28 protein-coding genes are annotated in these 42,197 nt (G+C 61.0%); 9 read left to right on the top strand and 19 right to left on the bottom strand.

What is annotated here, in order from left to right; genetic code table 11:
• Nucleotides 1-288 precede the first annotated feature (288 nt).
• From IAE77_RS05345 to IAE77_RS05275, 15 genes are all read right to left on the bottom strand, one after another.
• Complete coding sequence (locus IAE77_RS05345) at nucleotides 289-1,302, bottom strand: tetratricopeptide repeat protein (protein ID WP_294222926.1); 1,014 nt, start codon at nucleotides 1,300-1,302, stop codon at nucleotides 289-291.
• Between the two features lie 27 nt (nucleotides 1,303-1,329).
• Nucleotides 1,330-4,998, bottom strand: coding sequence for a WG repeat-containing protein (locus IAE77_RS05340; protein WP_294222924.1), 3,669 nt, complete (start codon nucleotides 4,996-4,998; stop codon nucleotides 1,330-1,332).
• Between the two features lie 18 nt (nucleotides 4,999-5,016).
• Nucleotides 5,017-6,477: a LamG domain-containing protein gene (locus tag IAE77_RS05335; RefSeq protein ID WP_294222922.1), complete on the bottom strand. Its 1,461-nt coding sequence runs from the start codon at nucleotides 6,475-6,477 to the stop codon at nucleotides 5,017-5,019.
• A gap of 42 nt (nucleotides 6,478-6,519) precedes the next feature.
• A complete protein-coding gene (locus IAE77_RS05330; RefSeq protein ID WP_294222920.1) occupies nucleotides 6,520-7,161 on the bottom strand; it encodes a CAP domain-containing protein in 642 nt (213 codons plus the stop codon).
• A gap of 38 nt (nucleotides 7,162-7,199) precedes the next feature.
• Nucleotides 7,200-8,039 carry a hypothetical protein gene (locus IAE77_RS05325; RefSeq protein WP_294222918.1) on the bottom strand — a complete coding sequence of 280 codons (840 nt, stop codon included), beginning with the start codon at nucleotides 8,037-8,039 and terminating at the stop codon, nucleotides 7,200-7,202.
• Between the two features lie 89 nt (nucleotides 8,040-8,128).
• On the bottom strand, nucleotides 8,129-10,414 hold the full coding sequence (locus IAE77_RS05320) for an NPCBM/NEW2 domain-containing protein (RefSeq protein WP_294222916.1): 2,286 nt from the start codon (nucleotides 10,412-10,414) through the stop codon (nucleotides 8,129-8,131).
• A 17-nt stretch (nucleotides 10,415-10,431) separates the two neighbouring features.
• Nucleotides 10,432-11,895, bottom strand: coding sequence for a hypothetical protein (locus IAE77_RS05315; protein WP_294222914.1), 1,464 nt, complete (start codon nucleotides 11,893-11,895; stop codon nucleotides 10,432-10,434).
• A gap of 20 nt (nucleotides 11,896-11,915) precedes the next feature.
• The gene (locus tag IAE77_RS05310) at nucleotides 11,916-13,844 is read right to left on the bottom strand and encodes a hypothetical protein (RefSeq protein WP_294222912.1); all 1,929 of its coding nucleotides are present in this window, start codon (nucleotides 13,842-13,844) and stop codon (nucleotides 11,916-11,918) included.
• Nucleotides 13,845-13,863: 19 nt separating this feature from the next.
• On the bottom strand, nucleotides 13,864-15,057 hold the full coding sequence (locus tag IAE77_RS05305) for an RCC1 domain-containing protein (protein WP_294222910.1): 1,194 nt from the start codon (nucleotides 15,055-15,057) through the stop codon (nucleotides 13,864-13,866).
• 17 nt (nucleotides 15,058-15,074) lie between these two features.
• Complete coding sequence (locus tag IAE77_RS05300) at nucleotides 15,075-16,034, bottom strand: hypothetical protein (protein ID WP_294222908.1); 960 nt, start codon at nucleotides 16,032-16,034, stop codon at nucleotides 15,075-15,077.
• 20 nt (nucleotides 16,035-16,054) lie between these two features.
• The gene (locus IAE77_RS05295) at nucleotides 16,055-16,909 is read right to left on the bottom strand and encodes a hypothetical protein (RefSeq protein ID WP_294222906.1); all 855 of its coding nucleotides are present in this window, start codon (nucleotides 16,907-16,909) and stop codon (nucleotides 16,055-16,057) included.
• A gap of 26 nt (nucleotides 16,910-16,935) precedes the next feature.
• Nucleotides 16,936-19,008, bottom strand: coding sequence for a serine/threonine-protein kinase (locus IAE77_RS05290; RefSeq protein ID WP_294222904.1), 2,073 nt, complete (start codon nucleotides 19,006-19,008; stop codon nucleotides 16,936-16,938).
• Between the two features lie 111 nt (nucleotides 19,009-19,119).
• The gene (locus IAE77_RS05285) at nucleotides 19,120-19,953 is read right to left on the bottom strand and encodes a hypothetical protein (RefSeq protein ID WP_294222902.1); all 834 of its coding nucleotides are present in this window, start codon (nucleotides 19,951-19,953) and stop codon (nucleotides 19,120-19,122) included.
• Between the two features lie 74 nt (nucleotides 19,954-20,027).
• Nucleotides 20,028-20,972 carry a hypothetical protein gene (locus IAE77_RS05280; RefSeq protein ID WP_294222900.1) on the bottom strand — a complete coding sequence of 315 codons (945 nt, stop codon included), beginning with the start codon at nucleotides 20,970-20,972 and terminating at the stop codon, nucleotides 20,028-20,030.
• A 221-nt stretch (nucleotides 20,973-21,193) separates the two neighbouring features.
• Entirely contained in the window at nucleotides 21,194-22,012 is an 819-nt protein-coding gene (locus IAE77_RS05275) for a hypothetical protein (protein WP_294222897.1), read from the bottom strand.
• Between the two features lie 138 nt (nucleotides 22,013-22,150).
• On the opposite strand from IAE77_RS05275, the gene IAE77_RS05270 reads away from it, so the two are divergent.
• A complete protein-coding gene (locus IAE77_RS05270; protein WP_294222896.1) occupies nucleotides 22,151-22,882 on the top strand; it encodes a sigma factor in 732 nt (243 codons plus the stop codon).
• An 862-nt stretch (nucleotides 22,883-23,744) separates the two neighbouring features.
• Here IAE77_RS05270 and IAE77_RS05265 read toward each other — a convergent pair.
• The 4 genes from IAE77_RS05265 to IAE77_RS05250 all read right to left on the bottom strand — a co-directional run bounded on the left by IAE77_RS05265 (nucleotide 23,745) and on the right by IAE77_RS05250 (nucleotide 28,763).
• The gene (locus IAE77_RS05265) at nucleotides 23,745-25,523 is read right to left on the bottom strand and encodes a glycine--tRNA ligase (protein ID WP_294222895.1); all 1,779 of its coding nucleotides are present in this window, start codon (nucleotides 25,521-25,523) and stop codon (nucleotides 23,745-23,747) included.
• Nucleotides 25,524-25,728: 205 nt separating this feature from the next.
• Nucleotides 25,729-27,294 (bottom strand): SUMF1/EgtB/PvdO family nonheme iron enzyme, encoded by a 1,566-nt coding sequence (locus tag IAE77_RS05260; RefSeq protein ID WP_294222893.1) that lies wholly within the window; start codon nucleotides 27,292-27,294, stop codon nucleotides 25,729-25,731.
• Between the two features lie 15 nt (nucleotides 27,295-27,309).
• Nucleotides 27,310-27,609: a hypothetical protein gene (locus IAE77_RS05255; protein WP_294222891.1), complete on the bottom strand. Its 300-nt coding sequence runs from the start codon at nucleotides 27,607-27,609 to the stop codon at nucleotides 27,310-27,312.
• A gap of 260 nt (nucleotides 27,610-27,869) precedes the next feature.
• Entirely contained in the window at nucleotides 27,870-28,763 is an 894-nt protein-coding gene (locus IAE77_RS05250) for a LysR family transcriptional regulator (RefSeq protein ID WP_294222887.1), read from the bottom strand.
• 101 nt (nucleotides 28,764-28,864) lie between these two features.
• Between IAE77_RS05250 and IAE77_RS05245 the strand changes: the two genes are divergently transcribed.
• The 8 genes from IAE77_RS05245 (at nucleotide 28,865) to IAE77_RS05210 (ending at nucleotide 41,995) form a co-directional block, all read left to right on the top strand.
• A complete protein-coding gene (locus tag IAE77_RS05245; RefSeq protein WP_294222885.1) occupies nucleotides 28,865-32,443 on the top strand; it encodes a hypothetical protein in 3,579 nt (1,192 codons plus the stop codon).
• Nucleotides 32,444-32,520: 77 nt separating this feature from the next.
• A complete protein-coding gene (locus tag IAE77_RS05240) occupies nucleotides 32,521-33,789 on the top strand; it encodes a cation:proton antiporter (RefSeq protein WP_294222881.1) in 1,269 nt (422 codons plus the stop codon).
• 91 nt (nucleotides 33,790-33,880) lie between these two features.
• Nucleotides 33,881-34,921: a sulfite exporter TauE/SafE family protein gene (locus tag IAE77_RS05235; protein WP_294222879.1), complete on the top strand. Its 1,041-nt coding sequence runs from the start codon at nucleotides 33,881-33,883 to the stop codon at nucleotides 34,919-34,921.
• 59 nt (nucleotides 34,922-34,980) lie between these two features.
• Nucleotides 34,981-35,388 (top strand): putative toxin-antitoxin system toxin component, PIN family, encoded by a 408-nt coding sequence (locus IAE77_RS05230; protein ID WP_294222876.1) that lies wholly within the window; start codon nucleotides 34,981-34,983, stop codon nucleotides 35,386-35,388.
• Complete coding sequence (locus tag IAE77_RS05225) at nucleotides 35,385-35,636, top strand: hypothetical protein (RefSeq protein ID WP_294222874.1); 252 nt, start codon at nucleotides 35,385-35,387, stop codon at nucleotides 35,634-35,636. Before IAE77_RS05230 ends, IAE77_RS05225 begins: the two co-directional genes overlap by 4 nt.
• On the top strand, nucleotides 35,623-38,163 hold the full coding sequence (hrpB, locus tag IAE77_RS05220) for an ATP-dependent helicase HrpB (protein WP_294222871.1): 2,541 nt from the start codon (nucleotides 35,623-35,625) through the stop codon (nucleotides 38,161-38,163). Before IAE77_RS05225 ends, hrpB begins: the two co-directional genes overlap by 14 nt.
• Nucleotides 38,164-39,605: 1,442 nt before the next feature.
• Entirely contained in the window at nucleotides 39,606-40,340 is a 735-nt protein-coding gene (locus IAE77_RS05215; RefSeq protein ID WP_294222866.1) for a DUF4339 domain-containing protein, read from the top strand.
• Between the two features lie 956 nt (nucleotides 40,341-41,296).
• Complete coding sequence (locus IAE77_RS05210; RefSeq protein ID WP_294222863.1) at nucleotides 41,297-41,995, top strand: hypothetical protein; 699 nt, start codon at nucleotides 41,297-41,299, stop codon at nucleotides 41,993-41,995.
• Nucleotides 41,996-42,197 lie beyond the last annotated feature (202 nt).

The following is a 42,197-nucleotide window of genomic DNA, read 5'->3' as shown; positions in this document are numbered from 1 at the left end:
TTCATCATGCCCTGGAGCTGCTTGCCCACGGGAACACGAAACTTGCCAAACCGGGACAGGAAGTCCTTGGCATCCCCGGCCTCAACACGGTCCCGGCTGAACTGGTAGCAAATGAGATCGTTCATGGCTCAATACTCCTCCGGCAGATAGATCGTGGTGCAGGACCTGTCGGCAGAGGTTTCCACATATACACGGTCATCACCCGTCACCTGATAGACGCTCAGCTTTGCCGGATCAATCCCGCCACGCGTCAGCAAATCGAGCGCCGCGCCCCGACCAAGGTCTGTGTTAAGGGGCCGATAATTTTTTTGCCAGCTCCCGGCTGGCGGGATCGAGCTTGGCGAGGGGGATGGTGAATTCTTTGCCGTCACGCTGGATGACGACGGAATCGCCGTCGAGGCGGACAAAGGCGGCCGCGACGGTGGCTCCGGCCGTGTTGGTCCAATGGTGGAGCTGGGGAACTGCTCCGGCAGGCTGGAGGATGACCTGGTCTTTCTCCACGCGGATGACCGCGCCAGAGAGGAGTGTGATGTAGCGCAAAGCCTCGTGGGCGCTGATGTGGTGCAGTTCGAGGCTGAGAGTGGCCTGACTGAAGGCTTTGGCGTCAACCGGCTTTCCTTGAGCATCATGGAAGGCATGGCGGATGCCCTTGCTGAATGGATCGGCGCTGGTGCTGGCCCGGGTGAAGAAATCCATCACCTCCGGCAGGCGGGCGGCGCTGAAGGTGAGCTTGGGCAGCCGCCAGGCAGCGAGATCCGGTGCTCCAGAGGCGATAGGGACTTCGGGCAGCGGTTTGCCTGCCTGGTCTTTGGGCGTGATGAGGATGCGGCCGTTTTCCCAGCGCCAGGCGAGACCGCAGAGTTCGACGCAGTAGCGGACGGTGTCTTCCAGCGGCACTTGCAGGAGATCGAGACTAATGGAGGCTTGTGATGAAGGAGCCGCCTGGATGATGTCCACGCCGATGCCTCGGGGATCAATGTCCCGTGATCTGACGCGGAGGAACTCGACAGCTTCGTCGAGAGTGGCACTTTGGAACTGGACTCGGGGATACACCCACTTTCCGGCCACTTGGGGGTTTGTGGAGGCGCTGAAGGCCGCGGGGGACATTTTTTGCAGGTGCTCCATGGCTCCGAAATGGCCGGGCTGGGCGCGGAGTGCGAGCTGGTAGCAAACTTCGGCCAGTTGGGTGTCGCCGCGTTTTTCCGCCGCTTCACCACGCGCAAAAAAGGCATCCGCCTGCTCCTGGAGGCTGGCGGCGTGGATGAGTGGTGTGAGGCAAAGGAGAGCAAAATGGCGTTTCATGGTCTGAAAAACAGATGAGCGGAGTTTTCAGGGGCGGTTCAGGCGGGCGAAGCCCCAGCGAGGCTGGTCCTCAATGACGATGAGGCCATGGCGCAGTTCGTCGTAGGTGCCTCGACGGTTCAGGCTGCCAAATCGGGCGATGCGGCGCTTGGCGTCATCTTTGAAGAGCCACTGGCCTTGGGCATTGACGAGACCACCGGTCGTTTTTTCCCACGTGACGGCGACTCCGGGAGCGACCCAGATGATGCGCTCCTGCGCGGGCGGGAGCAAAAGCTGGCCAGAGGGAGCAAGCAGCGCCTCGGCCCCCTCCTGGCTGCGGGCCACGGTGCCGCCGAGGGAGAAGGCATCCGGCTCTCCCTGGCGGGGAGGATCATTCCAGATGGTGGGGTTGAGTTTGCGCCCTGTGGCGTCACAGAAGGCCCAGCCCATGCCGTTTTCCTCCAGCACCCAGGCGGTGGTGGCGTCCTGCCAGATGAGACCTCGTGTTTTGGGGCCAAAACCAGGCTTCACGAGGCTGATTTGACCGTCAGCGGCTTCACGGAGGAGGAACTCGGCGGGCGGGCTGCTGGTGATGACGGGATCGATGAGCGGGAGTCCGTCGGCACCGATGATGACCCAGGTGGTGCCGCTCTGGACGGTGGCGACAGGGCGGCTGCGCGGGGTGCCGCGACGCTGTGGATCGCTGGACTGGCCTTTCCAAGCACCTTCGCCGCTGTGGATCCATTTTTGGAGGCGACGGTTGTAGTAGGAATGGGTGTCCTGCATGCGGCTGAGGCTTTCCCCCGTGCCGTCGATGGTCCAGGCGGTGAAATCACGCGCCTCAGTCCAGAGGGCCGCGAGGGCCAGTGTGCCATCCGGGGCGAGGTAGCCCCAGAATGAGGTATCCGCCCCCAGCGCGGCGGCGCGGCCATGATGAAAGTCGCGCACCTCCTGCCAGATGGCGGGGATGACGAGCTTGCCGTCGAGGTCGATGAAGCCCCACTTGCCATCTTTTTTCACCGCGGCGCGGCCTTCGCGGAAGTCGCGCACCTCCTGCCAGAAGGTGCCATCGCCGATGCGGCGGCCTGATGGGTCGATGAAGGTCCAGCCGTCTGGCGTGGGGAGGGCGGCGCGGTCCTCGGCAAAGCCCCAGCCCCAGGGCTCCTCGGCCCGGGTGTAGCCGAGCGGGCGGCCCTCACGAGTCATGAGCCGCCAGATTTCCGTGGTGGCCTTGGCGTCCTTCATCCAGATCATGCCAGCGGCGGCGCTGGTCCAGTTCCAGAGGAAGCTGCCTGCCTCTGGAAAGCGTGTGAGGGCACCGCTGCGTGGTTCGTAAATGGCTAGATTCACCACGCCGGTGCTTTCCTTCAGCCGGATGACGAGCCGGTCCGGGCCGTAGAAGTCCACATACTGTGTCTCGGCATGGTCGAGCTTCGCAGGCAGGGCGGGTTTGCCATCCGGCAGGAGCACGGTTTTGGCGTCTTTTTGATAGGCGATGATCCAGGGGGCGCGGAAGCGTGTGCCTTCGGTGCCGAGCTGCACGGTTTTGCCATCCGCAGCGAGGGAGACGTAGCTGACAAATGGCACTTTGATGTCATCCCACACTGGCTCGACCACGACCTCCCCCTGGCCGTTGGCGAGGCCGTAACGGTGCCCGACACGGATGAGCACCCAATCTTTGGAGAGCACACGGGCCTCGTCCCAGGCAGGCTCGGCGAGCACGCGGCCGGAGGCATCAATCAGGCCGTATTTCGGCGGCATGGCATAGGGCACGAGGTCCTCCAGCAGCTCGTGGCGTGGATTCATGCCGCTGAGCACGATGCTGCCACTGGGGGAGAGCAGGTCCGGGGCGCTTTGCAGGCGGTAGGGCATGCTCTTGATGTAGCGGTTCCAGTAGGGCGACTCTGGAGTGAAGGCGGACTTCACGGTCTTGGTGGTCCAACCGGGGGGCAACTGACCGTAAGCGGAGCCATAGCCGCGGCTCTGGCTGTATCGAGAAGATGCCGGCGGTGCGTTGTCGTAGCCCGGCGGCTTCGCCGAAGGCCGGGTTTCCTTGGAAAAGGGCGCGCTGAGCCTGCCGAGCGCATCCATGAGAGCGGCTCCGCGGTCATCCTCGACCACCGCCAGCCCGTCGGTGCCAAAGTGGGTGAGGCGGCCTTTTCCCTGCGTGCGGAAAAGCACGCGGCCATCTGGGTCCTGGAGGCTGAGGGAGCCATCCGGCCACTCCACTTTCAAAAGCGGGCCGCGGGGTGAGCCGACGACATGCACGGCATCTGCGCCCGTAAGGCTTGCGAGTTCCTTGCCCTGGAGGTCAAAGACGGTCCTTTTGCCATCGCTGCCACGCAAGCGCATGAAGCCGAGGTCCAGGGTGCGCTCCTGCCAGTCCAGCTCGTGATTCACCGGCGTAAGCGGCCCGTGCGGGGTGATGAGTCCCCAGTCCCGCGCGCCCTGCCGAACGGCACCGATGCCCTCCGGAGAGAAATTGATCATGCCATCCCACTGAGGCGGGAGCACGACCCGGCCTGAGCGGTCGATGAGGCCGCGTTTGCGGTCATGCGTGACGACCGCGTAGCCGAGAGCGTTGAAACGCCAGGCATCCTCCCACTCGGGTGGCACCACCTGCTTTCCAGTGGCATCGAGGTAGCCCCATTTGCCGTCTTTTTTCACCGGCACGAAGCCATGAATCAGCTCCTGCACCTCCTCATAGACCGGAGGTGCCACGATGCGACCGGCGGAGTCCACCAGGCCCTGCATGCCGTCTTTGCCATGCAGCACGGCGGACTGCCGGGCGCTGAAGCGATCGATGCTTTCGTGCTCGGGCTTTAAAACCCACGCGCCCTTGCGGTCAATGAGGCCCCAGTGACCACCGGAACGGGCGCGGGCCAGGCCCGTGGCGGCATCAAAGCGCTCCACAGCCTCAAAGTCCGGTTTCACCGTCCAAGTCCAGCCTTTGTCCGGCCAGTCCTCCACCGCTGGCCATGCCAGCAGCACACGACGCGGCCTTTCTTCGGACAGGCTGAGAAGGTCTGGCGCATCCATCAAAGCGAGTTTGGAGAGGTGTTTGACGCGCACAGGTGTGTTGCGCAGTGCAGGGATGTTTTGAGCGATCCAGCCGCCCAGCTCCTCTCTGCCCTGCCGTGCATGCACGGTCACGTCCAGGATCACGGAGGCGGTGCTGCGGGCCAGCTCCTCGGATTCCTTCCAAGTGTATTCAGCACGACTCACGCCGATGAAGCCGGGGCCGTAGGCGTAGGCATCCTCCACCTTCGCCAGTGCCTCCTCGGTGGTTTTGCCCTCGCGGATGAGGCGCTGGAAGTATTCGTTCTGAATGAGCTTGTTGACGATTTTCTGCTCGATTTTGACCGTCTTTCCAGCTTCCCGCGTGGCCAGGAATCCAGCGATGCCGCCGAGGGTGACCAGCGCGGCGCAGCCGAGGATGAGGATGTTTCGGCGCACTTGGGCTGGATCCAGTGGAGCGCGTGTTTTTTTGGGCTTCCGAGGTTTGGGGGACGGTGCGGTTTTTTTTGGCTTCGCAGGCTGTGGTGCCGCGGAAAAGTGCAGGGTCGGTTTTTTCGGCTGCGGCCTCGGTGCGGTGACAGGCAGCATCAAGCGGCCACCGCAGGTGGGGCAGTCGATCATGGCCGGCTGCGGTAGCGCGGCGACCTGCTCATCCGCCAGGGAGAGCAACTGGGCGCAGTGAGGGCATTGGAATTTCATGGCCGTGAGAGGTGAGGATCAGGAGTGAGGCGAGAGAAATGGAACCGCAGACTCCCACTGCGGAGGTGCATCCTCGGGAGAAAAGGAGGTCTGGTGGCGTCCAGTGAGGTCTTTCGAGGTGGCACCGCTGCCTTCATCAAAGCGCCAGCAGCCGACCAGCCCCGGCTCATCTCCTTTGACCTGGCTTTGATAACGCTCCAGAACCTCGTCCGCGCTGAGAGCACGCTTCCAGAGGCGGACTTCGTCGATGTCACCGATCGTGAACTCGTTCACTCCGGAGATGCCGCGTCCGATGTATAGAGGAGTCTCCGTCGTGGGCTGCACTTCGGCATTAAAGGCTACTTCTCCTGAGGGACGCCCATTCACATACAAGTGCGCCCGGCCTTCAGTCCTCCGGTAGCTGAATGCCACATGGCACCACTGCCAGAGGGGTGCCTGCCATTTGAAGGCGAGTCCGCCCCGCCAACCGGTGGTAAAAGTCACCGTGTCCCCATTCAGCTCAAAGTACCAACCAAAGCCATCGGTCGTGTCGGACTTGTCCAGGATGGGAAAAATTTTCCGGTCCAGCCGATGCACGCGAATCCATGCCTCGATGCTCAGCTCGTCCCGTGTCTCGATCTCGTGAAAATCCGCGTGGTCTTGCACCACCACCGCCTGGCGGCCTTCAAACCGGAGCGCGGAGACATTGGCTCCTTTGTCCGGCGCTTTCGGGAGCTGCATCCAGTGCAGAAACACCCGCCGCGGCCGCTCTCGCGTCGTGACGTGGCTCACATCCGGGGCGTGAAACACCTGCGGCAGGTTCGCATCGCTGTTTTGCATGACCCAGACGGTGCGGCCCTGCGCGGCGGGAAAGCGCTGCTCCAGAAAATTCACCAGCCGCTGCATCACGGGAGAAGTCCAGGGAGCGCGGTGCTCCGAGGGCGTCTCCACCGCCAGCATCCGGGCGGCGGTGGCACGCGCCAGCTCCTGCGCCTGCTCCCAGGTGAGCTCCTCACGGCTCAGGCCGATGAAGCCCGGCCCATGCGCCTCGATGCGCTCCACCCGGCGCAGTTGCTCCATCGTCGTGGCCCCGGAGGCGATGAGGTCGGTGAAAAACTTGTTTTTGAGGATCTCGTTCGTGATGTCCTGGTTCAGGTCCACGCGATTCCCGCTGAAGTGATGCACCAGCATGCCCGCCACACCGCCCAGCACCAGCATGGCCGCCGAGCCGAGGATGAGCACACGCCGGTTCGCCTGCTGAAAAAGCTCCAGCGCCACCTTCCGGCGCGTAATCACGGCGGCGGCAGGCTTCATCATCTCATCCGCAGGTGCCTCGACCGGCTTTTCCATCGCGGTCTCTTCAGCCGGTGGCGAATCCACCGGCAGCGGCACCGCACCACCACATTCGGGACACGGAAAGTCCACGCAGCCCGCCAATTCAGCGAGCACCTCCGGCGTGAGTTCGAGCGGCTGCGTGCAGTGAGGGCAGGCGAGGTTCATGGCAGAAGAACGGGACAAAAGGTTCGGCGTTTCTCGGTGCGGTCAAGGTGCGGGTGTTTGCGTCACGGTGGAGGCGAAGTTTTGCGTGGCGTAGAGCTGGAGCTTTGCGCTGCGGCAAAAATGGGCTCCGCAACCCAGAAAGGCGAACTTGGGATTGAGGATGTTGGCCCGATGGCCGGGGGAGTTCATCCACTGCTTCAAAAGCGCCTGCGCGGCATCGAGATAGGTCACGCCACGGGCCGTGCGCATGGCGATGTTTTCCGCGCGATGGCCTCCGGTGACACCTTGGGCGGCCATGCGCTGCCAGGGCGTGCGTTTCGCGGCATCCTTCGGGTTTTGATGAGAAAAGAAGCCCTTCAGCGCCATGTCCCGCGAGTGCTCAAAGGCGCTCAGCGTGAGCGCCCGCGAGGGCTGAAAAGGCGGCAGCCGGTGCCGGAGACGCTCGGTGTTTGTGGCAAAGAAAAGCGCGGCGTTGAGAAGAGCGTGGTCGATTTGATCCCGGTCCATCACCTGCTGCGCGGCTTGATGCTGGCTGAATGTGGCCGGCGTGAAGCGTGCATAGTCTTCCGCAGTCCACGCCGCGGAGGGAGAGCTGATTTGGGCGGGTGAGGCCTCCTGGCCCTGGGCGAGAGGCAGCCACAGAAGAAGGGAAAGCAGCGGCAAAAGGGAGACGATGTGTTTCATGGCGTGAGAGGCGAGAGGGTGAACAGCAGGGATCGGGCTCAGTTGGCGGCGAGCATGGGGCGGATGACATTTTTCACACGGAAGCTGACGGGGAAGGAAACGCGGTTCGCACGGATGTCCTCCAGCGGGATGCCGAGTGCCAGGCAGGCGGCGGGCGTGAGGTCGATGCCGGCGGGGATGCGATCTCCCGACTTGGGGGCGGAGGGGCCATTGTCGATGAGCTGCACGGTGATGGTGCGGCCGCGATAGGTGACCTCCACCTGGGTGAACCACGGCAGGCCCGCCAATTGAGCAAACGGAGAGCCCATGGTGGAGCGGCGTGCGAGGCTGACTGGCAAGGCACAGCCAAGGATGCCCGGATTCGCCCAGGTGCCGCGACCGCTGGCGCAGCGGCCGTTATCATTCGGGTCGATGACGCCGAGACTGGTGTCGTGGCCGAAAACGGTCGCCATCGTGCGCTGCACCGCGATGTCCATGCCATCGCGACAGGCACCAAGGAAGTTCCACTCCGCGCTACATGGCAGGCGGGGCCCTGAAAATGATGAATGACGAGTGACGAATGACGAAGGCGAAGCCGCTGCCATGATCTGCGGAGCTTTAGGCATTCGGAGTTCGGGCTTCGGGCATGTTTTCTCCGCCGCGATCTGTCCGCCCAACTGCCGCGCCTGGGCCACGCTCTGCGCGGAAAGGCGGGTGAAGGGCACGTGGAAGACACGGCCTTCTTTTTCGATCAGCACTGAGCAGGCTCCCACGCCGATGAAGCGTGCCTGGATGGTCTTTTGGTCGTTGGAGGTCCAGTTCAGCAGGTCACCGCTGTGTGCATTCACGGTGGTAAGGGAGAGAAAGGTGAGCAGCAGGGTGGTGAGGCGTGTTTTCATGGTCTTCACCCCCGCCAAGTGAAGTCCCGAAAAAGGGTTACAGACCTTTGTGAACTTTTTTCAGGCCGTGTCCGGCCGCGCTCGGCTCCTCACTGCCCGGTGGCCCGCTCGGCGAAGATGGAGTTATCCGTGCCGGTGATGCCTCTAAGGCGTCCATCTGACTGAAGAACCAGTCTCATTTCACGGCCTCCGTGAGGCCAGATGACGGCTCCGCGGTCGAGTTTCCAGGTGGTTTCCTTTTCATTGAGTTTTCCACCTGTTTCCGCCACCAGCTTTCCGCCAGGCTGGAAGTCGTAGGTGCCTTTGAGGCCGGAGGCGCTTTTCCAGGTCCAGCGGCCGAGCAGGTCTTTTTCAGTGAGCGGCTTTAGCTCCGGCGCGGGCTGGGTGCCGGGGAGGATTTCCTCGGGTTTGAGGTTTTTGACGATCTCCTGGTCCTCCACACGGAGGTTGGTGAGCGGCAGGCGGTGGACGAAGCCATCGCGCGCCTGAAGGAAGACGTTTTCGCCCTCGATGTCGCGAAAGGTGGCCTCGAGCTTGCGTCCCCGAGTATCGGTCCAGGTGCGATAGACGTCTTTTTCAGTGAGAGGCTTCTGCCCCGGTGCCGGTTGGGTGCCTGGCAGGCTTTCTGACAAGGTATCACCACCGGCGCTGAGCACCGGATTTCCCCAGTAAGCGTGGTCTGCGTTGTCAGAGCCCGCCGGATCGACGATGAGGGAGAGCACCCGTGCTCCGGCAGGCAGCGGCAGGGTGATGGAGATTTCCTTGTTCGGGTAGGTTTGCAGCAGCTTGGATTCAAAGACGACCTTCTCATCCACGCGGACGATGTATTTCCAATGTCCGTGACCGGCTGGCTTGCGACTGTCTGGGAAAGAGTTGGTGATGCCGTGGGCTTTGAACTGGGTGTAGCCCACCGGGATGGCAAAATCCAGCCGGCTGGGCGCGTGTGCCCACAGGTAGCCGGTGCAGAGCTTGCCGCCGACGCAGAGATCCCGCCGCACGAGGCCGCTGGAGTGCTGATTGATGGTGTGATAGCGATCATAACTGAGCTTTGCCCGCAGCGGTGCCAGCTCGCCGAGGAAGAGATCGCGTGGCGTCTTCGCCGTGGGTTTTACTTCGGGCGCGGCGGCGCTGACTTTCCACTCGTGGATGCCAGCGCTGCGCACTGCCGCGCACTGCACCATGAGTCGCAGCGCCGTGGTGCGCACCGTGGGAAAGCGGATGGTGGTCCACCCGTCCAGCCGTGCGGCGGGGAATTCAGCCTCCACCGGAGCCCAGGCACCGGACTCCTGCCGGTAAAGCAGCCGCCACCAGTGCGGCAGTGATCCCCACAGGCCGGTCTGAGTCTCATCCGCGAAGAAGATCTCCGCTGCATTCACGAACTGCGGCGTCTCCCACTCATACTGCGCCCATTCCAAGGCGCTACGATTCGGCCAGGTGCTCAGCGCGGGCACGGAGAAGTCGTTCGACTTCATGCTGCGCGGCCATTTGCCATCGCTGACGGTCAGAATGCCGGAGTCGAAAGAACTGCTCTTTTTTGCGATGGCGGCCAGGTCCGCGCCCGCAGGCTGCGGTGCATCCCGGCGCTGCTCCGGCTCCAGCAGCAGGCAATCAAAGCCGAACGAGGCGGCAGACGCGGCATCTCCCTCCACCTTCACCCGCTGGATGACCAGCTCGTGATCGCCTGCGGCCAAATCCATAACGCCCCAGTCGAGGATGTCCGTGGTGGTCGGCGGCCACACATTCAGGTCAAAGGGCGAGCCGGGCACCTCGCGTCCATCGAGCGTGATGGAGACGCTGCGGTAAGTCCGGCCTGTGGCCAAAATGGCCCGCACACGCTGGCGGGCCGTTTCCTTCACCGGTAATGCGAGCACCACCTCGTCTCCCACCTTCATGTCAGAGGCCAGGAAGACCTTTCCGTCACTGATCACGGCTGATTTAGCGGGGACAACCTCCGCCGCCGATTTCACCCCGGAAGATGAGCGGACGACCCGCAGCGTCTCTGCCTCGATGCGCTCCACGGTGCGGCGCGGAGGCGGTCCAGCCCCTGGCCCGAGCAGGAAATACCCCGCGACACCTGCGGCGAGCACGGCGAGCACGGGCTTCCAAGGAAGTGCACGGCCTTTCTTCGCGATTTGCGGTGCCTTCACCGCCGCGGGCGGCGTCATCTGCACGGTCACAGCCACCTGCGGCAAATGCTCTGCGAAGGGCGAGGCATGCACCGGCATCCACTCCGCGCCGCCTTCCGGCATGAGCATGTATTTCCGGCTCACCTGGCCCTGCTGGACCAAGATGGCGAGTTCCTCTGTCGAGACGGGACCAAAGGTCTGCTGGCGATCAGAGTAGAACCAAGAGGAGGCGTCGAGTGGTGTGTTCATGGTGTGACAAGGTGGAGTTAGGGCGCAACCTCCAGCGTGACGGTATTTTCCGGCCTCAGGATGGTGCTCCACGAGATGAAGTCGTAGAGGCCGATGTTCATCGGGATGGAGTAGGTGCCCGGTTTCGGCGGCGCATAGCCCGTGAGGTCAAAAGTGATCTCTCCCGCCCCCACGACGGCTTGATAGCCAGGCCGTGAACCCGTGTCGAAGTGTCGAGTCATGCTGTAGTCTTTGTTCAGCTCGGCGAGGAGTTCTGGCGGCAGGATATTGGCCTTCTCGACATCCAGATTCGCCGCGAGCTTTGTGGATGAAGGTGTCTTGTAACGGACGGTGAGGTCCAGTTTGAACTTCTGCCCCGCTTTGGCCTGGATGCGGATGTCCTTCGACGGCAAGAGCACGGCAGGAGCCTTCACGGCGGTGAGTTCGATCTCGTAGGCGCTCAGGTCGCGCTTCCACTCGAAGTCCACGGGCAGCGAGGTGACGTAGAGCAGCTTTCGCGTGCTGGAATCCGTCATCTTCACGCGGATGACGTCCACTTTGTCGTCATTGCGCAGGCTGAATCCCAAGTCCTGGCTGCCTTGTCCTGTCGGTGCAGGTGGAGTGGTTCGATACAAGTAGCTGGTGATGATGTTGCCCTTCCGTCCTTCGATGGAGATGTTCACCGCATTCGCCCCCGGATTGTTGTAATCGACCTTTGCGGTCACAAATTCGCCTGTTTTGAAGACATGCGGCGAAGGCGGGTTGGTGGACACAATCTTGACCCAGGCTCGTTTGTCCTCCGGCAGCGCGTGCCATTGAAAAAGCGCGGGGCGTGCCCTCTCCGGTGTGGTGGCACGGGCGAGGTCCGGGCTGTCGAGCAGCGTGGGCAGATCCTCATCACGGACCCAGGAGGTGAGGCCGTGCAGATCCGGGAAGAGCTGCGTCAGCCGCTCCAGCCTCGGCGGGCGGAGGTCGTTGCCCTGCGGCTCGATGGGTAGCACCTCGGCCCCTGCCCGGCGGGCAAGATCCTGCGCCTGCGTCCACGTCAGCTTCTCACGGCTCACACCGACAAAGTCTTCGCCATCCGCCTGGATCGCCGCCATTTCCTCCAAAGCCTGCCGCGTGGCCTTGCCCGTGGTGATGAGGTTTTGGAAGAACTGGTTGTTGATGATCTGGCGGACGTTCTGCGTGGTGTTGAAAACATTCCCACCTCGCAGCGCCAAAAAGGCCCCCACACCGCCGAGCACCAGCAGCGCCGCGATGCCCAGCCAGCGCAGATTCCGCTGCATGCCGAGCTGAGCCTTCACTGCCGCTCCTGCCACCTGGCTCGTGCCGGGCGACATCCTCGCCTGCGGCGTCGCAGGCCGCGCCGGAGCCAAAACCGGCACAGCGATGGCCCCGCCGCATTCAGGGCACTCAAAATGCGGCTGGCCTTGCAGCGCAGCGTGAGTCTCCGCATCGAGTTCGAGCGGCTGGGAGCAGTGCGGGCAGGTGAGTTTCATGAGGGGAGAACGGTAGAGCTTTATTCATTGTTGAGGCGGAAGACCCGAATGTCGCCAATAAGCGATGAAGAGTAAAACTGCTGAAACCCGAGGTAGAACGGGGCTTCTGGGGCCTTGGGATCATCACTCCCGGACGCCGGGGGGCGCTCGGCCTCCAGTAGAAACCTGCCGTTCAAAAAGATGCGCACATGTTTCGACGAAAACTCCACCCGCACACGATAGGGGCGGCCTTGAAGCGGTGCGTATCGCGCAGTGGCGGCGAGCGAGGTTGCCCAGGCATAATAGCCGAAATGCTTCTTCCAGTATTCCTGCTGTTGCAGTGGCAAACTCGATTTTCCAGGATTCGCCCCATGGCGAATGCGGTATGCACCTTGACCATCTGGCAGGGCAACCTGCCAAATTTCTTTCGTGTCCGTTACCTGAGATGGCGGCGCATCAGCAAAGGCGAAAAGAAGCGTGAGGTTGAGGGGCGCTGGGGAATCGAGCACATGCGTGAACTCCACTGCAACTGGCCCGTGAAAGGGGTTAGTGAGGAATGCACTAGGCCAACCATTGCTGTGATAGGCAGACAGGCGCAGCGTGCCGTCCTCGACACGAACATGCTCGGGCTGATGGACGCTCCATCGACCACCCAAGGCTCCGTCAGGCTCAGAAAAGTGGAATAGCTCCTCACTTTGGGAACTCGGACGTAGCGTCTCAGCTGGCAGGAGTTCGGGCTGCTGGCTCTGATCAGCTTCCGATGACCAAAGCTTCACGTTTCGATAGACAACCGACTTGCTGCCAGAGAGGCCCAACCATCCGGGCTTTATGGCATCCGTCTCTGTGGGTAGCTCTGCGGTACAAACCAGCGTGCCCCGGATTCTCACGGCGAGCTGCTTTCCGAGCACATCGGTCTGCACCGCCGTCCAATCTTCCTGTGCCAGTGGAGCAAGCAGCCGGTGTCTGCCCAATTCACGCTCCCCCAAGTGGATGACCAACTCTTTCTGCCCTAGTGTGAGGGTAGTCCCAAGCAAGAGGCTGTTTCCAAGCCCTGCTCCATGCAAAACCCAGACGGCATTGCCTTGTGGGGGAATCCTCACCTCAAACTGGGCGCGGCAAGAATCCCCCAATGCAGCCAGCGGCCAAACCATGCCAGGGTGATGCGCCAGCGTAAACTCGAGGCCCAGCCTCCTGCTGATCGAGGGTGGCCTACTGTATTGTCCTTCCACTAAATGCGTCCGCCGCAGAGATTCCGTTTCCGCAAAGGACTCCTCAAAAACCATCGGCCCGGGATTAAACCAATGAAGCACGGCTTGTCTGGCTTGATCCGTTCCAAGTGCAGTCTTGATGGCTCCAGACTCAAGTGTGGCTGGCTTGCTCTTACTGAAGACCCAACCTGAAATCCCGGTCTGGTCAGGCAAGGCATTCGAGAACCAGCGAAGGAACTCATCTACTTTGCCATTCGACACGAACTCGATGGACAGCAATGACGCTCCTGTGCGCCGGGCCAAATCCTGCGCATGCTCCCAGCTCAGTGACTCCTTGCTCACGCCGATGAAGCCATCTCCATAGGGCCGAATCTCCGCGATGGCCTGCAAGTCCTCCATCGTCGTTGCTCCGCTGGCGATGAGCTGGGTGAAGTAGCTGTTGTGGATGATGTTGTTGGTCGTGTTCTGGAAGATGTTCGTGATGCTCCCGATATTCCGGGCGGCGAGGAAGGCGGCGATGCCTCCGAGCACGACCAGGGCCACAACGCCGAGCACAAGCAGGTTCCGGTTCATGCCGCGCTGTGTCTGCATGGCGGCTTTGCCAGCTTGTGCGGCCGAGCGGCGAGGCATCGGACGCTGATCCGGCAAAGCGATGAGTCCCTGGCACGACGGGCACTCGAAATGCGGCTGGCCTTGCAGCGAGGCGAGCACCTCGGGCGTGAGTTCGAGTGTCTGGGAGCAGTGTGGGCAGGCGAGTTTCATGGCCGTGGGGAGTGTGAGTTTAGCGGTCTTCCTTGACCCGCAGGACGGCGATGGCCTCAAAACCGCCGCCGAGGGCGGGGGCGGTGCCGATGGTGCGTTGCAGGTCGTCGCTGAAGGCGGGCTTGCGTCCATAGAGCCGCCATTTGCCCTGTTTGTCCTGCACGGCCATCGCCGCGCCGTCGTAGCTGTGATAGCAAAAGCTCACGATGCGTCCGGCACCGGGGATGCGGTCGTCCAGGCTGTTCCAGTCCTTCGTGCCGTTCCCCCAAAAGAACACGCGCCCGGACCCGAGCACAGCGGCGCAGGTGTCCCCTTCGGTGGCGACGTGGAGGGCCTTGTCCTTGCCGGCGTCGAGCAGGGCGGCGAGGGCTTTGGGCAGGTCGCGGCAGCCGTTGTTGTCTTTTCCCCACACATGGACGCGACCTTCGACGGTGATGGCGAGGCTGACATCCGTCCCGGCGGCCATATCGGTGATGGTGGCGGACTCGACCGCGGGCGGGAGTTTGAAAACGGGCTCCTGGCCGAGATAGACGAGGCGTCCGCCATCGGTGAGCGCCAGGGCGTTGATCCTGCCGCTGGCGCTGATTTTCACCACTTTCATGCCCTGAAGGGAGGCGGTGGCGGCCTCGATGCGGAGCTTCCGGTTAAACGGTGCCTCCCAGGCATCGACGGTACCGTCTTCATAGAGGAACCAGTCCTCGCCGCCCTTGGCGATGACTTGGCGGAGCTTTTTCCCTGCACCGAGCATCTCGGCGGGAGCTGGGGTGAGGTTGGAAAACTCGTAACCCCAGGGGATGGCGGTGCCGTCTGACAGCAGGGCGATGCCATGATGCTCATGGACGGAGAGATCGATGACATTCGCGGCACTGGCGAGGGCCTCCGGCAGGGTACCGAGCGCCCTGGGAGTGAGCGGAGCCTTTTTCCCGAAGCGTGGCACGATCTCGAGACGGCTCTGGGCCTGCGGGTTGGCCGTCGCGGGTGCTTTTTGAGCCAGCGCACGAGCCTGGGCCTGACTTTCCGGGGAAAGCCGGGCGAGCGGCACAGCGGTGGGTGCGCCATTGATGACGAGCGTCACACTGTCGCCAGTGAGTTCTTTGAAGGTGGCCTGGATCCCCCGTCCATCGCTGGAGGTCCAGGTTTGGGTTTCGGTGGTTTGCGCCAGCACTAGGGTGGCGGCGGTGAGGAGGATGGGGAGTATTGGATATAATTTCATGGAGTGTAAGAAGGGAGTTATGGCTTGGCCCAGTGGTTGAGAATCGTTTCCGCCTGGAGCTGCATGATCTCAGGGTTTGAGCCGCTGCGGAGTGCATGGATGATCACGGTGGCGTCCCGCAGCTTGTCCCGCTGCTTCTGGGCGAATGAACCCAGTTCTGCGGTAGTCTTCTTTCCTTGAATGACCTCGTCGGTGAGAGCGATTGCTTCCGGGGATTTGAGTCGCGCCCGCAATGTTGGGAGCATTTGCCTATTGAACCCATCAAACCATTTCTCCGTGTTTGTCCAGGCGGCAGCGTTTGCCAGGACTTGCATGTCGGCGCTGAGTTGAGCTCGCGCCTTTTTGAGCTGATCGGGCAACGCAGCAAAGTCATGGATGGCCGGGCGGTCTGCCGCCTTGACAGCCACGGAGCCGACATACTGAAGCTCTCTGCGGATGTAATCACGCACCGTCTGCTCGGCTGTGACGGCGAGCACGGCGTTGACTTCTGCCACATAGGCACGCACCCGGCCCCGGGCGTCTTCAAGGAGCCAGAGAGGATCACGGTCAGTTATTTTCTTTGGCTCAAGGGACTGCAATAAGGGAGTCAGCGCTTCAATGACTGTCCTACGTCCCACTTCACTTAGGCTCTTCATCAAGGTGGTGACGATACCGCTCTCCGTGCTGTCCGAGGCGGGTGTCAGCAGGGACTCGTCAGAGGTGACCAGCAAACGAACGTCGATCTTCGATTCATAAGCGCTGGTTTTGTCGGCCTTGAAGCCATCGCCTCCAATGAGGTATTTTAGGCCACAATAGGTTTTCACCGTCTTCTTTCCGCTGCCAGCAGCTGGGATTTCCACTTGGACAGCCTTTGGAAACATGATGTCCCAGTTGGAAGGAAATTGCGCAAGCACCGTCGGGTCAAAAGCTGGCGGCGGTTGTTGCGCCTGCGCGAAGGTGGCGGTGGCGAGGAGGATGGAAAAAAGGCATGTGTTCATGGCGGCACAATGTGAAAGCTTCATCGCGTGATTTGGATGCCTGGAAGGGCGGACTGGAGGTCTGCCACGCCGGCATCGGAGACCGTGGTCTGTTTCAAGTTCAGTTTTTTGAGCTGCTTCAAGCCCTTTAATCCCCTGATTCCGGTGTCGGTGATCTTGCTATTGCTGAGGTTGAGAGTTTCAAGTGCTTGCAACCTGGCGAGATGAGGGATGCAGGCATCCGTCAACGGGGTGCTGCCCAGATAAAGCTGTTTCAGATGCGTCAACGCGGACATGAAGGCGAGATCGGCGTCTGCCACCTTGGGGTTGTGCATCAGATCGAGTGTTTCGAGCTGCTTCAAAGCTGACAGGTGAGCCAGATTCTGGCCCTCTAATTTGTAGAGGTTGGAGAGGTTCAGGCTGCGCAGGTTCGGGAGGGCTGCCAGCGAACCTAGGTTTGCACCAGTCATGGTGTCGATGCCACTGTAGCCCGCATTCAGGGACGTGAGGCTCTTCATTTGGGACAGGTGCTCAAAGCATTGGTCGGTGAGTTTGTGAGCGCCCCAGAGCATGATGCGCTCCAGGCCCTGGACCTTCGCCAGACTGGCGATGCCTTGGTCTGTGAAAGCCGGGTAGCCGTTGATGTGAAACTCTTCGATCTGTCCCAAATCGGCTACGCGTGACATCGCGCTGTCATCGAGCTTTGACATGTTTTCCTTTGAACCGCCGAAGCTAACATGACGGATGGGCTTTGGATTGGTTTGAGATTTGTCGTCTAACCGCACCACGCCGCCGATGCTTTTGACGAAGGCGATGGCTTCTTCTTGTCGTTGAGCGCTTCGGTCACAACTGGGGACCGAGATGGCGAAGGCGAGGAGGATGAGACGGGTGTTCATGGGGATGAGGTGGGTCAGTTGGGAAGTCATTTTGCGGCAGCACCGAGCCTCTTGGCCTGCTCAATGCTCGGCGGGGAGAGGCGGGTGAAGGGGATGGTGAATTCCTTCCCGTCCATGCGCACGATGACGGACTCGCCCTCCAGGCGGAGGAAGGTGGCCTGGATGGTGCGGCCGGTGGTATCGGTCCAGCTCGAAGGCGTCGGGGAGACTTGAGGACTGGGAGACATGGAGGCGGGGAGACTTGGAGAGGAGGAGACTGGTGGCGGGGCAGATGGAGTGGGAGAAGGTGGAGCAGGAGGAGGTGGCTGAGCGGTGGTCTCCGTGTTTTTGGAGGCGGAGAGGACTTTTTCGGGCTTCCAGACCAGCAGGGCGGGATGCTGGGCATCTGGTGAAGCGGAGGGTTTCACCGACTTGGCGGCGTAGAGGGCAGGTTCGATGCCCTGGCGCACCCAGAGGGCTGCGGAAGCTTTGCTGTCGCTGGAAAGCCAGGCTTCGAGCTGCTCCATTTCGGAGGTCTGGGCGGTATCGACGGTCAAAACTTCCGACCCGGTGCGTTTGGCGAGCTCGCTGGCCTGCGTCCAGGTCTGCGAGCTGCGGGTGATGCCGACGAAGGCATCCCCCAGCGGCCGGATTTCCAGCGCGGCGAGGTCATCGAGCGAGGTGACGCCGGAGGCGATGAGCTGGGTGAAGTAGCTGTTGTTCGTGACGGTGGTGGTGATGGTCTGGCTGATGTTGTGGACGTCTCCGGTCTTTCGCATGGCGAGGAAGACGGCCAGGCCGCCGATGAGGCCGATGGCGAGCAGACCGAGGATGAGCATGGTGCTGTTCAGGCTGCGGGTGGTGCGCAGCATGGCCTCCACAGCGGGATCGTAGCCATCCTCGTCGTCTTCTTCCTGCTCCGCCGCAGAGTCTGCGAGCACGACAGCGGCCTTCACCGTGGTGGCACGGCGTGCGGGGGCCACGGCAGCGGGGCGTGAGCCGGTGGAGGGCAGCGGCGCGGCGGGTCCAGGCGGCAAAGGCTGCCCGCCCGTGCTGGTGCTCACGCTGTCGACATCCTGCTGCACTTCGAGGGCGCTCTGGTAGCGGTCCTGCGGGTCCAGCCGCAGGGCGCGGAGGATGATTTCATCGAGCCGGTGATCGACCTCCAGCAGATCACTCGGGGGCGACCAGGCACCGCGTGGCGGGGTGCCGGTGAGCAGGTCATAAAGCATGACGCCGAGGGCATAAATGTCCGCGCGGTGGTCCACGCGGCGGCCTTCGATCTGCTCGGGGGCCATGTAGTCGGGCGTGCCCATGACGGTGCCGGATTTTGTCAACGTGCGCTCCGCGGCAGCGGAGGTGCGTGTCTCCGTGCCGAGCATCTTGGCCAGGCCAAAGTCCGCCACCTTCACCACGCCCTCGCGGGTGACGAGGATGTTCGCGGGCTTGATGTCCCGATGCACGATGCCGCGGCTGTGCGCATAATGCAGTGCCTGGCAGACCTGGGAGATGATTTGCAGCGTGCCATGAAGCGTGAGCTGACGGCTCTGGCGGAGCTGGTGGAGATTCATGCCATCCACCAGCTCCATCACGAGGTAGTGCCCGCCATCCAGCGTGACGCCGAAGTCATGCACCTGCACGATGTTTGGATGCTGGAGGGCGGCCATGGCGCGTGCCTCGCGCTCAAAGCGGGCCGCAGCCTCGGGATGATCCGCGATGTGCTCCGGCAGCACTTTCACGGCGACCTTCCGCCCGAGCCGCGCATCCAGCGCCGAATACACCGCGCCCATGCCACCTTTGCCGATGAGCCGCTCGATGCGGTAGCGGGAGTCAAACTCCCCTCCCGGCTGGAGCACGGAGCCCTCACTCTCCGCCATGCCTGCGCCGAGCAGGCAGCGCGGGCACTGGCTGGGGGCCATGCCCGGCGGCAGCGTGGCTCCACACTGCGGGCACTGGCCGGTGGGCGAATGGAGCGTGGGCGCGGAGTCTTCTGGCTCCGTGGCGAGTTCCGGCTCCACTCGGTCGCCGCATTGCGGGCAGTCAAAACCGGGTGCGTAGGCCTCCAGTCGAGTGTCATCCAGCGTCAAGAGGTGCGAACAATGCGGGCAGGGCAGTTTCATGAGCTTCCGGGAGGTGAGTTCCACCAATGAATAAGTCGTTGGGCTTAAGTCGGCATGTTAAAAACAAACGCGGAGCATTTTCAAACAAGCGGCGTGAGATTCCGAGGAGCCTCACCAGCCCGGCGGATGCCGCACGGTCCACTGGCTGCCATAACGTGCCGTGCTGCTCCAGCGCGGGCCGCTTTCCCCACGACCGCCGCGGCCTCCCGTGTCGAGGCGCAGACCGCAAAGGGTCATGAAGACATGCCCCGGCCCAGCATGGATGGAGATGTATTTGCCCGGCCCCGGCAAGCCGTAACGAGCAAAGCTGCTGGAAGTCAGCGGACGGTTCAACAGCCCGGCCTGAATCAGCACATAGGACACGCTGCCTGAGCAGTCATAGCCCCGGTCCATCACCGATCCATGGCCGCCACCCCATACATAGGGCTTCGTCTGGAGGTAGTTCCCCGCCTCGATGGCCCGTTGAATGGTGTAAGGCACCTCGGTGGTGGCTGTGGCTGTTTTGCCATTCAAAGACAGCAGGCAGGGCATGGCGGAGGCCGCCGGTTTCACCGGGGGCAGGCTCGGCGGGCGATGCAACACCGGTTTCGCCAACGCAGCAGGTGCGGGCATTTTCGAGACAACCCTCGTCACAGGCATGGCAGGGGCTTTCGGTGCATCTGGTGGCGTTTGTCTGACCGCCTTCGTCGCCAAGGCCTTTTTCGTGTCATCCAGCCTGCCGAGACTCCGCGCTTGAGCGATGCTTTCCGGAGCCAGGCGGGCAAACGGCACATGAAAAACGCTGCCGTCCTTTTCGATCAGCACGGAGCTGGCTCCCACGCCGACGAACCGCGCGTGGATGCGGCGCTGGTCGTTCGAGATCCACTCATGCAGCAGGCAGGACTGGGCCGAGGCGGCAGACTGGAGGACGACGGAGGCGAGGAGGATGGAGAGGCATGTTTTCATGGGATTCATCCACGCTCAAAGGAAGCCGCCAAAAAGGGTTACAGGCTGCGGATGTTTTTTGTGGTGCGCCTGATTCACAGGCCGCCTTCCGCCAGCAGTGCTTCATGCGCGGGATGCTCCAGCCTCCATTGCTGCGCGGCAGCGAGGTCGGCCTGCGCCCACCTGCTCCACACCGATTGTAGCCCCGCCAGCCGGACTTCTTCCTCTGGAATAATCTCCATCCAGGCCATCGCGGCGGAGGGATCTGCCTCCAGCAGGTTGAAGGCAAGACCGGAGACCAGCGTGGCATTTTCCCATTGTCCGGGAGTCTCCACCAGCCATGCCGCTGCGCTTGCAGGATCGCTCTCGGCCCATGCAGACATCATCACCGCCGCCACGGCTCGTTTTTCGTTATCCTGCCAGCCTTGGGCGGCTTCCAACTCGGCAAAAGCACGGCTGCCCTTCACCCGCACTGCACGGGCAGCCACGGCCTGCATGCCCTCCTTTGACAAACTCATCTGTGGAGAAAGCGCGATCTGCCAGGCACGAGCGGGCTGCTCGTCCGCAAGCACCTCCAGCATCGCGTTCAGCAAGGGCTCCCGCGCCGCCGAGTCACTGCGGGCGATCTGCCACAAGGCGGCCTCACCGTGGCTCAGCAGCAGCATTTCCCCCATGGATGAAAGCACCATGCCCTGCTTCTCCTCCGCCAGACGCCCTGTCCATGCCAGCGCGGCCACCGGGTCATCGGCGACCCAGATGGCGGCGACCGTGCGCAGGGCATTGAGATGCGCGTCATGGCGCGGGATGCCAGCAAGCCAGGCGTCCAGCAAACGCACGTCACCCTTCATCCAACGCCGCAAGAAGGGCGCACAAACCTCGTGGAGCCAGGGCTGGTCTCCCCAGCGCAGAAAAGCATGCTCCAGCAGCCCGCCCAGCAGCTCTGGAGATGCCATGTGCAAGTGGCTGCACAACACCACCGCAGGCTGCCCACCATCCCGCAGGGCCCTCTCCAGCGCGGCCAGATAATCCGCCAGACTCACGCCAGCCTGCCTGCTCGTCTTTACACGAGAGTGGAGCTGTGTCGGCCTCGTCCGGTGCGCCACCGTAGCAACGTGAGATGCGGCGGACTCCTGTTTTTTTCCACCCCCCGGCGCGAGGACGAACCCAAAGAACATCACACCAGGGACAAGCAGCAGCAGATGCATGGTTTGCATAAAAGTGCGGGCGCAAAAGGTGAAGAGGGCAGCGGGACAGGCTCGATTCAGCGGCTGCGGTAGGTGTTCACCCACATCACGCCCGCACTGTAGGCACGGCCTCCGCGGCTGCTCACGAAGTAATAGTTTCCAAGCGGCAGACCGCCCATGTTGAACTGGGAGGAGAAGCCACGGAACTCATGCACCGGCTGTAGATTCCGGCCCTCACGCCAGGCCGTGAGTTGATCCTCTCGGATCAGAAAGGAACTCACATGATCCAGTTCCTTGATCACGTTCATCATCAGCCGCTGGTCAGACCTCACGCGGATGGCCAGGCTGCGAAGCTCGGGTTTGGCGGCAACAAAGCGTGTGACGTCAGCAGACTCATCCCAGAACCAAAGGCGGCCCAGCCCCGGCGCAGGGTCGATACGGTCCGCTCGCAGCGTGTAGGTGGCTGTCTTTCCATCGCCCTCATGCGTCCAGCGGGTGCGCACGGCAAACCAGTAGGTGCCCGGGTTGAGCTGCTTTTTCCACAAGGGCGCGACGTCAAAATGAACCAGTGTGCATTGGGCCACATGCACGCCGCGTTCAAAGGCGCTCCGTTGGGAAGCGGTCAGGACACCGCCCTCAAGATGACCTGGATTCTCCTCGCGTGCCTGTGAGGCCATCGCCACCTGGTAAAGTCCCGGGGTGGTGACCGTGAAAGGGTAAAACTTCGTGTTGTAGTTCAGCGGACGCCCCCGTGGCGCACGGGCGGGCACGCGCAGGCGGTCGTGTTGGATCAAAACCGTGGTGTCAGCAGGAAAGAAATCCTGGGCCGCCATGACGGAGGAGGAAAGCAGCGCCAGCACTGCCAGAGAACGAAGAAAAGAGCGTGTGGTTTTCATGAATGGATTCGTTGGGTAATGGGACTCGGCATCATGCCGGCCTGCCCCGCTCAAGTGACCACCGCGCCGAAGGTTACAGACAGGTGAAAAATTCTTTGGGGTTGCTCTCGAACCGGTATCCTGACAAAACCAGCCGCCATGAGCGAAACCGCCCGCCACGCTCCCGATCCCTTCCTCACCACCCGCTGGAGCATCGTGCTCAAAGCCCGCTCCGGCCAGGCTGCTGAGGCACGTCGTGCTCTGAATGACCTCTGCTCGGCCTACTGGTATCCCATCTACGCCTACATCCGCCGCACCTGTGACCGTCCGCAGGACGCCGAGGACCTCACCCAGGGCTACTTTGCCGGTTTGTTGGAGCGTCAATACCTCGATCAGGCGGACAAAAGTCGCGGAAAGCTGCGCGCCTTCCTCCTGACGGATGTGAAACTCTACCTCTCCAACGAACGCACCCGGCAAACAGCCGCCAAGCGCGGCGGTGGCAGAATCATCGAGTCCTACGACCAAGCGCTCGCCGAGCAGCGCTATGGCGTGGAACCGCTGGACTCCAACACGCCCGAGCAGCTCTTTGATCGTGCCTGGGCCGCCACTCTGCTGCAAAGCGTCCAAGACGCACTGCGCCATGAATTTGCCACTCGGGGGCAGACGGCCGTCTTTGATGCTTTGCAGCAATTCATCGCCTGGAACGCCGGAGATGAGAGCTATGCAGACGTGGCCGCGAAGCTCGGCAAAACCGTCGGCGACATCAAAGTCAGCGTCCACCGCCTGCGCAAACGCTACCGTGCCCTTCTTGAACAAACCGTCTCAGACACCGTGACCACCCCGGACGAGGTGAAACAGGAGATCGCCATGCTCGCAGCGGCGTTCAGCTAGTTAAAGTCCAACAGGTTCTTCTCCGAACCCGTGCCCCTGCGTGGCCGGTGGCGGATACTGGGCAAGTCCTCGTGGAAAGGCGGGGAGGAACTGGCCCTGCATCCGGCACTGGTGACGCGGCCAAGGGAGGCCGGGGCAACGGCTGGTCTGCCATTCGGACGACGTAGGAGCCGATGCCAGACGGGCCGCTGGCTGCGGGGGAGGCCACGCGTGCATGGGTGAACGCTGCCAGAGCTGCACGAAAGGCGGAGCCTGTGGTGGGCTGGCAGCGATCACTGATGCACCTCGGAAAGCGGTGGCGTGAGCTGGATCGAAGATCGAGCGAGCAGAGGCGGGTCGAACAGCGAGGGGCGTTGCGGGGAAACCTCCCCGCACGATGGGGTAGCGGCGCATGCAGTAGCCGCGAGGGGAAGGCTTTCCCCATAGAATCATTCATTTGCGCCTCTATAAACAAACCAACTTTTTTCGAGTAAGTTGCCTATTGTTGGGAAACCACTTCCGGATCAAATCCAAGGTAGGCTACAAGCACCTGACGATTGCGTCCAATTGGCCGACTTTTGTGCATTTCCCAATATTTCAGAGCGCCATGCGAAACGCCCAATCGCAGAGCCAATTCCTTCATGGTGAGGTTTTCCTGCAACCTCTTTACCCGCACATGATCCGCCAGACAAGACGGCTTCAAATGCCTATCTGATTTAAGCCACCAGCGACGGGTATATCGCTCTCGATTGACCAACAAACGCCGCTGATGAAAAGCCAACAAACGCATCCGGCTCGGAGGTGAAGTGAACAGCGTAGCGGAAGACGTGAGTCTTCCGCCGTGCTCGGAACGCTGACGCGTTCCGCTACGAGGGAGCCTTGATCAAGAAACCAACGGCAGCAGCTTCCCGAGCAGCTCGCAGATCTTCACGCGCTCCTGCTCGCCGCTGTCGCGGTGGCGGAGGGTGACGGTGTCTTGGAGCTCGGGGCCTTTTTCGCCGCAGGTTTCGAAGTCGATGGTGACGCCGAAGGGCGTGCCGACTTCGTCCTGGCGGGCGTAGCGGCGGCCGATGCTGGCGGTTTCGTCGTAGAAGCAGTTCATGTGCTTCTTGAGCAGCGCATAGACCTCGCGAGCCTTGGCGACGAGCTCGGGCTTGTTTTTGAGCAGGGGGAAGACGCCGACTTTGATCGGGGCGACACGCGGATGCAGGCGCAGGACGGTGATGACTTCCTTCTTGCCCTTTTCATCGACCTTTTCGGTCTCGCTGAAGGCCTTGGCGATGACAGCGAGCGCCATGCGGTCGAGACCGGCGGAGGGTTCGATGACGTGCGGGACGTAGTTGCCTTTGAAGAGACGCTCGAACCACGCACGGACATCGGCCTCGGGCATCGGCTCGCCCTTGGTCTTCGCGGCTTCGGCGGCGAGGCGTTTTTGGATGAGGGCCTCCTTCTGCTCGTCGGTGAGCTTGGCGGCGGCGGTTTTGAGTTCTTCGTCGAAGATCTCCTGCGACTTCGTGCTGTGCTTCTGGTGCTGCGACAAATCGAAGTCGCCACGCGCGGCGATGCCTTCCAGCTCCTCGGTGCCGAAGGGGAACTCGCACAGGATGTCCACGCAGGCGCGGGCGTAATGGGCGAGGTCGGCGGGCGTCTGCCAGTAGTATTCGAGCACGTCGCCGAGGCCGATGCCTTGGTAGAATTTCGTGCGCTGATCGACCCAGTAACGGTGCCACAGCTCCCAGCCCCAGTTTGGCTGCGGTTCGCTCAAATCGGCGCCTTCATGCCACTTCGCGACTTCGCCGCTGATGATTTCGACGGCTTCGTCGGGCTTGATGAAGAACTCGAGTTCCATCTGCTCGAACTCGCGGCTGCGGAAGGTGAAATTCTTCGGGGTGACCTCGTTGCGGAAGGCCTTGCCGATCTGGCCGATGCCAAAGGGCACCTTCACGCGGCTGGAGTCGAAGACGTTCTTGAACTGCGCAAAGATGGCCTGCGCGGTTTCCGGGCGCAGGTAGGTCACGTCGTCCTCGGTCGCGGTGGGGCCGAGGTAGGTCTTGAGCATGAGATTGAAGGGACGGGCCTCGCCGAGCATGCCGCCGGTTTCGGGATGGAAATCGACGCTGCCATTCACGGCATCGATTTTCTCTTCACCGAGCAATTCGATCTCCTCGGGCTTGCCGGCGGCTTCACCGGCGTTTTGCGCGATGAGGGCCCGGATGCGTTTGCGGAAGCTCTCGATGTGCTCGCCATTTTTCAGCAAGGCGGAGATCGCACGGTCCCAACGCCAGCCGTTCGGGGCCTTCGCGCCGCTGTATTTCATGACGACGCCGTCCTGCGGCTCGACGTGGTCGGCGCGGACGCGTTTGTTCGTCAGCGAGCACTCGCGCATGAGGTCGGCGAAGGTATCGACGTGGCCGCTGGCCTTCCAGATGGCGGGATTCATGAGGATGCTGGCATCGAGGCCGAGCACATCCTCGCGTTCGCGGGTCATGGTGTTCCACCAGACGGTGCGCAGGTTGCGCTTCAGCTCCGCGCCGAGCGGGCCGTAGTCCCACACGCCGCCGCAGCCGCCGTAGATTTCGCTGCTTTGATAGATGAAGCCGCGGCGCTTGCAGAGGGAGACGATTTTCTCCATTTGAGCGAGGGAGGACTTGGCGTCGGACATGGTAGGTAGATGTGGGTGAAGGTTTGCCGAAGGGCTGGAGTGCTCCCGGCGAGAGGGGCGCGAAGGGAGCACCGGCCACGCGTGGGGGCAAGCGAGGATTCAGAGCATGGAGGAATGGAAAATGGTCGAATGGCACTGAAACGCCTCATCTGGACCATTTGCAGTTCCTCCATTTCAGGCCTTCCTCACTGCTTCACCGTTGTGATCATTCGGCCCGAAGACGGAAAAAGGCAGCGTTATCAGGAACTGCGAAATTAAACTCCAGCTCCCCTTGCCCGTTTATCAACGCATCCGTCGCATTCATTGGCACCAGGCTCCAAGAACCAAGATCGGTCGATTTTTGCAATCCAAAGCGAATCATGAACCTGCCAGTGCCTGGATTTCGCTGCAGAAGTGGTCTGCCAACGTTCAAATCCTGCAACTGGGTGTTTGTGTAGAGGCCAGCAGCACTGGCGTTATTGTAAAGAGCAGACACCAGAGCCGCATTCGACACCTGCCAATCAAACCCAAAAGCAGCCAGCTTATATTCCCCCCAATCATTCATACCGTCATTGTCGGCATCCAGCGTAGTCGAGTATGCACTCCCGCCAATGCTGACAGCGAACGGGTTCTCGTCAGCGTCGTTGCTGGCAAGTTGGAATGCAGCCGACCGAGGGCCGCTGGCAGACCCAGCCGAAGGAACAAAGGTCACCGTAAAACTGGTGCTGCCACCCGGTGCCAGGGTCACATCACCAAGCGTTCCCAATAAAAACTCAGCGCTGTTCGCCCCGGACTTGGTAAGCACCAATCCGGTGAGATACCCCGTCCCAAAGTTACGGACTGTGTAAGTCACCGAGGCTGAGCTTCCGTTGATCGGCAAAGCATTCCAGCTAGTCGTCGCATTGCCATCAGCTAATACTGTTCCTACCGGCTGCTCTACCACGATTTCAGGAACAATAGTGGTGATCACCGTGATATTCGGTGAATCAGCCGAGGCAATTGTTCCCGTGATCTGAGAACCCGTCTGCACAGTGCGGAAGCCTTGGCCAGGGTGAACCAAAGTTGCGCTGCTATTGTCTCGATGGAAACATCTTGCGCGATGAGCGAGGCCCGAATAATACCCACCGCGCCTTGATCTGATCGTGCCTGCCACAGGTCCTATGGGATTTGAGACTGGTGAGCTTGCATAGTAAGCAACATCATACCAATCCCAGCACCATTCAAACACACCACCCGAACAGTCATGGACGCCGTAGCCATTGGCTGCAAAAAAACCCACAGGCGTTGGATAGTTGGGGTGAGCTCCACGAGTCGGACTGATGTCGTAAGGGTAGGTCGCGTCGCTCCAATAATTTGCATCACTGTGCGTAATAAGATCACCCCACGGAAACCTTTTTCCCACCAGCCCACCTCGTGCCGCCTTCTCCCATTCTGCTTCTGTGGGCAGACGGTAGCCATTTCCAGCCCAATTCACCATGCTGTTGGTCACATCAACATCGCCTATACGATATACTGTCATCTGGGCATCATCTGTGTAATAGCACGGTGTTTTTCCGTTCATTTCACTGAGTGCGTTACACCATTTGACAGCTCCATACCAACTCACGCTTCCGACTGGACGGTCAGAAGGTGCTGATGCACCAACTTCGAGGTCTGTGTAACCATGCGAACTGCCCCATGTTCGCACTTGATCCCACTGTCCCTTGCTGATCTCGGTCGCATGAATGTAATAGGTGTTTATCAAAACGTCGTGTGGAGTGGCATTGCTCGAACCGTCCAACGAATCGCCCATTGAAAAGGTTCCGTTTTAAATTCGTGAAAAGCCTGCTATCACCAAATCGTCAGCGATCACCCGAAATCTCATTTGAGAGTTTTCGTGACCTGGCCAGTCGGTTCCCGCGTCCCATGTGATCTGCTTATTGGCACCGACAGCAACGTTGTCGCCGACGTCACCTGACACCGTTTGCACCGGCACTGAGGACGAAGCACCACCGTCCGCTGAAACTTCGAGTTTGATTTTCACAGTGCCAACACCTGACGCCTGCACATCATAATTGATGTCGATGAGGCGCGTGGTCACTCTCTGCGCAACTGTCAGGTTGCTCACCGTGGGTGCCGCATGAGTCACGGACGCACACAGGGCGATCAACAGCCAAGCAGAACAGAACAAAGTATGCTGCCATCGCGGAAAAATAAAACATCCCTTCGTCATAATGAGGTGAAATCTATTTGGTGGCCGACAGAGTTAAGAATCACTCCACCGCAAATCAAAACCATCTAGATTCAATTATGCAAGGTCTTTAGCCGCGCCGCTCATGATCGCGGATGCAGCAACGGAAAATCATCCAAGCCTACGCGCAACGCTTTTCAGGACCACAGCTTCCCATCCCGCGACCACTCCTTCACCAGCTCCCGAAACGCGGAAACCGCCGGGTCGTTACCTTCCTTCGCCCACACCATGACCAGCGGGATGGTGTGTTGCGGTTTGAGCGGAATGAGGGCGAGATTGCGGCTCATCGTGCTCTCCGGCACCACGCCGATGCCTGCACCAGCCTCGACGTATTGCATGATCGTGCCGATGAGGCTGGGCGTGTGCTTGATGCGCGGCTCAAAGCCGGCTTCGTCACACGCAGCGCGGATGGTGTCGTGGGATCCGGCTCCCTCACGACGGGCGAGGATGATCAGCGGCTCGCCTGCGAGCTTTTTCCACGGCAGCGAGGTCAGTTTGGTCCACGGATGATCCTTCGGCACGGCGGCGCAGAATTTCTCCTCACGCAACAGCAGCGTCTGCAAACCAAGCGCCTCGTGTGCGAGCACCGGACGCGTCAAACCGACCGAGAGCCGCCCTTTCGACACCATCTCCCACACGCGCTCCGGTGTTCTCTCTTCCAGGATCACCGTCACGCGAGGAAAACGCCGCGCATACTCTTTGAGCAGGCGTGCAAGGAAGGTCCGCGTCGGTGGCCCGATGTAGCCGAGCTTCAACTCCCCTTCCTCGCCCTTCGCCGTGCGCCGCACGCGCCGCATCGACTCCTCAAGCCGCTCCAGGATCAAGCCAGTCTCACGCAGCAACACCGCACCTGCCGGGGTGAGACGCGGGGCTTTCCGTTCGCGCTCGATCAATTGCGTCCCAAGCTCACGCTCCATCTCCTGCACCGCCCGGCTCAAGGCCGGTTGCGCGATGCGAAGGCGTCGCGCCGCTTTCGAGAAGCTCAGTTCCTCAGCAACGGCCTGAAAATAACGAAGATGACGCAGTTCCATGATGAAAGGCAATGTGTCAGGGCAGTCGCTTCATGCAATTTTCTTAACGACCCGGACAATTATATTGACCATCCGCAAGCGCTCGACTGATGATTCGCACCATGGTTTCTACCACACTCAGATGCTGGTTTCCCATTCTCACCATCGTCGGCATCAGCCTGCTGCCAGAGACCGCGCATGCAAATCTTGACCACCCGACCGTGTATTCGCTTGGGGATCTAAACCATGCGTCGGTTCCCATGCAGATTGTCGGGCCGGGAGCTTCCGCACAAGGCACCTCTTACTTCACCGCAGTCGATTCCGAACATGGTGCCGAGGTGTGGCAGTACAATGGCTCCTCCGCGACTTTGTTTCGGGATGGACGCCCCGGTCCCGAATCCAGCAACCCGGCTCAATTCACCGCGGTGGGCAACTATGTCGTCTATGTGGCGGATGACGGTGTCCACGGCCCGGAACTCTACACCACGGCCAACTTCAGTCCTTCAGGACTGCTCGGCGATGTCCAACCCGGTGCCACGCATGCAGCGCCGACCATTTTGGGCGCGAGCAATGGCTATCTGTGGTTCACCACGCCATCGACCAGCACAAGCTCCTCCCAGCGCCCCGCGACGGAGCTGTGGGTGACCAATGGAACCTCGCCACCGGTGAAACGTGATTACTTCGCCGAGAACTCGATCTCCCATGTGACTCTACTGCCCACGGCCAGTGGCCTCACTCGTTCAGGCATCGTGTTCATCGCACGGCCCTTCGGAGCTCCGGCCGGTTATGCGTATCTTTGGTCGGCAATAGGCGGTGGTGGCGTGATCCAAATCGACAACCTGGGTTCGAATCCATCTAACCCGCTTCCCGCCACCCCGGTGTTTGCTGTCACGACCAATTTCGTATGTTATCAGCCACTCGACGGCGGCCCGCCCGAAGTGTATAGCTTTTCAGCAGGGCGGAGCACTCTGGACGCCGTTGGATCATCAAGTCCGGCGACCCACTTCGTTTCCAACGGCTCTGACACAGTTTGTTTTGCCGCCACCTCGGCAGCGGCGGGACGGGAGGTCTGGAAGACGAATGGCACATCTGCATCCACCGCGCTGCTCGCCGACGTGACACCCGGCGCGGCAAGCAGCAACCCGAGCGCCCTCATGATGAGCCTGGGCAATCCAGGAGTGTTTTTCCAGGTGGAAAGCGCCGGAGGACATCGCGATCTCTACTTCGCCGACCCCGCCGCCACGCCAGTCTTCAAAAAGTATGACTCATGGGTGGAGGGCACCCAGCAGGCCACGATCGTCAGCGCGACAGAGATCGCCTACGTGAAGCCTGAAGCGTCGTTCTGGCAGGTGAAGCTCGCCGATGGCATCAGCGGCTCCTCATCCAATCTCGGCGGTTTGTTCAATTCCGTGAGCCGCTTGTGGAACAGCAGCATCGCCTCTCCGATGGAGAGTTCCCTTTGGGTCGTCGGCTCAACCAGCACATACGGTGAAGAACTTTACCAGCGCAGCGGCAGCAGCTTGCAGCCGCTCCATCTCGCGACCTCGCCCCATTCCGACTCGGCTACCCCACGAAATTTCTTTTCGTTCGCTCCAGTCACTGACAAACGGGACCAGTTGTTCATCGCCGACACCTCCACCGAAAAAGGACGGTTGTATTATCTCCGGAGCGGAAGCCTGCTTCCCGCCATCCCCCAAACTCGGCCCCAGGACATCTCGAACAACTCCTCCAGCCTGCCCGACGATTTCACGGAGGTGAACGGCGTTCTCTACTTCACCGCCCACGACGGCCAGAACCGCCGTTTGTTCATGACCGCCACGGGGCAATCGCACAGCGCGAGCGTGATCGGAAACGTCTTCGATCCTGAGCAGTTGGTGGCGTTCGAGAACCGGCTGTTTCTCCTCGCCCGGGCCGCAGCGGGCGGCACGGGGGGCAAGCAGCTTTTCCAGATCGACAACGGCAGCGCCAGCGCCTCCCCGGTGAACCCGGGTTACAACACTACGGCACTCAAGACCGCCGCGGGAAAGTTGTTCTTTGTCGAACAGCACGACGGCACCATCGAGCGGCTGAACTGCCTCGATTCCGGATTTACGGTAACGACCCTCAAGGCATATTACAAAGACACGGCAGGCATCGGAATCACCCAGCTCACCGCCAGCAGCGGCCATCTGTATTTCACCGCACTTCAAGGTGCCCAGCCCACGAACAAGCGTGTCGTATGGGGCACGGATGGAACCGGCGCTCCTTCTGAGCCGCCCTTTCTAATCAACTCACCACAACTGCTTGGTGCGTTGGGGGATGTCTGCATCTTTTGGAATGGCACGGGCAACAACGCCACCTACGACGTTTGGGATTGGGACGTGGATTCGGATGGAGATAACGGCATCCCTTGGAGGTTTTACACCGGCCCGATTTACGACAGGCCGCAGGAACATCGCCTCAGTGGCAAGCCTGCGGGCATCGAGGTCGATGGCCGTTTCTACTTCACCACGCAGTCCGGAAAGGTCATGGAAACCGATGGTGCCGGACTTCAGGTGGTCTTCAATGACTCAAGCCTCCTGGTGCGGCCGGAATCGCTCAGTTCACTGTCTGGCAAGCTGCTTTTCATGGCGACTGCCGCCAACAACGACTGCCTGCTGTTTGCCTACTCGGTCGCAGATGGCATCCAGCAACTATGGTCCACCACCGCAGGCAGCCTGCCCTGCCCCATGGTCCGTGCAGGCGGGAAGATGTATTTCACTTCGTCCGCATTGGACTCCTCCAACGGAGTGACGGCCTTGTGGCGCACCGACGGCACCAACGCAGGAACCGAACTCATCCAGAGCAACCTTGTTTCTCGCAACCTCTCGAACGTCCCCATGGGAACCTTCCGGAACCACTTGATGCTCGCGGCATCGGTCTCCTCCAATGCGGGCATGGAGCCAGCAATACTAAATCACAGGCCGGTCATCCCCACCCATCCGCTCCTGACCAGCGGCGTTCGCAACCAAACGTTTCACTTCACCTATGAGCAAATCGTCGGAGGTCCGCCAACAGATCCCGACGGCGATTCCCTTTCTCCTTTGTCGTTCTACACGGGAGAAGGAACTCTGAAACTCAATGGCGTCGAGGTTTCCATCGCATCTCCCATACTCCCCGGCGACCAATTCGAGTGGACGCCGCCTCCAGGCATGTCGGGACAGCGTCATATCGGCAGTCTCAGTATCACGGACGACTGGCTGCCGGATGCTTGGGAACCGATCTTTGTGGACGTCAAAACACCCCATGATCTCTGGAGCGCGGCGCACTTCACCCCCGAGGAAATCGCGGACCCAAGCATCAGCGGCCCTGCAGCAGACGCCAATGGCAACGGCATTCCGAATGCGTTTGAATTTATCTTCGCCCGTCACCCGAAATCGCCAGACACCACTCCCGGCTGGTCGCCTTCGTTTGCCCCGCCCGAAGAGGGCGGCCCGCCTGTCCGCCGCTTTACCTTCACCCGCGCGGCCGTTTTGACCGAAGGCATCGTGCTGAGGGTTCAGTGCTCGCCCGATCTGTCAGCGCTGTCTTGGACGACTGTCGCCACGAAAACTGAAAACACGCCTTGGATCTCCACCGTCACGGTGAATGAGCAGCCCCAGCCCGACGGGCGCGTCAAGGTGCAAGTCGATGTTCCGGCCGACGACACCTGTGCGTTTTTCCGCCTGAGTGTGGATCTTTGATCCATGCTTCCCAGGCATCAAAGTGATAGCGAAAGTCTATTTTCGTCATCATCGCGTCTGAGCCAATGGCTCGCCGCATGAACCCCGCGAAGATCGAAGACACGCTCAAACTCGTCCTGGTCGGCTGGATCGTCATCATCGCCGCCGCATGGCTGATGGGGCGGCTCTGCCGCAAAATCGGCCAGCCGCCCGCCGTGGGCGAAATCGCGGCAGGATTGCTGCTCGGGCCGTCGTTCATCGGCCTGTTCGCGCCTGACTTCGTGGGCTTCATCTTTCCCGACGAGATCAAGGGCCCCCTGGCGTTGCTCGCCAAGCTCGGCCTGCTGCTGATGCTCTTCCAGGTGGGCATGGAATTCGATTTCTCACACCTGCGGGACAAGTCGAAGGTGGTCATCGCTTCTTCCCTGATGGGCATCCTCGCCCCGCTCGCCGGCGGACTCGCCATCGCGCCGTGGTTGCACCGAACCTTCGCGCCGGACCTGCCTGAGTTCGGCTTCAAGCTCTTCGTCTGCATCGCGCTGGCCATCTCCGCGCTCCCGATCATGGGGCGCATCCTGCTGGAGATGAAGCTGGAACGCACCGCCTTGGGCGCGACTGCGATCAGTGCTGCTGCGATTGACGATGCGGTGGGCTGGGTGTTCCTCGGCGTGGCCACGGCCATCATCAAGCAGGGGGAGAACTTCTCCTGGCTGCCGTTTCTCGGCCAGGTGGCGTTGATTGTCCTCTACTTCGCCGTTTTGATGAAGGTGGTTGGCCCGTTGATCATCAAGGCGTGGCGAAAGCAGTGCAACGATCACCACACGGAGACCTTCACACCGGGATTCCTCGCTCTCCTGTTCTGCACACTGTTTGTTTCCTCACTGATCACCAACAAGCTCGGCATCTTCGCCATTTTTGGTGCCTTCGCCCTCGGCGTGGCGCTGCACTCGGAGCCCTCGCTGGTGAAGGCCTGGCGTGAACGTTTCGCCGACTTCGTCATCGTCACCCTGGTGCCGATCTTCTTCACCAACACCGGCCTTAATACCCGGATCGGCTCCTTTGACAATGCCACCGCCTGGTTCGCCTGCGCCTTGGTGTCGTTCGTCGCCATCGCTGGCAAGCTCGGTGGCTGCACGCTTGGGGCACGCTGGGCCGGGGCACACTGGCGTGAGGGCCTGTCCATCGGCGCCCTGATGAACACACGCGCCCTCATGGGCCTCATCGCGATCAACGTGGGCAAGGACCTGGGCCTGCTGAACGACAAGCTCTTCACCATGTTCATCATCATGTGCCTGCTCACCACCGCCACCACGGGGCCGATGCTCCGCGCCTGGCTGCCAGCCGACTTGAAGAAGCTGGTGCCGTGATGAGTTTCGCATGCCTGGCAGGCATGAAAGCGATGCTGAAAGGCTATTGTCGCCACAGAAACTCATGACGTAAGACCGCCCTCACGCGCTTATGTCCATCCAAGCTCCCCGCCAACAACATCTCTGGATCTGGTTCCTCTGGCTCGCAGGCTTCTACAGCGTGTGGGCCTGGCTGGTGTTCGGACACGACCGATGGAGTGATGTGACCTCGCATTGGCCGATCGCGCTGGCGATGGCTTTGGGCAGCTATGTGGCTGGATCGACGCCAATGGGCGGCGGAACGGTGGGCTTTCCGATTCTCGTGCTGCTGTTCGGCCTGCCGGCGACTCTGGGCCGGGACTTCAGCTTCGCGGTGCAATCCATCGGCATGACCAGCGCCAGCATCTTCATCCTGGCCCGCCGCCAGCCGCTGGCGTGGTCGATGTTGAAGGGCTCGATGCTCGGCTGCGTCATCGGACTTCCCGCAGGCATCTTCTGGATCGCCCCTTACGTGCCCGAACTGTGGATCAAGCTCGCCTTTGCCGTCGTGTGGGCCAGCTTCGGTGTGTTGCACCTGTATCGCATCGGCGAGATCGCCTCGCATCACGGCATGACCGAGTTTGATGAGCGCTGGGACTTCCGCGTCGGAGTGGTGACGGGCGTTTTTTCCGCAGCCTCCGTCGCTGCGGTGACCGGCGTGGGCATCGACATGGTGTTGTATGCCACCCTCGTGCTGCTGTGCCGCGCGGATCTGAAGATCGCCATCCCGACTTCGGTCATCATCATGGCCTTCACCTCCGTCCTGGGCATCGTCATCAAAAACGCCACCACCGGCATGCAGCCGGGCGTCTATGAGAACTGGCTGGCCGCCGCGCCCATTGTCGCGCTTGGAGCCCCGCTCGGTGCCTTCATGGTGGACCTCATTGGACGCAAGCCCACGCTCCTCTTCGTCGCCGTGCTCTGCGTAGGCCAGTTCGTGTGGACCTGCTACACCGAGCGCACCGCCCTCGGGTTTGGCGGCCTCCTCGCCTCCGTGGCCGCCGTCGGCGTGTTCCTCCTCGGCTTTGAAAAACTCCGCGCCTGGGGTGCGGTGCTCGTCGGCGAACGCAAAGAGCAGCTCGCCGCGCTGAAGCTGGCAAAAGCAGACGAATAACTCGACCGGAAGGCTGAATTCGCCATGCTGGGACCGCAATGCCAGCCTTCCGAGCCATCATGGACACCAATGTCCTTCTGAGCGCCCTCTGGTCACGCCAGGGAGCTGCATTCCAGATTCTCCAGGCGCTGCGTCGCGGTGAATGGGTGCCTGTGCTCAGCAATCACCTGCTGACCGAGTATGAGGAGGTTTGCAAACGTCACGCGGGCGACATTGGGCTGTCCATCCAAGACATTGACGATGTACTCGACGCTATCTGCGCCGTCGCGGAAGAACATGGCTTGCTTCCAGGATGGGTTCCTGTGTTGAGAGATCCTGATGACGAACCCATCGTGCAGCTTGCTGTCGAAGCCTCTGTTCCAAGGATCGTCACGCATAACATTCGCCATTTGAAACCGGCCGCCTCATTTGGTATCAATGTCCTCACACCGGCCGAGTTCCTCGCCCGCCTCCGCTCCAAGCCATGACCACCATCCAGGCCAACATCCCAGACTCTCTCGCCCGCCAGGTGCGTGAGTTTGCCCAGCGCGAGCATGTGTCGATGGACATGCTGTTCAGCATTGCCCTGGCCTCACAAGTTTCTGGCTGGAAGAACCGTGACAACATCAAGCAGCGGGCTCAACGCGGAGACTGGAGGAAGTTCGACAGCGTGATGGAGAAAGTGCGTGATGTGCCGGCCATGCCGGGTGATGAACTGCCCGATGCCAGCGCCTGATTTACTGCCCATCTTCGAACTCCGCCAGACCTTCACCGCAGCCCTGCTCGACCCGGCGCTGCCGAACTTGCTGATCAAAGCGCCCACGGGTTCGGGCAAATCGACGCAGATTCCGCAGTTCGTGCTCGATTCCGGCCTGCTGCCGGAGGGCAAACGCTGCATCGTGCTGCAGCCGCGCCGGATCGCCGCTCGCATGCTCGCGCAGCGGGTCGCACGGGAGCGCAACGCGCGTCTCGGTGGCGAAGTCGGCTATCAGGTGCGCTTTGAAAACATCACCAGCCGCGAGACGCGGCTGACCTACGTCACCGAGGGTGTCATGCTGCGCATGATGCTCGAAGATCCGATGCTGGATCGCGTCGGCTGCGTCGTGATCGATGAATTCCACGAACGCCATCTCGATGGCGATCTCGTGCTGGCCTTTGCACGGCGTTTGCAGCGCAAGCGGCCGGATCTGAAGATCATCGTCATGTCCGCCACCCTCGTGCCGGGTCCGCTGGTCGATTTCATGCAGCCCTGCAAGCTGCTCGAATCGCAGGGCCGCACCTTTCCGGTCGAGGTCCGTTATCAAGCGCCGCTGCAACTCAAGACCGGCTATCCCGAGGCGATATGGGATCAGGCGGCACGTGCGTGCGAAGATCTGGCGAATTCACCCGGCTTCAGTGGCGACATGCTCGTCTTCATGCCCGGCGGTCACGAAATCCGCAAAACCATCGCCGCGATCCAGGGCCGCAGTTTTGCACGCGGCCGCAGGGTGGTGCCGCTGCATGGTGAACTGACGCCGCAGGATCAAGACGCCGCCGTCACGCCCGGCGAGCAGCCGAAGATCATCGTCAGCACCAACGTCGCCGAAACCTCCCTCACGATTGAAGGCGTCAAAGCCGTGATCGATGGCGGAACGGCCCGCATTGCGAACTACGACGCGCGTCGCGGCATCAACACGCTGACCGTGCAGAAGATCAGCCGCGCCTCGGCCGAGCAGCGTGCCGGGCGCGCAGGTCGTCTCGGGCCCGGCATCGCGGTTCGTCTGTGGCCGGAGCGTGATCAACTGCAACGCGCCGAATGCGAACTGCCTGAAGTGCAGCGGCTCGATCTGAGCGAGGCGCTGCTCGCGCTGCGCGTCTTGTCGAAGGAACCCTTCGACTGGTTTGAAGCGCCGACACCTGCCTCGTTGTCACGTGCGGAAAATCTGCTGCACGATCTCGGCGCGATCGATTTGAACGGCCAGATCACGAACATCGGCCGCCAAATGAGCAAGTTTCCGCTGCATCCGCGTTTCTCCCGCATGCTGCTCGCCGCGGCGGAGTTCGGGTGTTTGCGCGAGGCTGCGTTGTGCGCTGCGGTGGCGCAGGGACGAGAGATTCTGCTCGTCGGACAAAAGAACGCGTCGCACAAGAGCGAGGAGTTCTGGGAGAAGGACGACGTGAGTGAGTTTCAAGCGCTGCTGCGGGCCTTCACGCGTGCGGAGGCGATGAACTTCGATCCAGATGCCTGCGCCCGTTACGGCGTGCATGCGATGGCATCGCGGGAAGCCGCGCGCAGCGAGGATCAGTTCCTCCAACTCGCCAAACGCGCCGGTTTGACCATCAATGACGAGGTCGCCTCACCCGAATCGCTCGCGAAGACACTGCTCGCCGCGTTCAGCGATCACCTCGGCGTCGAAACGAGTCCCGGCAGCCGCATTTACCGTCTCGCGGGCGGTTACACCGGTCATCTCGACAAAGACGCGCACATCAAGGCCCCGCGTCTGCTCGTCGCGTCGGAAATTGTCGAGGTGCAGGGCAAGGCGCTCACCGTGAAGCTCAACAACGTCACGCGCATCGAGGAGGAATGGCTGCGCGAGATGTTCCCCGAGGACTGCACCAGCGGGCGCAGCGCCCGCTACGACAGCGTGAACCGCCGTGTCATGAACATGGAGGAGACGCGCTTCCGCACGCTTGTGCTCGCCAGCAAGGAACGCGGCGAGCCGGATGAAACGCAGGCCGCGAGTTTGCTTGCCGCCGAAGTCATCGCCGGACGTCTCGAACTGCCGTTGTGGAACGAAAAAGTCGAGCAATGGATCACGCGCGTGAACTGCCTCGCCAAATGGATGCCCGAGCTCGAAATCCCTACCATCGGTGAGGAAGACCGCCATCTCATCATCGAGCAGCTCTGCCACGGCTGCACGACCTACCGTGCGCTCAAAGATCGCGAGGTCTTCCCCGCCCTGCACGCTTGGCTCAGCCACTCGCAGCGTGAGATGCTGGAGAAATACGTGCCTGAACGTTACGCGCTGAAGAACGGCAAGACCGCACGCATCGTCTATGACGAAAAGCAGCCACCGGCCGTCAGCGTCATCCTGCAGCAGATGTACGACGTGAACGAGAACCCCAAAGTCGCCGCCGGCCGCATCAGCGTCACCGTTCATCTCCTCTCACCCGCCCAGCGTCCCATTCAGACGACGGGAGACATCGGCAGGTTTTGGCGGGAAGGTTATCCGGCAGTCAAAGTGCAGCTTCGCGGAAGGTATCCGAAGCATGAGTGGAGGTAGCAGCACGCACGCCGGAAGACCGGGTGGCACTCAAAGGCGGAGCGATGGGGGTGTGGCTGCGAAGAGATGGCCTGTCGTTTGTTCATTTGGTGCACACTGACGTCATCTCCCCTTCGGACATGCCAGAGGATTGGTAGGATGATTATGGGTAGGATCATTGGCTTTCGGGTTCGGAACCTCTTCAAATCATCCTACCCTCAATGATCCTACCCAAAAACGCTTCGGAACGGTTGAGACAACGGCTGGGGATGAGCGTCATGTCAGCGTCTCATCAGCGGTTCGAATCCGTCCGTTCACGCAGCACGTCGGGGAGGTCTGAACTTGCGGCTTCTCCCGCTTCCCAACCGGCACCACCGCGAGAGGTTTGGTAGGATAATTGTCGGTAGGATCATTGGCTTTGGGGTTCGGAACCTCTTCAAATCATCCTACCCTCAATCATCCTACCCAAAAACTCTTCGGAACAGTTGAGCCAGCGGCTGGGGATGAGCGTCGGGCCAGCGTCTCATCAGCGGTTCCGAATCCGTCCGTTCACGCCGCACGTCGGGAGCGCTGCCCGCAGTGCTTCGCTCAGCGATGGTGGCGAGGGGTGGGATCACCGCCGAGAAAGACCGTTTAAAGCTCATCTCCCGAAGACCTTGGTTTGGCTTTGGTAGAAACATTGGGGGTAGAAAAATTTCAGCAAAGGCTTCTGGGAAAATTTTTCTGCCCGTCATCTTTCTACCCACATCCTTGGGCAAGTGACTCCTGATTCCATCATCGAGTCGCCTGGAGTTCAGGCACTCAGCGGTGATTCCAAGAGCCTTTGGCTGGTTCCGCGGCGCTCCAGAGCTGCGGTGTTTCACCTGCCTGGGCCGGGTGCCTGCCTTCGCGGGTCACGGGCTTCGGAGGCGCTTGGGACGCGATTGGCACGCGGACGGATTATGGTCACTGGGTTGCCTGACGTTGTTCTCCTTCAATCTCCGGTTTTACTACTGATCGTAGAGTCTTGAGACAAACGTTTTTTACCACCGTTATCGGCCAAGCTAACGGTTGTAGGTCGTGCTGAGGCTGGACCAAACTCAACGCTGTAAATCCCGTTTCCAGGGTAAAATCAGGATGTGATGCGGGTTCGGAGGAGCTGGAATTTCTCTATAGAGGGACAGACGCTTTGGCCTACGTGTCCTTGGTGTCATTCACCGGCAGTAGGGGTGGATTGACAAACCTCCAGAATTGTGGAAATTATAAAGATGAACCAACTCCCTATAAACGCATCAAAGTTCGGCGCTCGTATCTACGCAGTCTCTGACTCCGAGGTGTTAATCAAACAGACCGTTTCTCGCGGCAAAGCGGCCAAATACGTTATTGACGAGCACCGAGAAAAATTCGTTCCACTCAATAATGACAGCGACTTGGCTCAGGCAGTGAGGGAAGCCCTGCTTGGCAACTTATAGCCCCATGAGTTTATGCAGGCTCTCCTTTTAATCGAAGGCCAAAAGCATGGCCCGTATGAACTGGCAGAGGTCATCAAATTCTGCGAGCTTGGACAGCTCGGTAGAGATGACCTTTGCTGGACAGAACGGCTAGCTGGGTGGACTCCACTTTCATCGATTCCGGAGATTGCAGCAATTTTTGCCTTAAAGCCCCCGGAAATCCCTCAGACAATTAATTCTCAAGGGAGCCGAACACCTGTCGAATCGGACCAACAGAAGAACTACAAACAAAGCAAATTGAATTGGGCGAGTCTTTTAGCTGGACTGGTTTTGGGTGGCCTGTCAGGCTGGCAAATGCGTGGGGAACATTCTCCGCAAGCGGCCACGGCGATTGAAAATCCGACTGCGCCAATACAAAAGAGTTTCAGTGAAGCCAATCCATCAGAGGCAAAAATGGTTTTTGATGAGCCGGAGAAGGATGAACCGGAGGAGTCCAAGTTCGTTGAGCCTGCACCTATTCCACCGGACGAAATCATTGTGGCGGGGGCCAAAATTCTCAATGAATTGCTCGATACCACAAACTATCGACGCGGCAAAGTGCTTGTCTCGAATGGAGTTAAAGGGCTTCCTACAGGAACCTTAGTTTACCCAATACGACTGAAACAAGGCGATCAACCGATGACCGTCTATTACGCAAAAGACAATTTTGACGAATGGGTTGTTTTTGTTGAAGGCTTGTCGCCGATCCCCTGCAACTCAATCAGATGAATATCGGCTAACGCTTGGAACAATAATGCGTTTAGGCTCTACGCCACCGCTTCTACGCAGCGTCCACAGAGTGTCGAGTGCTCGACATGCGTTCCCACATCCGGGAGGTGCTACCCGCAGCGGGCGCATTTGGGTTGGCTGGACTCGATCACGACCTAAAACACTCCCTACCTTACCAGACGCCGCTTTTCCAGCCGCACGGAGCCGCATTTTCAGGCTTGCCAAGGCGGACGACGTTGTGATTTCATCCTCGCGTCATGGCCCTCGGAGTGTCAGCTCGGAGATCTTGGTCTGCCACCGGAGGGCGGCGGAGGGCGGGCTTTGATGGCAGTGAGAAGATGCTGGCAGAGGAAGGGATGCCGGAGGCGTCCGGCGAGATGACCAAGCCAGCCCACCATCGGATGACGTGGGGTTTCCATGTCCCCGGCTCGTCAGGGAGCATTGTTTTCTCGGGCGTGGAGATGGCTGGCTCCTTTGGCGAAGTCTTCCACTCGTCAGGGGGATTCGCTGTCTCGGCCGGGGAGTTCGCTGGCTGCTTCGGCGAAGCCCCCCGCTCGTCAGGGGGCTTCGCTGTCTCGGCCGGGGAGTTCGCTGGCTGCTCCGGCGAAGCCCCCCGCTCGTCAGGGGGCTTTGCTGTCTCGGGCGGGGAGTTCGCTGGCTGCTCCGGCGAAGCCCCCCGCTGGTCAGGGGGCTTGGTTTTCTCGGGCGGGGAGTTCGCTGGCTCCTTTGGCGAAGCCCCCCGCTCATCAGGGGGCTTCGTTTTCTCGGCCGGGGAGATGGCTGGCTCCTTTGGCGAAGCCCCCTGGCCAGCAGGGGGAAGCCGTTTTTCACGCCGGTGCAGGGTGAACTCCTGCGATGGAGAGGCTGGCAGGCCTGGCGCTTCGGCTACCGAGGCCTGCGACCCTGCTTTTCTTCCCCTTCCTGCCCTGGATGCCCTTTTTCCCCTCTGAAATGCCATGACTCGTCAAGACTATTACCCGGTGGCCATCCCCGCTCAGGTGCTGTGGCTGCACCATTTCGCGAACATGCTCAGCCAATACATCGGGAGGCTGGCCATCGATGAGCCGCGCATGCGGGACGCGATCGCGGATGCGCTGTGGCTGGCCTACCTGCTGGGTCCCTGGCGCACGGAGCAGCGCCGCTTTACCCTGGCGGCCACCCAGTCCATCGAGCACGCGCAAACAGGCACGGGGAGCGATCCGATGGGCCACGTGGCCTACGTGGAGCCACCGCTGCCGGAGAGGGTGGTTCCGCGGCCTCCAGGAGCACTGAAACGGCTCTTCAAACTGATCCGCACCATCAAGGCGGTGAGAAACTATGACGAGGGCATCGGCCTCCAATTGGGCATCCTCCCGCGCAAGGACACCCGCGAGCACGCGGTGCCGACCTTCAAGCTGCGCGTGGCCTCCGGGATGCCACACCAGCGGGTGATCATCCGCTACTCGAAGCATGGCCACACGGGCATCTTCATCCAATGCCAGCAGGATGACGGAGAGTGGGACAAGGGCACCATCGCCACGGGCAGTGTCTTTGAGGACACGCGTCCCCTCCGCGTGCCCGGCCGGCCGGAAATCCGCCGCTACCGCTTTTGTTTCTGGGATGAAAAGGCCCATGGCGACTGGACAGACGTGGTCACGGTGACGGTGGGGCCGTGAAAGACCGATCTGCGCCCTCACAGGCAAAGCCTCAACCACCCGAGCTCAATATCCCCGCCATCAGCAAGGAAGCCGCCATCAACGGCCGATTCAGACAACGGGCGACCTCGGACGCTTCTGGCGGGAAGGCTATCCCGCATTTCTCACACTCTCTCGGCAAACGGTCACAGCCTGAAGCTGCACTTCATGTAGCTCGGAATTC

Origin of the sequence: Prosthecobacter sp. (assembly GCF_014879935.1) — a bacterium.
Lineage (GTDB): Bacteria > Verrucomicrobiota > Verrucomicrobiia > Verrucomicrobiales > Verrucomicrobiaceae > Prosthecobacter.
The sequence above is the reverse complement of the archived record's forward strand: the minus strand, read 5'-3'. Positions and strand labels throughout refer to the sequence as shown.

What these genes read in the sequence shown, in the direction of transcription:
- IAE77_RS05240 (WP_294222881.1), top strand. Translation starts at nt 32,521, where the DNA reads ATGAACCCCGCGAAGATCGAAGACACGCTCAAACTCGTCCTGGTCGGC.
- IAE77_RS05295 (WP_294222906.1), bottom strand. Translation starts at nt 16,909, where the DNA reads ATGAACACCCGTCTCATCCTCCTCGCCTTCGCCATCTCGGTCCCCAGT.
- IAE77_RS05325 (WP_294222918.1), bottom strand. Translation starts at nt 8,039, where the DNA reads ATGAAAACACGCCTCACCACCCTGCTGCTCACCTTTCTCTCCCTTACC.
- IAE77_RS05235 (WP_294222879.1), top strand. Translation starts at nt 33,881, where the DNA reads ATGTCCATCCAAGCTCCCCGCCAACAACATCTCTGGATCTGGTTCCTC.
- IAE77_RS05265 (WP_294222895.1), bottom strand. Translation starts at nt 25,523, where the DNA reads ATGTCCGACGCCAAGTCCTCCCTCGCTCAAATGGAGAAAATCGTCTCC.
- IAE77_RS05270 (WP_294222896.1), top strand. Translation starts at nt 22,151, where the DNA reads ATGAGCGAAACCGCCCGCCACGCTCCCGATCCCTTCCTCACCACCCGC.
- IAE77_RS05275 (WP_294222897.1), bottom strand. Translation starts at nt 22,012, where the DNA reads ATGAAAACCACACGCTCTTTTCTTCGTTCTCTGGCAGTGCTGGCGCTG.
- IAE77_RS05345 (WP_294222926.1), bottom strand. Translation starts at nt 1,302, where the DNA reads ATGAAACGCCATTTTGCTCTCCTTTGCCTCACACCACTCATCCACGCC.
- IAE77_RS05330 (WP_294222920.1), bottom strand. Translation starts at nt 7,161, where the DNA reads ATGAAACACATCGTCTCCCTTTTGCCGCTGCTTTCCCTTCTTCTGTGG.
- IAE77_RS05245 (WP_294222885.1), top strand. Translation starts at nt 28,865, where the DNA reads ATGGTTTCTACCACACTCAGATGCTGGTTTCCCATTCTCACCATCGTC.
- hrpB (WP_294222871.1), top strand. Translation starts at nt 35,623, where the DNA reads ATGCCAGCGCCTGATTTACTGCCCATCTTCGAACTCCGCCAGACCTTC.
- IAE77_RS05305 (WP_294222910.1), bottom strand. Translation starts at nt 15,057, where the DNA reads ATGAAATTATATCCAATACTCCCCATCCTCCTCACCGCCGCCACCCTA.
- IAE77_RS05215 (WP_294222866.1), top strand. Translation starts at nt 39,606, where the DNA reads ATGCAGGCTCTCCTTTTAATCGAAGGCCAAAAGCATGGCCCGTATGAA.
- IAE77_RS05225 (WP_294222874.1), top strand. Translation starts at nt 35,385, where the DNA reads ATGACCACCATCCAGGCCAACATCCCAGACTCTCTCGCCCGCCAGGTG.
- IAE77_RS05230 (WP_294222876.1), top strand. Translation starts at nt 34,981, where the DNA reads ATGGACACCAATGTCCTTCTGAGCGCCCTCTGGTCACGCCAGGGAGCT.
- IAE77_RS05310 (WP_294222912.1), bottom strand. Translation starts at nt 13,844, where the DNA reads ATGAAACTCGCCTGCCCACACTGCTCCCAGACACTCGAACTCACGCCC.
- IAE77_RS05335 (WP_294222922.1), bottom strand. Translation starts at nt 6,477, where the DNA reads ATGAACCTCGCCTGCCCTCACTGCACGCAGCCGCTCGAACTCACGCCG.
- IAE77_RS05300 (WP_294222908.1), bottom strand. Translation starts at nt 16,034, where the DNA reads ATGAACACATGCCTTTTTTCCATCCTCCTCGCCACCGCCACCTTCGCG.
- IAE77_RS05290 (WP_294222904.1), bottom strand. Translation starts at nt 19,008, where the DNA reads ATGAAACTGCCCTGCCCGCATTGTTCGCACCTCTTGACGCTGGATGAC.
- IAE77_RS05250 (WP_294222887.1), bottom strand. Translation starts at nt 28,763, where the DNA reads ATGGAACTGCGTCATCTTCGTTATTTTCAGGCCGTTGCTGAGGAACTG.
- IAE77_RS05315 (WP_294222914.1), bottom strand. Translation starts at nt 11,895, where the DNA reads ATGAAACTCACCTGCCCGCACTGCTCCCAGCCGCTCGAACTCGATGCG.
- IAE77_RS05320 (WP_294222916.1), bottom strand. Translation starts at nt 10,414, where the DNA reads ATGAACACACCACTCGACGCCTCCTCTTGGTTCTACTCTGATCGCCAG.
- IAE77_RS05210 (WP_294222863.1), top strand. Translation starts at nt 41,297, where the DNA reads ATGACTCGTCAAGACTATTACCCGGTGGCCATCCCCGCTCAGGTGCTG.
- IAE77_RS05285 (WP_294222902.1), bottom strand. Translation starts at nt 19,953, where the DNA reads ATGAAAACATGCCTCTCCATCCTCCTCGCCTCCGTCGTCCTCCAGTCT.
- IAE77_RS05340 (WP_294222924.1), bottom strand. Translation starts at nt 4,998, where the DNA reads ATGAAATTCCAATGCCCTCACTGCGCCCAGTTGCTCTCCCTGGCGGAT.
- IAE77_RS05260 (WP_294222893.1), bottom strand. Translation starts at nt 27,294, where the DNA reads ATGGGCGATTCGTTGGACGGTTCGAGCAATGCCACTCCACACGACGTT.